The 44,975-nt window shown below is 61.9% G+C and carries 39 protein-coding genes and 1 tRNA gene (1 of these 40 cut by a window edge); 11 read left to right on the top strand and 29 right to left on the bottom strand.

Going from position 1 to position 44,975, the window contains the following annotated elements; translation table 11 throughout:
- Positions 1 to 64: 64 nt before the first annotated feature.
- From tuf (LCF59_RS03800) to rpsL, 4 genes are all read right to left on the bottom strand, one after another.
- Positions 65 to 1,240: an elongation factor Tu gene (tuf, locus tag LCF59_RS03800; protein ID WP_292285705.1), complete on the bottom strand. Its 1,176-nt coding sequence runs from the start codon at positions 1,238 to 1,240 to the stop codon at positions 65 to 67.
- A 91-nt stretch (positions 1,241 to 1,331) separates the two neighbouring features.
- On the bottom strand, positions 1,332 to 3,449 hold the full coding sequence (gene fusA / locus LCF59_RS03795; RefSeq protein ID WP_292285733.1) for an elongation factor G: 2,118 nt from the start codon (positions 3,447 to 3,449) through the stop codon (positions 1,332 to 1,334).
- Between the two features lie 15 nt (positions 3,450 to 3,464).
- The gene (gene rpsG / locus LCF59_RS03790; protein ID WP_292285731.1) at positions 3,465 to 3,935 is read right to left on the bottom strand and encodes a 30S ribosomal protein S7; all 471 of its coding nucleotides are present in this window, start codon (positions 3,933 to 3,935) and stop codon (positions 3,465 to 3,467) included.
- A gap of 12 nt (positions 3,936 to 3,947) precedes the next feature.
- Entirely contained in the window at positions 3,948 to 4,319 is a 372-nt protein-coding gene (rpsL, locus tag LCF59_RS03785; RefSeq protein WP_150446916.1) for a 30S ribosomal protein S12, read from the bottom strand.
- A gap of 370 nt (positions 4,320 to 4,689) precedes the next feature.
- On the opposite strand from rpsL, the gene LCF59_RS03780 reads away from it, so the two are divergent.
- Positions 4,690 to 5,529, top strand: coding sequence for a putative rhamnosyl transferase (locus LCF59_RS03780; RefSeq protein WP_292285729.1), 840 nt, complete (start codon positions 4,690 to 4,692; stop codon positions 5,527 to 5,529).
- Here the strand turns inward: LCF59_RS03780 and LCF59_RS03775 are convergent.
- The 10 genes from LCF59_RS03775 to secE form a co-directional block, all read right to left on the bottom strand.
- On the bottom strand, positions 5,462 to 6,367 hold the full coding sequence (locus tag LCF59_RS03775; protein ID WP_292285728.1) for a DMT family transporter: 906 nt from the start codon (positions 6,365 to 6,367) through the stop codon (positions 5,462 to 5,464). The two genes, LCF59_RS03780 and LCF59_RS03775, sit on opposite strands and share 68 nt — an antisense overlap.
- Positions 6,368 to 6,502: 135 nt before the next feature.
- Entirely contained in the window at positions 6,503 to 7,711 is a 1,209-nt protein-coding gene (locus LCF59_RS03770; protein WP_292285726.1) for a PQQ-dependent sugar dehydrogenase, read from the bottom strand.
- A gap of 214 nt (positions 7,712 to 7,925) precedes the next feature.
- Positions 7,926 to 12,179: a DNA-directed RNA polymerase subunit beta' gene (rpoC, locus tag LCF59_RS03765; RefSeq protein ID WP_292285724.1), complete on the bottom strand. Its 4,254-nt coding sequence runs from the start codon at positions 12,177 to 12,179 to the stop codon at positions 7,926 to 7,928.
- A 97-nt stretch (positions 12,180 to 12,276) separates the two neighbouring features.
- Entirely contained in the window at positions 12,277 to 16,416 is a 4,140-nt protein-coding gene (gene rpoB, locus LCF59_RS03760) for a DNA-directed RNA polymerase subunit beta (RefSeq protein ID WP_292285723.1), read from the bottom strand.
- 246 nt (positions 16,417 to 16,662) lie between these two features.
- Positions 16,663 to 17,043, bottom strand: coding sequence for a 50S ribosomal protein L7/L12 (gene rplL, locus LCF59_RS03755; protein ID WP_292285721.1), 381 nt, complete (start codon positions 17,041 to 17,043; stop codon positions 16,663 to 16,665).
- A 69-nt stretch (positions 17,044 to 17,112) separates the two neighbouring features.
- Positions 17,113 to 17,625 carry a 50S ribosomal protein L10 gene (gene rplJ, locus LCF59_RS03750; RefSeq protein WP_292285719.1) on the bottom strand — a complete coding sequence of 171 codons (513 nt, stop codon included), beginning with the start codon at positions 17,623 to 17,625 and terminating at the stop codon, positions 17,113 to 17,115.
- A gap of 576 nt (positions 17,626 to 18,201) precedes the next feature.
- The gene (rplA, locus tag LCF59_RS03745; RefSeq protein WP_292285718.1) at positions 18,202 to 18,900 is read right to left on the bottom strand and encodes a 50S ribosomal protein L1; all 699 of its coding nucleotides are present in this window, start codon (positions 18,898 to 18,900) and stop codon (positions 18,202 to 18,204) included.
- A 1-nt stretch (position 18,901) separates the two neighbouring features.
- The gene (gene rplK, locus LCF59_RS03740; protein ID WP_292285716.1) at positions 18,902 to 19,351 is read right to left on the bottom strand and encodes a 50S ribosomal protein L11; all 450 of its coding nucleotides are present in this window, start codon (positions 19,349 to 19,351) and stop codon (positions 18,902 to 18,904) included.
- 190 nt (positions 19,352 to 19,541) lie between these two features.
- The gene (gene nusG / locus LCF59_RS03735) at positions 19,542 to 20,075 is read right to left on the bottom strand and encodes a transcription termination/antitermination protein NusG (protein ID WP_292285714.1); all 534 of its coding nucleotides are present in this window, start codon (positions 20,073 to 20,075) and stop codon (positions 19,542 to 19,544) included.
- 178 nt (positions 20,076 to 20,253) lie between these two features.
- Complete coding sequence (gene secE, locus LCF59_RS03730; protein WP_292285712.1) at positions 20,254 to 20,451, bottom strand: preprotein translocase subunit SecE; 198 nt, start codon at positions 20,449 to 20,451, stop codon at positions 20,254 to 20,256.
- 299 nt (positions 20,452 to 20,750) lie between these two features.
- Between secE and LCF59_RS03725 the strand changes: the two genes are divergently transcribed.
- Positions 20,751 to 21,338, top strand: coding sequence for a hypothetical protein (locus LCF59_RS03725; protein ID WP_292285711.1), 588 nt, complete (start codon positions 20,751 to 20,753; stop codon positions 21,336 to 21,338).
- Positions 21,339 to 21,458: 120 nt separating this feature from the next.
- Here the strand turns inward: LCF59_RS03725 and LCF59_RS03720 are convergent.
- Positions 21,459 to 21,534, bottom strand: a tRNA-Trp gene (locus LCF59_RS03720).
- 346 nt (positions 21,535 to 21,880) lie between these two features.
- Between LCF59_RS03720 and LCF59_RS03715 the strand changes: the two genes are divergently transcribed.
- Positions 21,881 to 22,102 (top strand): DUF1127 domain-containing protein, encoded by a 222-nt coding sequence (locus tag LCF59_RS03715; protein WP_292285709.1) that lies wholly within the window; start codon positions 21,881 to 21,883, stop codon positions 22,100 to 22,102.
- A gap of 1,036 nt (positions 22,103 to 23,138) precedes the next feature.
- Positions 23,139 to 23,345 carry a hypothetical protein gene (locus tag LCF59_RS03710; protein ID WP_292285707.1) on the top strand — a complete coding sequence of 69 codons (207 nt, stop codon included), beginning with the start codon at positions 23,139 to 23,141 and terminating at the stop codon, positions 23,343 to 23,345.
- Positions 23,346 to 23,665: 320 nt separating this feature from the next.
- Here LCF59_RS03710 and tuf (LCF59_RS03705) read toward each other — a convergent pair whose 3' ends face one another.
- The 7 genes from tuf (LCF59_RS03705) to LCF59_RS03675 form a co-directional block, all read right to left on the bottom strand.
- Positions 23,666 to 24,841: an elongation factor Tu gene (tuf, locus tag LCF59_RS03705; RefSeq protein ID WP_292285705.1), complete on the bottom strand. Its 1,176-nt coding sequence runs from the start codon at positions 24,839 to 24,841 to the stop codon at positions 23,666 to 23,668.
- Positions 24,842 to 24,967: 126 nt separating this feature from the next.
- Positions 24,968 to 25,651, bottom strand: a complete 684-nt coding sequence (locus tag LCF59_RS03700; protein WP_292285704.1) for a hypothetical protein — start codon at positions 25,649 to 25,651, stop codon at positions 24,968 to 24,970.
- Positions 25,652 to 25,740: 89 nt separating this feature from the next.
- Positions 25,741 to 26,943 carry an FAD-binding oxidoreductase gene (locus tag LCF59_RS03695; RefSeq protein ID WP_292285702.1) on the bottom strand — a complete coding sequence of 401 codons (1,203 nt, stop codon included), beginning with the start codon at positions 26,941 to 26,943 and terminating at the stop codon, positions 25,741 to 25,743.
- A gap of 3 nt (positions 26,944 to 26,946) precedes the next feature.
- Positions 26,947 to 27,810 carry a D-amino-acid transaminase gene (locus LCF59_RS03690; RefSeq protein ID WP_292285700.1) on the bottom strand — a complete coding sequence of 288 codons (864 nt, stop codon included), beginning with the start codon at positions 27,808 to 27,810 and terminating at the stop codon, positions 26,947 to 26,949.
- 11 nt (positions 27,811 to 27,821) lie between these two features.
- The gene (dgcA, locus tag LCF59_RS03685; RefSeq protein ID WP_292285698.1) at positions 27,822 to 28,784 is read right to left on the bottom strand and encodes an N-acetyl-D-Glu racemase DgcA; all 963 of its coding nucleotides are present in this window, start codon (positions 28,782 to 28,784) and stop codon (positions 27,822 to 27,824) included.
- Positions 28,785 to 28,858: 74 nt separating this feature from the next.
- Positions 28,859 to 29,860 (bottom strand): N-acetyltransferase DgcN, encoded by a 1,002-nt coding sequence (gene dgcN / locus LCF59_RS03680; protein ID WP_292285696.1) that lies wholly within the window; start codon positions 29,858 to 29,860, stop codon positions 28,859 to 28,861.
- On the bottom strand, positions 29,857 to 30,090 hold the full coding sequence (locus tag LCF59_RS03675; RefSeq protein WP_292285694.1) for a hypothetical protein: 234 nt from the start codon (positions 30,088 to 30,090) through the stop codon (positions 29,857 to 29,859). Before LCF59_RS03675 ends, dgcN begins: the two co-directional genes overlap by 4 nt.
- Before the next feature lie 28 nt (positions 30,091 to 30,118).
- On the opposite strand from LCF59_RS03675, the gene LCF59_RS03670 reads away from it, so the two are divergent.
- Complete coding sequence (locus LCF59_RS03670) at positions 30,119 to 31,078, top strand: L-malyl-CoA/beta-methylmalyl-CoA lyase (RefSeq protein ID WP_292285692.1); 960 nt, start codon at positions 30,119 to 30,121, stop codon at positions 31,076 to 31,078.
- A 325-nt stretch (positions 31,079 to 31,403) separates the two neighbouring features.
- Here the strand turns inward: LCF59_RS03670 and LCF59_RS03665 are convergent, their stop codons facing one another.
- Entirely contained in the window at positions 31,404 to 31,853 is a 450-nt protein-coding gene (locus LCF59_RS03665; protein ID WP_292285690.1) for a hypothetical protein, read from the bottom strand.
- Positions 31,854 to 32,126: 273 nt separating this feature from the next.
- Positions 32,127 to 32,642, bottom strand: coding sequence for a lytic transglycosylase domain-containing protein (locus LCF59_RS03660; RefSeq protein ID WP_292285688.1), 516 nt, complete (start codon positions 32,640 to 32,642; stop codon positions 32,127 to 32,129).
- Between the two features lie 387 nt (positions 32,643 to 33,029).
- Here LCF59_RS03660 and LCF59_RS03655 point away from each other — a divergent pair, with 387 nt between their 5' ends.
- From LCF59_RS03655 to LCF59_RS03645, 3 genes are all read left to right on the top strand, one after another.
- Positions 33,030 to 33,461 (top strand): DUF1489 domain-containing protein, encoded by a 432-nt coding sequence (locus LCF59_RS03655; protein ID WP_292285686.1) that lies wholly within the window; start codon positions 33,030 to 33,032, stop codon positions 33,459 to 33,461.
- Between the two features lie 76 nt (positions 33,462 to 33,537).
- Positions 33,538 to 34,404 carry a glutathione-dependent disulfide-bond oxidoreductase gene (gene yghU, locus LCF59_RS03650; protein WP_292285684.1) on the top strand — a complete coding sequence of 289 codons (867 nt, stop codon included), beginning with the start codon at positions 33,538 to 33,540 and terminating at the stop codon, positions 34,402 to 34,404.
- A gap of 235 nt (positions 34,405 to 34,639) precedes the next feature.
- Entirely contained in the window at positions 34,640 to 35,803 is a 1,164-nt protein-coding gene (locus LCF59_RS03645; protein WP_292285682.1) for an AarF/ABC1/UbiB kinase family protein, read from the top strand.
- 54 nt (positions 35,804 to 35,857) lie between these two features.
- Here the strand turns inward: LCF59_RS03645 and hisG are convergent, their stop codons facing one another.
- From hisG to hisS, 3 genes are read right to left on the bottom strand one after another with little or no spacing between them, the layout of a single operon-like run.
- Complete coding sequence (gene hisG, locus LCF59_RS03640) at positions 35,858 to 36,550, bottom strand: ATP phosphoribosyltransferase (RefSeq protein WP_292285680.1); 693 nt, start codon at positions 36,548 to 36,550, stop codon at positions 35,858 to 35,860.
- Complete coding sequence (locus tag LCF59_RS03635) at positions 36,547 to 37,644, bottom strand: ATP phosphoribosyltransferase regulatory subunit (protein ID WP_292285679.1); 1,098 nt, start codon at positions 37,642 to 37,644, stop codon at positions 36,547 to 36,549. The genes hisG and LCF59_RS03635 overlap by 4 nt, the downstream gene beginning before the upstream one ends.
- The gene (gene hisS, locus LCF59_RS03630; RefSeq protein ID WP_292285677.1) at positions 37,644 to 39,149 is read right to left on the bottom strand and encodes a histidine--tRNA ligase; all 1,506 of its coding nucleotides are present in this window, start codon (positions 39,147 to 39,149) and stop codon (positions 37,644 to 37,646) included. Before hisS ends, LCF59_RS03635 begins: the two co-directional genes overlap by 1 nt.
- Positions 39,150 to 39,372: 223 nt before the next feature.
- On the opposite strand from hisS, the gene LCF59_RS03625 reads away from it, so the two are divergent.
- A complete protein-coding gene (locus LCF59_RS03625) occupies positions 39,373 to 39,573 on the top strand; it encodes a SlyX family protein (protein WP_292285675.1) in 201 nt (66 codons plus the stop codon).
- Between the two features lie 34 nt (positions 39,574 to 39,607).
- Here the strand turns inward: LCF59_RS03625 and LCF59_RS03620 are convergent, their stop codons facing one another.
- Positions 39,608 to 40,525, bottom strand: a complete 918-nt coding sequence (locus LCF59_RS03620; protein ID WP_292285673.1) for a hypothetical protein — start codon at positions 40,523 to 40,525, stop codon at positions 39,608 to 39,610.
- Positions 40,526 to 40,587: 62 nt separating this feature from the next.
- The gene (dnaE, locus tag LCF59_RS03615; protein WP_292285671.1) at positions 40,588 to 44,130 is read right to left on the bottom strand and encodes a DNA polymerase III subunit alpha; all 3,543 of its coding nucleotides are present in this window, start codon (positions 44,128 to 44,130) and stop codon (positions 40,588 to 40,590) included.
- Positions 44,131 to 44,236: 106 nt separating this feature from the next.
- On the opposite strand from dnaE, the gene LCF59_RS03610 reads away from it, so the two are divergent.
- Positions 44,237 to 44,419: a hypothetical protein gene (locus tag LCF59_RS03610; RefSeq protein WP_292285669.1), complete on the top strand. Its 183-nt coding sequence runs from the start codon at positions 44,237 to 44,239 to the stop codon at positions 44,417 to 44,419.
- Between the two features lie 259 nt (positions 44,420 to 44,678).
- Positions 44,679 to 44,975 carry the 5' end (the start) of a xanthine dehydrogenase small subunit gene (locus LCF59_RS03605; RefSeq protein WP_292285668.1) on the top strand. It continues 1,050 nt past the right edge of the window, so only the first 297 of its 1,347 coding nucleotides appear in the window; its start codon is at positions 44,679 to 44,681; its stop codon lies beyond the right edge, outside the window.

Genomic DNA, 44,975 nt, shown 5'->3' with positions numbered 1-44,975 from the left:
TCACCGGACCCTGGCGGTCCGTTTGGAATTGCGGGTCCCGGCGCCGGGCCGGGACCGGATGCGTTTACGCGGTGATCTTGGAGACCACGCCCGACCCGACGGTGCGGCCGCCTTCACGGATCGCGAAGCGCAGGCCTTCTTCCATCGCGATCGGCGCGATCAGCTCGACGTCGAACTTCAGGTTGTCACCCGGCATCACCATCTCGGTGCCCTCGGGCAGCGTCACGGTGCCGGTCACATCCGTCGTCCGGAAGTAGAACTGCGGGCGGTAATTCGCAAAGAACGGCGTGTGGCGGCCGCCCTCTTCCTTGTTCAGGATGTAGACCTCGGCCTCGAACTTGGTGTGCGGGTTCACAGACTTCGGCTTGCACAGAACCTGGCCACGCGCCACCCCGTCACGGTCGATGCCGCGCAGAAGGACGCCCACGTTGTCGCCCGCCTCGCCGCGATCCAGCAGCTTGCGGAACATTTCCACACCCGTGCAGGTCGTCTTCTTGGTGTCGGTGATGCCGACGATCTCGATATCGTCGCCCACGTTGATCACACCGCGCTCGACACGACCGGTCACAACCGTGCCACGCCCCGAGATCGAGAACACGTCCTCGATCGGCATCAGGAACGGCTGGTCGATCGCGCGCGCCGGCTGCGGGATGTACTCATCGACAGCCGCCATCAGCTCGCGGATCTTCTCTTCGCCGATCTCCGGGTCACGGCCTTCCATCGCGGCAAGCGCAGAGCCTGCGATCACCGGAATGTCGTCGCCCGGAAAATCATAGGCGGACAGAAGCTCGCGCACTTCCATCTCCACCAGCTCGAGCAGTTCCTCGTCATCCACCTGGTCCACCTTGTTCAGGAACACGACCATGGCGGGAATACCCACCTGGCGGCCCAGAAGAATGTGCTCGCGCGTCTGCGGCATCGGGCCGTCGGCCGCGTTCACCACGAGAATCGCGCCGTCCATCTGGGCGGCACCGGTGATCATGTTCTTCACGTAGTCGGCGTGGCCCGGGCAATCGACGTGCGCGTAGTGACGGTTCTCGGTCTCGTATTCCACATGCGCCGTCGAGATGGTGATCCCGCGCGCCTTCTCTTCGGGCGCACCGTCGATCTGGTCGTAAGCCTGGAAGTTGCCGAAATACTTCGTGATCGCCGCCGTCAGCGTCGTCTTGCCATGGTCAACGTGACCAATCGTGCCGATGTTGCAATGCGGCTTGCCGCGCTCAAACTTTTCCTTTGCCATTGCAAAGCTCCTTTTCTTTTTCTCACGGTGCGTGCCTTGGCACACACCCTACAGTGGTTGGTAGGGTGCGTGGTTTCCCACGCACCGCGGTTTATGCGTATTTCGACTGGATCTCGTCAGAGATGTTCTGCGGGACCGGATCGTAATGCGAGAACTGCATCGTGAACTGCGCACGGCCCGAAGACATCGACCGCAGCGTGTTGATGTAGCCGAACATATTGGCCAGCGGCACGTTCGCGGCAATCGCCACCGCGTTGCCGCGGGGTTCCTGGCCGGACACCTGACCCCGACGCGAGGTCAGGTCGCCGATGATGCTGCCGGTATATTCTTCCGGCGTGACCACTTCGACCTTCATCATCGGTTCCAGAAGCTTCGCCCCTGCCTTGCGAAGACCTTCGCGCATGCCCATCCGGGATGCGATTTCGAAGGCCAGCACGCTGGAGTCCACGTCGTGGAACTTGCCGTCGACCAGGGCCACCTTGAAATCGATCACCGGGAAGCCGGCCAGCGGGCCGGAATCCATCACCGATTTGATGCCTTTTTCGACGCCCGGGATGTATTCCTTCGGAACCGTCCCACCGACGATGCGGCTTTCGAAGGAATAGCCTTCGCCCGGTTCGGTCGGCGAAATGATGAGCTTCACTTCGGCGAACTGGCCTGAGCCACCCGACTGTTTCTTGTGGGTGTAGGTATGTTCGATTTCATGGCCGATGGTCTCGCGGTAGGCCACCTGCGGCGCACCGATGTTCGCCTCAACCTTGAATTCCCGCTTCAGGCGATCAATCAGGATGTCGAGGTGCAATTCGCCCATGCCCTTCATGATCGTCTGACCGGATTCCAGATCGGTTTCCACACGGAAGGACGGGTCTTCTGCCGCTAGACGCGCGAGGCCCTGGGACATCTTCTCCTGGTCGCCCTTGGTCTTCGGCTCGACAGCAATCTCGATCACCGGATCGGGGAAGGTCATCGTTTCGAGGACAACCGGCGCCTTTGGATCACAGATCGTGTCGCCGGTGGTGGTGTCCTTGAGGCTTGCCAAGGCGATGATGTCGCCGGCGAAAGCCTCGTCGATCTCGGTCCGGTCGTTGGAATGCATCATCATCATGCGGCCGACACGCTCTTTCTTGCCCTTCGTGGCATTGAGCATCGTGTCACCCTTGCGCAGCACGCCAGAGTAGATACGCGTGAAGGTCAGGGAGCCGACGAACGGGTCGTTCATGATCTTGAACGCCAGGCCCGAGAACGGCATATCGTCATCCGCGCGGCGCGGGATGTTGCGAGTTTCCGTTTCGTCATCCGGTGCGAAGCCCATGTAATCGACCACGTCCATCGGGCTGGGCAGGTAATCGATCACGGCATTGAGCAGCGGCTGCACGCCCTTGTTCTTGAACGCGGAACCGCCCAGAACCGGAACGAAAGACAGCGACAGCGTGCCCTTGCGCAGCAGTTTGCGCAGGGTCGGAACGTCGGGCTCTTCGCCTTCGAGATAGGCTTCCATCGCGTCGTCGTCTTGTTCGACGGCGTTCTCGATCATCTTGCCGCGCCACTCGTTGGCCATGTCCTTGAGGCTGTCGCGCACGGGCGCCTTGATCCAGGACGCGCCCAGATCCTCACCCTGCCAGAGCCACTCTTCCATGGTCACGAGGTCAATGAGACCCTCAAGCTCGGATTCCGCACCGATCGGGATACCGACGGGAACGGCGATCGCACCAGTGCGATCCTCGATCATTTCGACGCAGTTGAAGAAATCGGCACCGATCTTGTCCATCTTGTTGACAAACACGATGCGCGGAACCTTGTACCGGTCGGCCTGGCGCCAGACCGTTTCGGTCTGCGGCTCGACACCGGCATTCGCATCCAGAACCGCAACGGCCCCGTCGAGAACCGCAAGTGAACGCTCGACTTCGATGGTGAAGTCAACGTGTCCCGGCGTGTCGATGATGTTCATGCGGTGCTTGGGAGAGTCGGGCTCGACACCGTTTTCCGTGCGCTCCCAGAACGTGGTTGTCGCCGCGGAGGTGATCGTGATGCCACGCTCCTGCTCCTGCTCCATCCAGTCCATGGTCGCGGCGCCGTCATGCACCTCGCCGAGGTTGTGCGACTTGCCGGTATAGAACAGGATGCGCTCGGAACAGGTGGTCTTGCCTGCATCGATATGCGCCATGATCCCGAAATTCCGGTATCGCTCGAGAGGATAATCGCGTGCCATTTCTATTGGCTCCTATTACCAGCGGTAGTGGCTGAACGCTTTGTTCGCGTCGGCCATCTTGTGCGTGTCTTCGCGCTTCTTCACAGCGGAGCCGCGTGAATTCACAGCATCCAGAAGCTCAGCGGCAAGACGTTCTTCCATCGTGTTCTCGTTGCGCGCGCGGCTCGCATTGATGAGCCAGCGCAGCGCCAGCGCCTCGCGGCGCTCGGGGCGCACTTCGACGGGCACCTGATAGGTTGCACCGCCAACCCGGCGCGAGCGAACCTCGACCGATGGCTTGATGTTGTCCAACGCCTCGTGGAAAATCTCCACTGGCGCGCGCTTCACCTTGCCTTCGACACGGTCGAGTGCGTTGTAGACGATACCTTCCGCGACCGACTTCTTACCATCGATCATCAGGTTGTTCATGAACTTGGACAGGACCCGGTCGCCATACTTGGCGTCGGGCAGGATTTCACGTTTTTCTGCGGCGTGACGACGAGACATCTGTAATTCCTCTTACTTCGGACGCTTCGCGCCATATTTAGAGCGGCGCTGTTTCCGATCCTTGACGCCCTGGGTATCCAGAACACCGCGCAGGATGTGATAGCGCACACCGGGAAGGTCTTTCACACGGCCACCGCGGATCAGGACAACCGAGTGTTCCTGAAGGTTGTGGCTTTCACCGGGGATGTAGCTGATCACTTCATACCCGTTGGTCAGGCGCACCTTGGCCACTTTCCGCATCGCCGAGTTCGGCTTCTTCGGTGTCGTGGTATAAACACGAGTGCACACACCGCGCTTCTGAGGGTTTCCCTCAAGGTGCATGGACTTGTTCGTGCGGCGTTTCGGCTGCCGCGGCTTGCGGATCAGCTGTTGAATCGTTGGCATTCCGGTTCTTTCCCCGTGTAGCTCACATATGTGGTGCACGAGGCCGTCCCCGTGCGGGTTTCTCATTCGCGTACCGCGCGTCCGCGACACAGTTCACAATCACGCCGCTCCTGTCGGGACGACGCAAAAGACCGCATCCGCTCCCCTTTCGGAAGCGATGCGGTGGATTTCCAGAGGATCGGGGCATGCGCCCGGATCTTGACCGCTCCAGTCCTGTAAATCGACAAACAGGTCGGAACCCTGCCGAATTAGGCGCGCGTATATGGGGAGTCGGGTAGGTTGTCAACAGCGCCCCGACGCTTGTGTGACGGGCAGCACCGTTGCACACTCCATATACCGCAAAGCCGTGGGACAGACAGGTGCAATCGTTATGCAGACCATTCTTTTTTGCCGTTTCTCCTATCCGGCCGAGGGCGGATTCCAGGTCGTTCACGAGAGCATCGAGGCACGTCGCGCCTATCTTTATGCGTCCGAAAGGATGGAGCGCCGGCTGGCGCTTTTCGAACACCTGTGCCTGCCCGGGCTGATGGCGCAGACCGATCCCGATTTCGATTTCGTGGTGCTGGTCGGGACCTGCCTGCCGGAAGATTATTTCAAGCGGTTGCAAAGACTGCTTCGGCCAGTGCCGCAGGCCCGGATCATCGCACGCGACCCCGGCCCGCATCGGCAGGTCTGCCAATCTGTACTGAACGCGGCGCGACGGCATATCAACCAGCCCTGTCTTCAAGTACGTCACGATGATGACGACGCCTTGGCGGTGGATTTCGTCGCACGGCTGCGCAAGGCCGCCGCAGACTGCGCACCGCTGGTTCTGGGCAGCAAGCTTGTCGGCTTTGACTGGAACCGCGGCTATACGGTCTGCGCCTCCGACGTGAACCCTTTCGAGATTGTCGAAACCGTAACACCCTATATCGGTGTCGCACAGGCGGTGGCCGTTCAGGGCGGCGTGCGGCAAAGCCAGATGAATTTCGCCCACAGCCGGATCAACCGCTTCATGCCGACGGTCACCTTCACCGACGCGCCGATGTTCATACGCGCGCATCACGCCCATAATGATTCCCGCCAAAAGCCGAATGTCGCGCGCCCTGATTTTCACGCGCCGACGCTGGACGAAACCGAAACGCTCAGCCGCCGCTTTGCGCTTACGGCTGACGCGGTAGAATTGGCCGTCTCGCGCGACGCTTCAGTCGCGCCTCGCGCAACAGGCTGAATACGCCGGTCGCGACGATGATGCCCGCGCCGATCAGGGTCAGCGGTTCCGGCCATTCGCCAAACACCACCACCCCGAGGATCAGCGCCCAGACCAGCCCTGTATAGCGGAACGGGGCGACGAAGCTGACCTCGCCCACCCGCATCACCATGACGCTGAACAGATAGGCCCCGATGACAAAGACAGTCGCCAACATCACCAGCCCCGTCAAATGCGGCGTCAACGGCACCCATTCCTGGCTGAACGACCAGCCGACGGCAAAAAGAGTGACAATCACCGAGGAAATGAAGGTGACTGTCAGCGACGGGGCCTGCACCGAAATGCGCCGCGTGAACATGTCCCGCGCCGTCACTGCCAGCACCGCCAAAAGCGCGTAGACTGACGCGCCGGTGAACCCGTCCGTGCCCGGCCGCACGATCAGCAACATGCCGCAGAACCCGATCGCGATCGCCGTCCATCGCCGCCATCCCACCGCCTCGCGGAAAATGATCGCCCCGGCCAGCGTCACAGTCAGCGGCAGCATCTGCAAAAGCGCCGTAACATTGGCGAGCGGCATCTGCAAAAGCGCCGAAAGGAAAAAGAAAGCCGCCACGGCATCGCCCAGACCGCGCATGACGATCAACCCCCAGTCCCGCATTGGCAGGCGCAGACGCAACGCGTTGAAAGACCACGCCATGAGCACGAGCGCGGCAGAGGCAAGCACCCCGCGGATCACCATGAGCTGCGACAATGGCAACGCACCACCCGTTGCCTTGATCGCGGAATCGCCAAAGGTGAACAGCGCCATGGACACGCACATGAACAGTGCGCCCCGCATGTTGTCGGAAAGCTGGATCATACCAATGCAATAGCATCCCGCCCGGGCGACAGCCACGCCTAAAGCGACCCGTCACACGGCTTTGGATATCGGCTCAAGCCCTGTATCGCGGGCGGGCAGCGAAACCAGCCCGCCGGACCCCGCCGCCGCGTCCGATCACTCCGAGGTCACATGGACCAATTTTCCATCAGCGTAATCGGTGGCCAGGATCAGGCTGCCATCGGCCAATTCCTCGATATCGCGCACACGCCCATAATCGGTGAAAAGCCGCTCTTCCGCCTGCACGCGATTTCCGTCCCACTCCAGCCGCGCGACGCCCGGCGCCACCAATCCGGCAATCAGGCTGTCACCCTGCCAGTCAGGGAACATCTCACCTTGGTAAAAGATCATGTCACCCGGCGCGATGACGGGGTCCCAGTAATAGACCGGTTCGATCATGCCCTCGGCCTGGGCCCGCCCGGTTCCGATGGCGCGCCCATCATAGCGCACGCCATAAGACACGACGGGCCAGCCATAGTTCAACCCGGCTTCGGGAATATTGATCTCATCGCCACCGGCGGGGCCGTGGCCAACCACGTATAACGTGTCGCCGCGCATCGCCGCCCCTTGGATATTTCGATGGCCATAGGACCAGATGCTGTCAATCGCACCGTCCTGACCAACGAACGGGTTGTCCTCGGGGATCGAGCCATCGAGGTTCACCCGCACGACCTTGCCATAGGTCGTGTCCAGCGCCTGGGCTTTCTGGCGTTCCGTGTCGGTAAAATGCTCACCGGTGGTGATGAACGCGTGGCCGTCACCGTCAAACACGATCCGGCTCCCATAATGCATCGCAGCAGGAGACGGCGGCGTCTGTTCGAAAATCTCTTCGATCCGTGTCAGCTCTCTCATGTCCTCCGACAGCTTGCCGCGCGCGGCGGCCGTCACGGACATGCCATCGCCTTTGCCCTTGGAATAGGTGAAATAGACCCAGCGATCCTCGTCGAAATTCGGCCCGATCTTCACGTCAAGCAGACCAGCTTGGGTGCCGCCCCCGGCCGATTGATTGAAAATCTCCGGCAGGCCCTTGATCGGCGCGGAGACCGTGCCCTCCAGCGTGACATGCACAAGCCAACCGGGCCGCTCTGTTACCAAAAGCCCGGTGTCACCCGGAAGCTGCTCAATCGCCCAAGGGTGCTCCAACCCCGTGACGATTTCGGCGAAGGCGACATCGACCCCGGTATCGACCAGCTCGGCGCGGGTCTGGTTTTCGAAGGCGGGGTCGAAGTCGGCTTCCTTGTCGCCCCAGGTGTGGGTGTCTTGCGCGGCCAGCGGCGCGGATAGCCCCGCCACAAGGGCGGTTGTCGTGGTCATCAAGCGAAACATGGATCTCTCCTCCTGCGCTGTTGTCAGACCAACGCCCCATTCGAGGGGATGTTCCTTGCGGGCGGGCCCGGTTGACCAACCCGCGCCGCGCAACTCCGCGCGCCCAAGCCACCGCGCAACCGGACAAGCCCCAGCTCTGGGCGAGGCTCGCCGCAAAACAAAAACCCCCGCGACAGGCGCGGGGGTTTTTATCATTCGCGTTGGAACGCTCCGCTTATTCGCGGCTTTCCGGCATGTCGGCGATAACGGTGTCGAATTCGTCACCACCGACCACGTCATCGGTCTCCGACGCATCCGGCGCAGCCAGGGCGGCCGCCGCTTCGGCCTCTTCGCGGCGCGCGTCGATCACGATATTGTCGCGGTCCTGCGCCACGCGGCGCACCTTCTGGGTCGCCCCACCGGTGCCCGCGGGGATCAGACGGCCCACGATGACGTTTTCCTTCAGACCAACAAGCTTGTCTTTCTTGCCCTGAACCGATGCCTCGGTCAGAACCCGCGTGGTTTCCTGGAACGACGCCGCCGAGATGAACGACCGTGTTTGCAAGGACGCCTTGGTGATCCCCAGAAGGATCGGTTCGCCCTGGGCTTCACGGCCCCCCTTGCTGACGGACTTTTCGTTCGCCGCATCGAATTCGGCCTTGTCGACATGCTCTCCCTTGAGCAGCGTGGTGTCCCCGGAGTCGAGGATTTCCCACTTCTGCAGCATCTGGCGCACGATCACTTCGACATGCTTGTCGTTGATCTTCACACCCTGCAGGCGATACACATCCTGAACCTCGTCGATCATGTAGTTCGCCAACGCCTCGACACCCAGGATCGACAGGATGTCATGCGGCGCCGGGTTGCCATCCATGATGTATTCACCCTTCTGGATGAAATCGCCTTCGGCCACAGGAATGTGCTTGCCCTTGGGCACCATGTATTCAACCGGATCGGCGCCCTCTTCTGCCGGGTTGATCGAGATACGACGCTTGTTCTTGTAGTCCTTGCCGAAGTGAACATGCCCGTCGATTTCCGCGATGATGGCGTGGTCCTTGGGGCGACGTGCCTCAAAGAGTTCGGCCACACGCGGCAGACCACCGGTGATGTCCTTCGTCTTGGCGCCTTCCCGCGGAATACGCGCCACGACGTCACCGGCCTTGACCTCTTGCCCGTCCTCGGCCGAAAGGATCGCGTCCACCGACATCGGATAGGTGATCGGGTTGCCCGCGTCGTTGCGCAGCGGCTCGCCGTCCTCGCCCATCAGGATGATTTCGGGCTTGAGTTCGTTGCCCTTGGGCGCGGCCCGCCAATCGACCACGATCTTCTGGGTCATGCCGGTGGCATCGTCGGTCTCGTCCCGCACGGCAACCCCGTTGACGAGATCCACATGCTTGGCAATACCGTCTTTCTCGGCAATGATCGGAAGCGTGTAGGGGTCCCACTCAAAGAGCTTGTCGCCACGTTCGACGGTCTGGCCCTCTGTCACATAGAGCTTCGTACCATAGCCGAGCTTGTGGCTCGCGCGTTCGGTGCCGTGCTCGTCCACGATCCGCAGCTTCATGTTTCGGCCCATGACAAGCGTTTCATCCGACGAGTTCTCGAGCGTCGACGTGTTGTCAAAGGTGACAATGCCGCCCTGGCTCGCTTCCTGGAAGGATTGCTGACCACCTTGGGCAACACCGCCGATGTGGAACGTCCGCATCGTCAGCTGCGTGCCCGGCTCACCGATCGACTGCGCCGCGATGATCCCCACGGCCTCGCCGGTGTTGACCATCGTGCCGCGCGCCAGGTCACGCCCGTAACACATGGCGCAGACACCTTCTTCCGCCTCGCAGGTCAAGGGCGACCGGATCCGCATGGACGCGATGCCGATTTCCTCGATCAGATCGGCCATACGCTCGTCGATCAACTGGCCGGCCCGCAGGACAACCTCGTCGGTGCCCGGCTTCACGAGATCATCGGCCGTCACGCGGCCCAGGATCCGTTCGGCCAGCGACGCCACGACTTCACCGTCATTGACCGCCGCTTCCGCGGTGATCGCACGGTCGGTGCCGCAATCGTGCAGACGCACGATGCAGTCCTGCGCCACGTCCACCAGACGCCGGGTGAGATAGCCCGAGTTGGCCGTCTTCAGAGCGGTGTCCGACAGACCCTTCCGGGCGCCGTGGGTCGAGTTGAAGTATTCAAGAACGGTCAGGCCTTCCTTGAAGTTCGAGATGATCGGCGTTTCGATGATGTCGCCATTCGGCTTGGCCATCAGGCCGCGCATGCCGCCCAGCTGTTTCATCTGCGTGACCGAGCCACGCGCACCGGAGTGCGCCATCATGTAGACCGAGTTCGGCTCCATCGTGGTGCCGTGCTCGTCCACCTGGTCGGCGGAGATGGTCGACATCATGGCCTCGGTGACCTTGTCGTTACACTTCGACCAGGCATCGACAACCTTGTTGTACTTCTCGCCCTGGGTGATCAGGCCGTCCATGTATTGCTGTTCGAAATCCTTGACCTGCTCGCGGGTAGTCTCCACGATCGGCCATTTGGACTCGGGGATCACCATGTCATCCTTGCCAAAGGAGATGCCCGCCTTGAAGGCTTCCTTGAAGCCCATGGTCATGATCTGATCACAGAAAATGACGGACTCTTTCTGACCGCAATACCGATACACCGTGTCGATCACCCGCTGCACGTCCTTTTTGCGCAGAAGCGTGTTCACAAGCTCGAACGGGGCCTTCGCGTTGAGCGGCAACAACGCCCCCAACCGCACGCGGCCCGGGGTGGTTTCGTACCGCTTGACGATCTCGTTGCCTTCATTGTCGATCTGCTTGACGCGGCATTCGATCTTGGTGTGCAGATGCACCTCGCCGGCGTTCAGCGCATGTTCGACCTCTTCGATCGAGGCGAAGATCATGCCCTCCCCCTTCATGCCATCGCGCGCGATGGACACGTAGTACAGGCCCAGGATCATGTCCTGCGACGGCACGATGATCGGTGCGCCGTTGGCAGGCGACAGAACGTTGTTCGTCGACATCATCAGAACGCGCGCTTCAAGCTGCGCCTCAAGGCTCAGCGGCACGTGAACCGCCATCTGGTCACCGTCGAAGTCGGCGTTGAAGGCCGAACAGACCAGCGGGTGAAGCTGAATCGCCTTGCCCTCGATCAGCGTGGGTTCGAACGCCTGGATGCCCAGGCGGTGCAGCGTCGGCGCACGGTTCAGCAACACGGGATGTTCGCGGATCACCTCGTCGAGGATGTCCCAAACTTCGGGGCGTTCCTTCTCGACGAGTTTCTTGGCCTGCTTGACGGTGCTGGACAGGCCCTTGGCCTCAAGCCGCGAATAGATGAACGGCTTGAACAGTTCGAGCGCCATCTTTTTCGGCAAACCGCACTGGTGCAACTTCAGCTCCGGCCCGGTCACGATGACAGACCGGCCCGAGAAGTCGACGCGCTTGCCCAGAAGGTTCTGGCGGAAGCGGCCCTGCTTGCCCTTGAGCATGTCCGACAGCGACTTCAGCGGACGCTTGTTGGCACCGGTGATGACACGGCCACGACGGCCATTGTCGAACAGCGCGTCGACGGATTCCTGCAACATCCGCTTCTCGTTGCGCACGATGATATCCGGCGCGCGCAGTTCGATCAGACGCTTCAGGCGGTTGTTCCGGTTGATCACACGACGATAAAGATCGTTGAGGTCGGAGGTTGCGAAACGGCCCCCGTCCAGCGGCACCAGCGGGCGCAGTTCCGGCGGGATCACCGGGATCACGGTCATGATCATCCATTCCGGGCGGTTCCCGGATTCAAGGAAGGATTCAACCACCTTGAGGCGCTTGATGATCTTCTTCGGCTTCAATTCGCCGGTGGCTTCCTTGAGATCCGCCCGCAGCTGGTCTGCCTCGGCTTCAAGATCGATATTGGCCAGCATCTCGCGGATCGCTTCGGCACCGATATTGGCGGTGAACGCGTCCATGCCATACGCATCCTGCGCATCCATGAACTCTTCTTCGGTCATCAACTGGCCGTATGTCAGGTCCGTCAGACCCGGCTCGATCACCACGTAATTTTCAAAGTAGAGAACCCGTTCCAGATCGCGCAGCGTCATGTCCAGCATCAGGCCGATGCGGCTGGGCAACGACTTGAGGAACCAGATGTGGGCGCAGGGCGCCGCCAGCTCGATATGGCCCATCCGCTCGCGGCGGACCTTTTGCAGCGTGACTTCCACACCGCATTTCTCGCAGACAACGCCGCGATACTTCATACGCTTGTATTTGCCGCACAGGCATTCGTAATCCTTGATCGGGCCAAAGATACGCGCACAGAACAGGCCGTCACGTTCCGGCTTGAACGTGCGGTAGTTGATGGTTTCGGGCTTCTTGATCTCGCCGAAGGACCACGACAGGATCCGCTCTGGCGATGCAAGCGAGACCTTGATCTCGTCAAACACCTTTTGCGGCGCGACGGGGTTGAACGGGTTGTTCGTCAGTTCCTGGTTCATTTTCAAATCCTTGAAAGGGGAGCGGGAAAAAAGGGGAGCGATGCATGGCACACACGCATCCTACGCCGATGGGCAGGATGCGTGATGTCGCGCATCGTTACTCGTCCTCCTCCGCATCCAGGAGTTCCATATTCAGGCCGAGGCCGCGGACTTCCTTCACGAGAACGTTGAAGCTCTCGGGAACACCCGCTTCGAAATTATCCTCGCCCTTGACGATGCTTTCATAGACCTTGGTCCGGCCCGCGACGTCGTCCGACTTGACAGTCAGCATCTCCTGCAGGGTGTAGGCGGCCCCATAGGCTTCCAGGGCCCAGACCTCCATTTCCCCGAAGCGCTGACCACCGAATTGCGCCTTGCCGCCCAGCGGCTGCTGGGTCACGAGGCTGTACGGACCTGTCGAGCGTGCGTGGATCTTGTCGTCGACAAGGTGGTGCAGCTTGAGCAGATATTTCACACCCACGGTCACGGGACGCGAGAACTGCTCGCCCGTGCGGCCGTCGAACAGGATCGACTGGCCGGACGTATCGAACCCGGCCCGCACCAGCGAGTCGTTGACATCCGCTTCCTTGGCACCGTCGAAAACCGGTGTCGCGATCGGCACACCCTGCGTCACATTCGACGCGGCGGTGAGCAGTTGAGCCTCGTCCATGCCGGCGATGCCTTCTTCGTAGACATCCTCACCATAGGCGATCCGCAACGCCTCGCGAACCGGGGTCAGGTCGCCGGACCGGCGATAGTCCTGCAACGCCTCGTCGATCTTGATCCCAAGGCCGCGTGCGGCCCAGCCCATGTGGGTTTCCAGGATCTGACCGACATTCATGCGCGACGGCACGCCCAGCGGGTTGAGGCAGAAATCCACCGGCGTCCCATCCGAGAGGAACGGCATGTCCTCCGTCGGAACCACCTTGGAAATCACGCCCTTGTTGCCGTGACGTCCGGCCATCTTGTCGCCCGGCTGCAACTTGCGCTTCACCGCGACAAAGACCTTGACCATCTTCATCACGCCGGGGGGCAGATCGTCGCCGCGACGGACCTTCTCGACCTTGTCTTCGAACCGCGCATCGAGCGCGCGTTTCTGCGCCTCGTATTGCTCGTTCAGGGCCTCGACGATCTTCGCATCATCCTCATCCTCAAGGGCAAGCTGCCACCACTGACCGCGGGTCAGTTGATCATCAAGCAACTCCTCGGTGATCTGGCTGTTCGCCTTGACACCCTTGGGGCCTTTGACGGCCGTCTTGCCAAGGATCATCTCGCGCAGGCGGGCGTAGATGTTGCGATCGAGAATGGCGAGCTCGTCGTCTCGGTCACGGGCCAGACGTTCGACCTCTTCGCGCTCGATCTGCAATGCGCGTTCGTCTTTTTCGACACCATGACGGTTGAAGACGCGAACCTCCACAACCGTGCCGAAATCACCCGGCTTCACCCGCAGTGACGTATCGCGCACATCCGAGGCCTTTTCACCAAAAATGGCGCGGAGGAGTTTCTCCTCCGGCGTCATCGGGCTTTCGCCCTTCGGCGTGATCTTGCCAACCAGGATATCGCCCGGCTCCACATCGGCGCCGATATAGACAACGCCCGCCTCGTCGAGATTGCGAAGGGCTTCCTCGCCGACATTGGGGATGTCGCGCGTGATCTCTTCCGGCCCGAGCTTGGTGTCACGGGCGGCGACTTCGAATTCCTCGATATGGATCGAGGTGAACACGTCATCGCGCGCGATCCGCTCGGAGATCAGGATCGAGTCTTCGTAGTTGTAGCCGTTCCACGGCATGAACGCGACGACCACGTTCTTGCCCAGGGCCAATTCGCCCAGGTCGGTCGAGGGACCATCGGCGATGACTTCGCCCTTGCCCACCGTGTCGCCCACGTTCACCAGCGGACGCTGGTTGATGCAGGTGTTCTGGTTCGACCGCTGGAACTTGCGCAGACGGTAAATGTCCACGCCCGCATCCCCGAGCTCAAGGTCTTCGGTGGCCCGCACGACGATACGCGTCGCATCGACCTGGTCGATGACACCGGCCCGCCGCGCCATGATCGACGCACCCGAATCCCGTGCCACGACACCCTCGATCCCCGTGCCGACCAGCGGCGCTTCGGAGCGCAGCGTCGGCACTGCCTGGCGCTGCATGTTCGAGCCCATCAGGGCGCGGTTCGCGTCGTCGTTTTCCAGGAACGGAATAAGCGAGGCGGCAACAGACACCAGCTGCTTGGGAGAAACGTCAATCAGATCGACGGTTTCGTTCGGCGCCAGCGTGTATTCACCCGACTGCCGGGTGTTCACGAACTCGTTCACGAACTGGCCGTTTTCGTCGAGAGTCGCATTGGCCTGCGCCACGGTATGGCGCTGTTCCTCGGTTGCGGACATGTATTGCACATCGTCCGACACCCGGCCATTTTCAACCCGGCGATACGGCGTTTCGATAAAACCGTACTTGTTGACGCGGGCGAAGGTGGCCAAGGAGTTGATCAGACCGATGTTCGGGCCTTCCGGCGTTTCGATCGGGCACATGCGACCGTAGTGGGTCGCGTGCACGTCGCGCACCTCGAAGCCAGCCCGCTCGCGGGTCAGACCGCCCGGTCCAAGCGCCGACAGACGCCGCTTGTGCGTCACTTCCGACAGCGGGTTCGTCTGGTCCATGAACTGCGACAACTGCGAGGAGCCGAAGAATTCGCGCACCGCGGCGGCAGCAGGTTTCGCGTTGATCAGGTCCTGCGGCATCACCGTGTCGATCTCGACCGACGACATGCGCTCCTTGATCGCCCGCTCCATCCGGAGCAGACCGACGCGGTACTGGTTTTCCATCAACTCGCCGACAGACCGCACGCGGCGGTTGCCGAGGTGGTCGATGTCGTCGATATCGCCACGCCCGTCGCGCAGCTCGACCAGGGCCTTGACACAGGCCACGATGTCCTCGCGGTCCAGCGTGCGCTGGGTGTCCGGCTTGTCGAGGGCAAGGCGCATGTTCATCTTGACCCGGCCCACGGCGGAGAGGTCATAGCGTTCGCTGTCAAAGAACAGCGTGTCGAACAGGGCAGACGCCGCTTCCACGGTGGGCGGCTCGCCCGGGCGCATGACGCGGTAGATGTCCATGAGCGCGGTTTCGCGGTTCATGTTCTTGTCGTTCGCCATGGTGTTGCGCATGTACGGGCCGACAGTGATGTTGTCGATGTCGAGCACCGGGATCTCGGTCACACCGGCATCGATCAGCTCTTTCAGGCTGCCACCGGTCACGGCGCCATCCTTGTCGACAGTCCATGTCAGCTCGTCCCCGGCTTCGACATAGATCGCGCCGGTTTCCTCGTTGATGATGTCCTTGGCGACGAACTTGCCGACAATCTGCTCGAACGGGAGCAACAGGTCGGTGATCTTGCCTTCATCGATGATCTTCTTGACCGCGCGCGGCGTGATCTTCTTGCCCGCCTCGGCAAACACCTCGCCCGTGGCGGCATCGACCAGGTCATAGGTCGGCCGCGTGCCGCGGACCCGCTCCGGGAAGAAATTGGTTTCCCAGCCCTCGCCCTTGCGCAACGTGTAGGTCACAGTGTCGTAATACGCGTTCATGATGTCTTCCTGGTCAAGACCCAGGGAGTACAGAAGCGTCGTCACCGGCAGCTTGCGGCGGCGGTCGATGCGCGCGAACACGAGATCCTTGGCGTCGAACTCAAAGTCCAGCCACGACCCGCGATAGGGAATGATCCGGCAGGCAAACAGCAACTTGCCCGAGCTGTGCGTCTTGCCCTTGTCGTGATCGAAAAAGACGCCGGGACTGCGGTGCATCTGCGACACGATCACCCGCTCGGTGCCATTCACCACGAATGTGCCGTTCGGTGTCATCAGGGGCATGTCGCCCATGAACACATCCTGTTCCTTGATGTCCTTGACCGATTTCGCCCCGGTATCCTCGTCGGCATCGAACACGATCAGACGCAGCTTCACCTTCAGCGGCGCGCTGTAGGTCATATCCCGCTGCTGACATTCATCGACGTCGTATTTCGGCTTTTCCAGCTCGTAGCCGACAAACTCCAGCACGCTGGTTTCGTTGAAATCCTTGATCGGAAAGACCGATTGAAACACACCCTTGATGCCTTCGCCGTCAAGCGGCTCGGGCTGGTCGCCGGATTTCAGGAAGAGGTCGTAAGAGGACTTCTGAACCTCTATGAGGTTCGGCATCTCCAGAACCTCACGAATTTTACCGTAGTATTTCCGAAGACGTTTCTGGCCAAGATAGCTTTGCGCCATGGTCGATATCACCTTTTCATTCTCAGCTGCGCGTTCCGCCGTCGGGCCTCGGCGGTCTGCCCAATAGAGACGGCTGAACCCGATCAATTCCCGGCCCGCATACCCACTGCGAGCCTCCCGATCCTTTGGTCCTGCCTAAGAAAAGCCCTTGTCGAAAAGAGCCTTTCTAAGACGGGATAGGCTGGGACCGGTTTTCACCGCTCCCAGCCAGCTTTTCACCGATGCGCATAAACACGCACCCGTCGATTACTTGAGCTCGATCTCTGCGCCAGCTGCTTCCAGCTTGGTCTTGATCTCTTCGGCTTCGTCCTTGGAAACCTGCTCTTTGACAGCCTTGCCACCTGCTTCGACCAGTTCCTTGGCTTCCTTGAGGCCAAGACCGGTGATGCCGCGGACTTCCTTGATCACGTTGATCTTGGACGCGCCGGCTGCCTTCAGGATGACGTCGAATTCGGTCTGCTCTTCTTCAGCGTCGCCACCGCCACCATCAGCGGGGCCGGCCATCATCACGGCGCCACCGGCTGCCGGCTCGATGCCGTACTCGTCTTTCAGGATGGTTTTCAGTTCTTGTGCTTCGAGAAGCGTCAGACCAACGATCTCTTCTGCCAGTTTTTTCAGATCAGCCATTGTGACTTTCCTATCTAAATGTGTTCCAACGTCAGGGCTTTCAACCCCACGAGGGTGCTACCAGGTGCCTTAGGCGGCCTTCTCTTCGATGGTCGAAAGGATGGACGCGATATTCGATGCAGGTGCGCCAACCGCTCCGGCGATATTCGAGGCCGGTGCGCCCAGCATGCCGGCGATCGTCGCGATAAGCTCATCGCGCGACGGCATTTTGGACACGGCTTCAACGCCAGCCCGGTCAAGTGCGCTCTCACCCATTGCGCCACCAAGGATCTCGAACTTCTTGTTCTCCTTGGCAAAGCCCTCGGCCACCTTGGCGGCAGCCACGGGGTCTTCGGAATAGGTGAGAACCGTCATGCCTGTCAGGTAACCCGCAATGCTTTCGCAGGGCTTCCCATCGAGGGCAATCTTGGCCAGACGGTTTTTGGCGACACGTACGGAACTCTCGGCGGCGCGTGCGCGCCCCCGCAGGTCCTGCATCTCGGCAACTGTGAGACCTTCGTAGTGGGCAACCACAACGACGCCAGAGCTTTCGAAGATCTGGCCGAGTTCATCGACCACTTTCTCTTTTTGGGCTCTATCCACAGGTTTACTCCAGTTTGGGGGGCGGACCCCCCGGCTCTTTAAAACCGGATCGCTCCGGCGGTTTTGGTCCGCTTGGCGTGCGGTCCCAAACCCGCCCAGCGCTCAACGGATGAGCCTTGGCATGTCGGTCTGTTCCCGCCTCGGGCAGGAATTATTGCGACATATGCCACAACCCGCCGTCTCGGACGTAATGCAAAAAACCGCGAGACGAATCGCGCAGCGGTTTGCAATGGTCGGGGTAATACGAGTGGACATGTTTGCCAAGCCCTCCGGCCTGCAAATCCGCGCAATTCCGCTCAAACACTGATATCAGTTATAACACGGGTCGGCTTCAAGGCAAAATCCTTCTTTCCCGGCCGGACGGCACCCGTTGCCCTGACGCATCTACGCCATCGCCGGGCCCTGTGCCGTCGGATGCAAAATATGCCGCCGATATCAGAAAGCGTCACCGCGATGATCGGTGCCCCGCACATCACGCGCGGCTTGGCAAAAATAGGATCGGTCGCGGCAAGAGCCAACAACGAAAAACGGCGCCCCTCGGGACGCCGCAATTCAAATCGTATGTCTCGGGGTGCCTCAGTGGCCGGCGGCATCATCCACCGACACGGTCACACCCGGACCCATGGTCGAAGACAGCGCGATCTTCTTCATATAGGTGCCTTTTGCGCCAGACGGCTTGGCCTTGGCCACGGCATCGACAAATGCCTTGATGTTCTCGACCAGTTTGTCCTGGTCGAAGGACGCCTTGCCAATACCGGCGTGCACAACGCCGCCTTTTTCCGCCTTGAACTGAACCTGTCCGCCCTTGGCCGCTTCGACGGCTTCCTTGACGTCCATTGTCACCGTGCCGACCTTCGGGTTCGGCATCAGGTTGCGCGGGCCAAGAACCTTGCCGAGACGCCCCACGATCGGCATCATGTCCGGTGTGGCGATGCAGCGATCAAACTCGATGGTCCCGCCCTGAACGGTTTCCATCAGGTCTTCCGCGCCGACAATGTCGGCACCCGCCGCTTGCGCTTCCTCGGCTTTCGGCCCACGTGCGAAGACCGCAACGCGCACCGTCTTGCCGGTGCCGTTCGGCAGGCCGACCACACCGCGCACCATCTGGTCCGCGTGCCGTGTGTCCACACCAAGGTTCATCGCGATCTCGAGCGTTTCGTCGAATTTCGCGTTCGCGTTTGCCTTGATCAGCGCGACGGCCTGTTCAACTGTCACGTCTTCCACGCCAGCAACGGCTTCGCGTACGGCGCGGGTGCGTTTTCCAAGCTTTGCCATCTTACTTCACCTCGATGCCCATGGACTTTGCAGAGCCCACGATGATTTTCATTGCGTCTTCAACGGTATTCGCATTGAGGTCCTGCATCTTCGCTTCGGCGATTTCGCGCACCTGCTTTGCCGAGACGGTGGCGATGGTCTCGCGGCCCGGCGCTTCGGCGCCGCGCGGACGGTTCCGCTTGCCGACCGGTTTCATGCCGGCGGCTTTCTTCAGGTAATACGAGGCCGGCGGCGTCTTGATGTTCATGGTGAAGGATTTGTCTTGGTAATAGACAATCTCGGTCGGGCACGGCGCGCCCTGCTCCATCTCCTGCGTCTTGGCATTGAACGCCTTGCAGAATTCCATGATGTTGATACCGCGCTGGCCCAGCGCAGGGCCCACGGGCGGGCTCGGGTTGGCTTGACCTGCAGGGATCTGCAGCTTCATCTTGCCAGCAAGTTTCTTGGCCATCTGGCCTCTCCTTTTCCAACGGCCGCACCACGCGTGTCACGGCCAACTCTGTTGTGTGGTCTGGGTCGCGACACGCGTGCCGCTTGCCTCCCACATGAAACGCCGCGCATTCGGCAGCGTGCAGCGCTTAAATCCGGCGATCGGATTTGGCAAGCGCCACGAGGTGCGTGACATCACGCACCGACACCGGTCACGATTGCTTCGTGACCTGCGTGTATTCCAGTTCGACCGGGGTTTCCCGGCCAAAGATCACCACCGACACCTTGAGGCGCTGGTTGTCGTCGTCGACCTCTTCGATCATGCCATCGAAATCCTCGAACGGACCCTCGTTGACCTTGACCTTCTCGCCGACCTCGAAATGAATGAGCGTGCGCGGGGATTCCTCGCCCTCGGCGACACGACCCAGGATCGCCTGCACCTCGGCATCGCGCATCGGCATCGGGCGGCCCTGCGGCCCCAAGAAGCCGGTCACGCGGTTGATCGAGTTGATCAGGTGATACCCCTGGTCCGACATTTCCATCCGGACGAGAACGTAACCGGGCATGAAGCGCCGCTCCGCCGTGACCTTCTTGCCGCGCCGGATTTCGATCACTTCCTCGGTCGGAACCATCACTTCCTCGATCTGGTCTTGTAGGCCCTGCTCTTCCACAGCCTGAAGGATCTGCTCCGCGATCTTCTTTTCGAAATTCGAAAGAACGCTGACCGAGTACCACCGCTTCGCCATCTGGTCACAAACCTCTTTGTTCGCGCGGCTTGGGATGCCGTCTGATTTCTGTCGCAAGCCCTGAAAACCGCCCGCGCGGAATAAAAAAGCGGCGTGCAACTCGAATCGATGCACGCCTCATTCCGATCTTACCGCTCACGTACCGCCTTGCCCCGCCCTTTTCAAGAGCAGACGGACCCTAGCCGAAAATGGCCAGCAGCCCTTGCAGACCGCTGCGGATCAGAAGATCGACCAGGGCAAAGAACACCGCCGTGAGCGCCGCCATGATGAACACCATCACGGTGGTCAACAGCACCTCGCGCCGCGTCGGCCAGACAATCTTTGAGATCTCGGCCCGGGTTTGCTGGATGAATTGAAGTGGATTGGTCGTTGCCATGCGCATACCCTTTGCCCGCGTGTTGCCCGGCACATAACGAGGAACGCGGCGAAGATCAAGCTGGAGACGGCGTTTGCACGACCCCGGCCTGTCCGGGCAGGCGCTACTTAAAGGGGCGCGGGCCAACACGCCTCGCCCCGAAAAGTTCCAAAGACGCGCTCACAATCATGTGTCTGATGTCCGGTGTTTTTTCCGGGAACGCTCTGCGGCCGCAGCCCGTTGTCCACCCAGAACCGGCGGCGCAACACGTCATCGGGACTGGACGACGGAAAAACATATCCGACCGAAAGGAGATCACAATGAAACGCATGATGATTGCAACCGCACTCGCCACCACTCTGGCCACGGCCGGCCTTGCCGCGACCGAGCAGCAGAAAGAACAGGTGATGAGCTTCAGCAGCGGGATCGACACATCGAATTACACCGAACGCGATTTCAACATCGCCTATGGCATCGTCACCTCTGGCATGTCGAACAGTGAAAAGATGGGGAAACTGCGGTCCCTGGCACTCGATGACAACGGGGCAAACGGGTCGGTCACGATCAGTGAAACCGTGATGCTCCGGCTTGAAGACTACGCGCCCGATGCGGATTACACCGATATCACGCAAGCCCAAGCCGAAGCGGCTCTCGCGGTGACCTATTCCGGCGACAGCCGTTCCGTCATCACGGATCGCGTCGCACAAATCCTGGACGGCTCGGAAATGGATGCCGACATGATGGCAATGGTCACCGAAGGTCAGATGAACCTCATTCGCAGCTATGCGCCGCAGGCGGACCTGTCCAACCTGACCGAGGACGAAGTGAATCTCGCGCTGAGCTATGCCTATAGCGGGATGTCGAACGGCGAGAAGACCCAGCAGATTCAACAACTGGTCAGCGGGTAAACGCAGCCGAAACCGGCAGTCGTTATATCTGGGAACGGGCCGCTTTCGAGCGGCCCTTTTTCGTCTGCGCACAGCCCGGATCGCAGGCCCCTTGCGGACAGCGAATTGCGCATGCGGTCATGGCAGGGGCACCAGGGCTCGAACCCGGGACCTACGGTTTTGGAGACCGTCGCTCTACCAACTGAGCTATACCCCTACGACCGAGGAGACGCGTATTCCAAGCCTTCGGTGAAATCAAGGGCCAGATCGCGCCTCGGCCCGACAAATTTGCCCGTGAAAAATCTGCCCGTAATAAACTTGCCCGAGAAGAACCTGCCTGTCCGGGCCAGCCCCGCCTGGCACCGGGCCTAGGGATCGCGCGCAGGACCCTCGGGCGATCCTTGCGCCCCATGCTGCCACGCCGATGCCAATCGCCCGGTATCTCAGCCTTGCTCATGCTGCAGGGCGGCATTGCAGGTTTGTCCATTGTGCAGGTGCAGCATCCGACTATTTTTTACGGTGTTAGCGCAATCACGTGCTGACCCGAACACAGGAGGCTTCACATGGCCTACGCAAATAACAGCCCGACCCGGTTCGATGGACTCGGCCTCAAGGCACGATACCATCGCATTCTGGAAACACTTGTCGAACGCAGTCAAAAGCGCAAGATGTACCGCCAGACGGTCAACGAACTTCAAGCCCTCAGCGACCGCGACCTCGCCGATTTCGGCTTCCACCGCAGCGAGATTCCGCGCATTGCGAAGAAATCTGCCGGGTTGGCGTGAACGCGCCACCTCGACCCCGTCGTCCACCCCTCGTGACGGCGTCCCGGACGCCCGGTCGGGACACGATCGGTCCAGACCTCCCCTTGACCCGACAAGACCACCGGCCGTGCAAAAGGCCGTGACAGCGGACCGGCCCGCGTGGTCGCGCCGGCCCGTCTGATGCGAAACAGGGGCACGCGATCCCTTTTTGCCATTTTGTCCACACTGCGAGCAAAACACCCCTTTGCAAACTTGATGCCGAAACTGCACCGAAGTCCCAGCCCCGCCCCATCGGCGCGACTGGCGCCGGCCTCACCAGTCCTGATTGATCGACATCTACGCCTGCACGCGGATTTCCGCGACGTGGGCGCCAGCAGCCCGGCCACGGCCAGAGGCTCTTTGCCGCAATGGCTTGCGACGGGCCATGCCCGGATGCGGGCCAATGTCCGACCCGAACCGTCAAACCCGCCTGCCGTCAGACAGGCCGGTTTCGCGTCTCGCGGCACCTGCGTCATCTTTCCCCGCATATACGCACCAACGGGTTGATCGCCGGCTCCGCAGCGCCGACTCCGGGGCGCATACGCCCCTGCCCCGCCGCTGATATCCTCCACGCGGCCCGCCCTGCGGCTCCGGGCAGCACCGACTCATCCGCCCCGCGTCGCGGACCGGGAAAAGACAGATCACACAGCGCCTCGCATCCCGTCGCGCATCCGTGTTCTCGTTGAAATAATTGTTCTTTTCCGGACAGTCACATCTTGTTGATACATCGCGCAAAGCCTCTGACGGCCTGATGTCTGTCACGCCATGGTGTCATCTCGTGGCGATTGTCCCTGCCGCAAACCCCTTTGAAATAGGGGCTGAACCAAATCTGTGCACTTATGCACATACACCGGACAAGCGGTCGATCCGTCAAGGCCAACTTTGCGAGAGACCCTGTGCAAAAAGCGTGAATTCACTCCGGCCGTTTCAGACCCCAGATAGGTTGGTGTCGGACACACAGACCGGCACACAGACCAAAACGCGCCGCAGTCAAAGGCGCAAACAAAGGACGAAACCAATGAAAACTCTTATCGCAGCAACCGCACTGAGCCTCTCCGCAATCTCTGCATCCGCGATGGTCAACACCTCGGAAATCAACAAGTATGCACCGAACGTCGACATCTCGACCCTGAGCCAGGCCGAGTTGAACACCATCGTTTCGCTGCTGCATTCGGCTGACAGTGCGAGCGAAAAGCGCGCGGTCATCTACTCGCTGGCCCAGTGAGCCAGCTGCCCGGTCACGCCGGGTCAACCACTCCCAACCGCGACGGTGGTCCCTCGGGGCCCCGTCGCGGGCCATGATCCGGCCGCCCCACACCGGGCGGCCGTTCCGTCTTGCGCGGCGCGGTCCGAGATCGGGACCCAGATGTTAACAAATCCTGAATTCGCCCCGCTAACCCATTGAAATCTCGCATTGCACCGCCCGTCCCACGCGTGGGACAGCCGCGTCATGCAAAAAGGGCGCCCGACATGGCGCCCCTTCACCGGACCCTGGCGGTCCGTTTGGAATTGCGGGTCCCGGCGCCGGGCCGGGACCGGATGCGTTTACGCGGTGATCTTGGAGACCACGCCCGACCCGACGGTGCGGCCGCCTTCACGGATCGCGAAGCGCAGGCCTTCTTCCATCGCGATCGGCGCGATCAGCTCGACGTCGAACTTCAGGTTGTCACCCGGCATCACCATCTCGGTGCCCTCGGGCAGCGTCACGGTGCCGGTCACATCCGTCGTCCGGAAGTAGAACTGCGGGCGGTAATTCGCAAAGAACGGCGTGTGGCGGCCGCCCTCTTCCTTGTTCAGGATGTAGACCTCGGCCTCGAACTTGGTGTGCGGGTTCACAGACTTCGGCTTGCACAGAACCTGGCCACGCGCCACCCCGTCACGGTCGATGCCGCGCAGAAGGACGCCCACGTTGTCGCCCGCCTCGCCGCGATCCAGCAGCTTGCGGAACATTTCCACACCCGTGCAGGTCGTCTTCTTGGTGTCGGTGATGCCGACGATCTCGATATCGTCGCCCACGTTGATCACACCGCGCTCGACACGACCGGTCACAACCGTGCCACGCCCCGAGATCGAGAACACGTCCTCGATCGGCATCAGGAACGGCTGGTCGATCGCGCGCGCCGGCTGCGGGATGTACTCATCGACAGCCGCCATCAGCTCGCGGATCTTCTCTTCGCCGATCTCCGGGTCACGGCCTTCCATCGCGGCAAGCGCAGAGCCTGCGATCACCGGAATGTCGTCGCCCGGAAAATCATAGGCGGACAGAAGCTCGCGCACTTCCATCTCCACCAGCTCGAGCAGTTCCTCGTCATCCACCTGGTCCACCTTGTTCAGGAACACGACCATGGCGGGAATACCCACCTGGCGGCCCAGAAGAATGTGCTCGCGCGTCTGCGGCATCGGGCCGTCGGCCGCGTTCACCACGAGAATCGCGCCGTCCATCTGGGCGGCACCGGTGATCATGTTCTTCACGTAGTCGGCGTGGCCCGGGCAATCGACGTGCGCGTAGTGACGGTTCTCGGTCTCGTATTCCACATGCGCCGTCGAGATGGTGATCCCGCGCGCCTTCTCTTCGGGCGCACCGTCGATCTGGTCGTAAGCCTGGAAGTTGCCGAAATACTTCGTGATCGCCGCCGTCAGCGTCGTCTTGCCATGGTCAACGTGACCAATCGTGCCGATGTTGCAATGCGGCTTGCCGCGCTCAAACTTTTCCTTTGCCATCTCTTCAGGCGCCTCGTGGTTTGGGGGTCCACCCGACCCGGTTTTCATCGCGCGCCGTCTATGCCCAGAATCCGGGAAAATCAAGCCCAAAGCGGCCCGGCGACAGCGCCGGGGCGCCCGCCGTGCTTATTCGGAACGACCAGGGCCTTGCGCGGTGTTCCCGAGCGCCGCGGCCCGGGTCACCTCCAGCAGCTCTGGGGGCACAACCACGGCTTGCGATTGCGGTGCCATCACAGTTTCGGGGTCGGCGCTCGCCGCGTCCTCGGCAACAGCGTCAGTCCCGGCCTGCTCCTGATCGGGCCCGGTGAACCAGCCCTCGGTCTGCTGCATGTCGCGAAGCCAGTTTTCGACCTCGCGCGCGGCTTCCTGGGCAAGACCGGCCAACTGCTCGTCCCGGTTCTTGGAAATGCGCGATTCAAACACCTTGATGACCTGGATCACCTTCGGCTCGGGGTTGAGCTTGGCTTGTGCCGCGTCGTCCCAGACCGTCACATTCATCGCCACGGCGGATTTGCCCGGGATGATGGGGGGCGGCAGGGAATAGGCCTCGACGCTCACACCCAGGTGGTAATATCTGCCCCCGTCAAACCGGCTGAAGCGTTCGCCCAGCGCCTGTTCCATTTCGGCGATCCATTCGTCTTGGGTCACATCGCGCGAGGCCAGGAGTTTCTCCAGGTTGGGCGCCACAACACCAACATGGCCAAGACTGAAATCGCCCATCGGATCGATCGGGTCGTCAAGGTCGCGGGTCGGATCGGCACAGGCGGCCAAGGCCAACAGGACTGGCACGGCAAAAAGAAAGTGGCGCATCGGGTCCCCCGCAACGACTGGTGTTACAAGTCTATCGCGGGCGCCGGAAGGGTGCAACGCGCCGCGTGGCGAGGCCAGCCGGTCCTGTGTCAGATCACGGCCTTTTCAACCTGCGCCGCGCCATGCAGCAGGCGCGCGTAATGAAACTCCGAAAGGTCGAGCGCCCGGTAATCCCCAAAGCACAACAGTTCGGCAAGGCCGCGTCCCATCGCGGGGGCCTGTTGCAGCCCATGCCCCGAGAACCCGTTGATGAAATGAAAATTTTCCACCTCCGGATGCGGCCCCAACACCGCGTTGTGGTCGAAGGTGTTCATTTCGTAATGCCCGACCCAGTCATGCGTCAGACGGATCGACTCGAATTGCGGGATGCGCGCAGCCAGAAGCGGCCAGACCCGGTCTTCCCACAGGCTATGGTCCATCTCGAAATCATCGAAACCAACCGCCGGGTCGTCATCGAAATGTCCCCCCGCCTGGTAGGTGCCGCCGCCGTTTTCGCGCACATGCAGACCCGAGGGATCAATCGTCAACGGCAGGTCGCGGTCGAACGGCTGAGCCGCCTTGAAGATCCACGAATAGCGCTTGCGCGGCTCGACAGGCAGGGCCAGCCCGGCCATCGCTGCGGTGGGTGCCGCGCGCGGGCCAGAGGCATTGACGACCTGTCCACAGGCCACACGGTCACCGCTGGCCAGCGTCACCGACCGGACGCGCCCACCCGATACCTGCATTCCAACGACTTCGGACTCGATGAATTCGCCCCCCCGTTCGCGCGCCTGCCGCCGCAGCCATTCAAAAACCGCCATGCTGTCGAAATAGCCTTCGTTGCGGGTGTTGATCGACCCCGACACGATGTCGTGCAGCGCATAGAACGGATAGGCTTGGGCGATCTGGGCCGGCGTCAGCAGGCGTGTCTCCGCACCCGCCTCCACTTGTACCGCGGCCCGCGCGCGCAGATCCGCCGCGAAGGCGTCGTTATCGGCAAGGTAGAGGTAGCCGAAACTGCGGATGCCCAGATGCGGCACACGCGTGTCGCCTCCCATGAAGCCGCGCAGATTGGTGATGAAGTCAGCCCCGAATTGACTGATCCGGACGTTCAATTCGGTCGAGAACTGCTGCCTTATGCAGGATGTCGATGTCGCCGTAGCCGTCCGCTCGAAACTCAGGTCCCGGTCCACGACCAGAATGCGCCCGTCGAACCCCAGATCGGTCAGGAACCACGCCACCGCAGAGCCCATGATCGCGCCGCCGACGATCACGACGTCATAGCTGTCCCGCTGCGGCGTGGCGCTGGCCATCGCTCAGATCGCGGCTTTCAGGCTTTCGTCGATATAGATTTCGCGCAGGCGCAACGACCGGTCGCCCGGTGTGCCCGGTCCCAGCGCGACCCCGTCGATTTCGACCACCGGCATGACGAAGGCCGAGGCCGACGTGATAAACGCCTCATCCGCGTCCTTCGCCTCGTCGATGGTGAAATCGCGCTCCTCCACCTGCATCTGCGCCTCAAGTGCAAAGCGCAGCACGGCGGCACGGGTGATGCCGTGCAGGATGTCGTTCGACAGCGCGCGCGTGACGATCGTGTTGCCCTTGATGATATAGGCGTTGTTGCTGGTGCCCTCGGTCACCGCGCCATCCTGCACCATCCAGGCGTCATCCGCGCCCGCCTTCCTGGCCATCATCTTGCCCATCGACGGGTAAAGAAGCTGAACCGTCTTGATATCGCGACGCCCCCAGCGCTGATCCTCGATCGAGATGACCTTGATGCCCGTTTTCGCCGCCGGATTTTCGGCCAGGCCGGGCTTGGACTGGGTGAAAAGAACAACCGTCGGCTCCGTCGTTTCCGGGTCGGGAAAGACGAAATCGCGATCCCCGTCAGAGCCGCGCGTGATCTGAAGATAGACCAGCCCATCGTCGATGCCATTCACCTTGACCAGCTCGCGGTGGATGTCCAGCAGATCGTCGAACGCGGCCGGTTTCTTCATGTCCAGTTCGTGCAGGGACCGCTCAAGCCGCCGTGCATGCCCGTCAAAATCGATCAGCTTGCCGCCCAGGACGCTTGTCACCTCGTAGACCCCATCGGCCATGAGGAACGCCCGGTCGAAGATCGACACCGTCGCCTCGTCTTCGGGCAGGTAGTCTCCGTTCACATAGACGGTGCGGGTCATGGGTGGTCTCCTTATCCCCAAAGACCGGGCGCAGAGGGGTGCACGCCGGCCTCATCAAACAGCAATGGTTCCTCCCGGTCTTCGGCCAGAAGCAGCGGCCCGTCAAGATCCGTGACCGCCGCACCCTGCGCGACCAGCACCGCCGGGGCCATCGCCAGGGACGAACCGACCATGCAGCCGACCATCACGGCGTAGCCTTCGGCCCGCGCCGCGTCGCGCAGGGCCAGCGCCTCGGTCAGGCCGCCCGTCTTGTCCAGCTTGATGTTCACGATGTCATACTTGCCTTTCAGCGCCGGCAATGACGCACGGTCATGACAGCTTTCGTCGGCACAAAGCGGGATCGGCCGCTCCATCCCCGAAAGCGCATCATCTTCTCCCGCAGGCAAGGGCTGCTCGACCAGGGACACACCCAGCCGCTGCAAATGCGGCGCGAGTTTCGCATAGACCTCGGCGCTCCAGCCTTCGTTGGCGTCGACGATGATGCGCGCGGCGGGCGCCCCTTGCCGCACCGCTTCCAGGCGGGGCATGTCGTCGGGGGTGCCCAACTTGATCTTCAAGACCGGACGATGCGCATTCTTGGCCGCCTGCGCCTGCATCGCCTCTGGTGTATCGAGCGACAGGGTATAGGCCGTGATCTCCGGCCCCGGCTGCGCCAGCCCGGCCAGCTCCCAGACACGGCATCCCGCCTGCTTTGCCTCGAGATCCCACAGCGCGCAATCCACTGCGTTCCGCGCCGCCCCGGCCGGCAAGGCCTCCTGCAATGCAGCCCGGTCGATCCCGTCAGGCAAGGACCGGATCTGCGCCTCCACACTGTCCAGCGTTTCGCCGTAGCGCGCATAAGGCACGCATTCGCCCCGGCCCGTCATCCCGTCGCGGGTGATCGCGACCGTCATCACCTGCGCCTCGGTCCGGCTGCCGCGCGAGATCGTAAAGACCTGCGCCAACCGGAACACATCCCGCGTCACCTCGATCATCGGCACGTCCCCCTGCTTCTTCTCTTTCCAAATATGCAGACACGACCTCCGCAAAGGCGCGCCGTTCAAGACCCTCAGAGCGTCGCCAGCGCTGCGGCCAACCGATCCGCGCCATGCCGGAAGGGATCGACGGCAGGCAAGCCCATGCGCGCCTCGACCTCTGCCAGATATGAGTCCGCCTCCGCCGCGCTCATGTGCTGGGTGTTGATCGAAATGCCCGCCACCACGCAATCCGGGTTGGCCACGCGCGCCAGCGGCAGCGCGATGTCGCGCAGCGCTTCAAGCGACGGCAGGTCGTATCCCGGCAAACCCCGCATGTGGCTGCGCGTCGGTTCGTGGCACAGGATCAGCGCATCGGGCTGGCCGCCATGGATCAACGCCAGCGTCACACCCGAGAACGAGACGTGGAACAGGCTGCCCTGCCCCTCGATCACGTCCCAATGATCGGCGTCATTGTCCGGCGTCAGCCATTCGATGGACCCGGCCATGAAATCCGCCACCACCGCATCAAGCGGCACACCATCCCCGGTGATGAGAATGCCGGTCTGCCCGGTGGCGCGAAAGGTGCTCTTCATGCCTTGGTCGCGCATGGATTTGTCCAGTGCCAGCCCGGTATACATCTTGCCCACCGAACAATCGGTGCCGACCCCCAGGACCCGCTTGCCGGCACGCTTCACGCCTTCGGCAATCGGGTAGTCGACCTCCGGCACACGCACATCATGCAGCGTCTGCCCGGTGGCCTCTGCCACGGCAACAAGGTCGGGCTCGTCGCGCAGGAGGTTGTGCAGCCCCGAGGCAAGGTCGAACCCCTCCTCCAGTGCTGCGACCAGTTCCTTTTTCCAGGCCTGGCTGATCTTGCCACCCCGGTTGGCCACGCCGACAACCAGCGTCTTGGCGCCCGCGGCCTTGGCCTCTGCCAGCGTCATGTCGGTCAGGCCAAGATCGGCGTTGCAGCCCGGCATTCGGAATTGCCCGACACAGTTTTCGGGACGCCAATCCTTGATGCCCTGCGCCACTTTCGCGGCAAGCCCATCCGGCGCATCGCCGAGGAACAAAAGATATGGTGTCTCGATCATGACGGCCCCTTTCGCGCTTTGCTATCAAACGGCAGGATGACAGCGTAGATCGACAATTGCATTGCCGGGATCTGTCGAATTCCCGTGAATTGCACAAAATTCCTGCGCATCACTGGCACATCTTCGAAGATTCTTGCGCCAAGGCACGCGCTGCACAGCAGCGGGGATTCTGCGCCTGCAAAATGCGCTTGCAGAAAGATGCGCAATTTCATACCCAATTCAAGACGCAAAGCGAAATATCCTTACCAAGAGGCCCCTATGTCCTTCCGAATTCAGCCTGCTGCGCCCGCCCGTCCGAACCGGTGCCAATTGTTCGGCCCCGGGTCCCGGCCGGCGATCTTTGACAAGATGGCCAAGTCGGACGCGGATGTCATCAATCTCGATCTGGAAGACAGCGTCGCGCCCTCCGACAAGACCAGCGCGCGCGCGAACATCATTGAGGCGATCGGCGATGTGGATTGGGGCAACAAGACGCTCAGCGTGCGGATCAACGGTCTGGACACGCCCTACTGGCACCGCGACGTGGTGGACCTGCTGGAACGGGCGTCCGACCGGCTCGATCAGATCATGATCCCCAAGGTGGGCTGCGCCGCGGACCTCTATGCCGTGGATGCGCTCGTGACCGCCGTCGAAGCCGCCAAGGGCCGGTCACGCCGCATCGCCTTCGAAGTGATCATCGAATCCGCCGCCGGCCTTGCCCATGTCGAAGACATCGCTGCCGCCTCCCCGCGGCTCGAAGCCATGAGCCTTGGCGCTGCCGATTTCGCCGCCTCGATGGGCATGCAGACAACCGGCATCGGCGGCACGCAGGAAAACTACTACATGATTCATGACGGCCAGAAACATTGGTCGGATCCGTGGCACTGGGCGCAGGCCGCCATCGTCGCCGCCTGCCGCACCCACGGCGTTCTGCCGGTGGACGGCCCCTTCGGCGATTTCTCCGACGATGAGGGCTACCGCGCGCAGGCCTTGCGCTCGGCCACGCTGGGCATGGTCGGCAAATGGGCGATCCACCCCAAACAGGTTGCCCTGGCCAACGAGGTCTTCACCCCCACCGAGACCGCCGTGGCCGAAGCCCGCGAAATCCTTGCCGCGATGGAAGAGGCCAAGGCCAAGGGCGAAGGCGCCACCGTCTACAAGGGCCGCCTTGTCGATATCGCGTCGATCAAACAGGCCGAAGTGATCGTGCGGCAATCCGAAATGATCGCGGGGCGCTAGGGCCCCGACCCCCGACATTGACCCGAATCCTGATCCAGACCCTGACCGAGACTCCGCCCCCGGCAAATTTGCGCATCAGGGTCTGGTGTTCAACACCCGACACAGGAGTCCCCTTGGGGGGCAAGCTTGCGCTCAGCAGGTAAGTCTCCCGAGCGAAAATCCCAGATGACGGCTGTCAGGCCCGGAGCGGTCGTGGCGGGAAACTGTCGGGCAGTTTAAAGTAGACTGCTACGCTAAGTCGGTTGAGGGGCGCCAGTGCGGATGGAGCGGTCGCTCGCCTCATCTGTAGCAATGGCCGCTGAGCAGACCGGCAAATTCAAAACGATCAGTCATTTCTGACAGGTAGGCGAGGAAGCTCAGAAAGTTTGACTGCTAGATATCGAGACACGCGCTCCGCCGTAGAAAACGGTAGACTGTCACCGTTCTCATATAGATATCTGCTCTTCTGGAACACGCCCCTAAGATTTTCTAAATCGCGGGGTAGCGTAGTCATATCCGATAGGAGTTCATCGTGGTGCTTCTGTAAAGCCTTCTCAAAAGAATCACACAAATCATGGTGAACGCCACGTCCAGATCCCGGTTGGAGCAGAAACACTCCGTCGCCAATGTCCGTAGCTGAATCCATTAGATGGAGCGACTTCAGAAAAAGCTCGATCGCATGGCAACGCAAATTAATAATTGGAATTGCATTGGCGTTAGCGTCGGCCAACACTTCGGCCGCCTCATGGTAGCTACGTGCAAGATCAAGAACCTGCATATTGGGAAGTGCAGTCATTCTCACAAGTATCTCTCCTATGATAAACTTGCTGCCTGCAAGACGTCGGTGCGATGCGTAGCGTTCAGCAAGGCGGGCTTCAACCGCGGATCGCTTCAGTCGGGGTGAAGGTCCGCTGTCGAGAAACAGGGCTGACTTTGCAAAGCCCCCTCCGTGCGCAAAGCCGATTCTCGCGCCTTTGCCGACCGGCGGACTGGCTCTCAGGGTCGATCCGGGCAATTCATGTCAGGCGCAGAACACTAGGCAGTCGGGGTTTTCGGGCGAAAAACCCGGTCAGCCCGCCGCGGACCAGTCCTTGCGTCCATCTACGCCGGTCTCGTCCAGCAAGCCAAGGCGCTTGGCTTCGTAGTAATACCCCCGCGCGTACCATTGCACGGCCTTGGCTTCGTCCCCACCAGAGACAAGCCACGCCCCGCGCAGGTAGCGCACGGCGTATGTCAGGTTGGTTTCCGCATCCAGCAGGTCTGCCGGAGCCCCTCTGAACCCCATCGACCGGGCCGTTTGCGGCAGGATCTGCATCAGGCCGTAATACGGCCCGTTCCGCGCCTCTGGCCGATGCGTGCTTTCGCGCAGGATAACGCGCTGCACCAGGGACACCGGAACATCGTTGCGCGTCGCCGCCGCGACGATCTGGCGGCGCAAGGCCGGGGTTTCGTTGGGATACAGGGCCTGCGCCTGCTCGGGTGCCGGCCCCGGTCCGGCCAGGGGGCCGCACGCCACGGGCAAAAGCCCGAGGGACAAACAGACCAAGAGGGATCGCGCGATGTGCATTACTCCGATCTGCGCCAAGTCGCGCGCCGTGGCAATTGTCCATTTCCTTGATCAGCGGCCCTCCGCCCAAGGCAGCGGGCAGCGGCAGCCATGTCTGCGGCGATCAGCCGGCCCGCGCATTTGGGCGAACGGACCCGCATGGGGCCGCCAGGACCGGGTCAGCCCCCTGACAGGGTCCGGGGCGCGCGACCACAGCCAAGCCCGCTGCGCCGCGTGGTCCGGGCGATCCGGTTCGGTCTCCGCTCTGCCCGCTGGACGGCGTGCAAGATGGAATGCATGGGGGTGGAAAAAGAATTAAGAAATTATGAATCGGTCTCTGTAAGTCATTGATTTTATTTGTGCGCACCCCCGTCCCACGGATGGGACACCCATTGACCTTCCCTCTCCCTCGGCTATCCTCAAAGCATGGCAAACATGATCCATCTCATCAAACTCTCGGTCGGGTCCGACAGCGTCGAACAGATCGCCGATTGGCAGCAAAACCGCGCCAGGCAGCGCGTCGGCGGGCATTATTTCCACCTCACCCGGATGTGGCCCAAACGCGAAAAAGAGCTGCTGAACGGCGGTTCGATCTACTGGGTCGTCAAGGGGATGCTTCAGGCCCGGCAACGAATCATCGGGCTGGAAGAGATCATCGGCTCGGACGGAATCCGCCGCTGCGGGATCGTTCTGGACGACGATTTGATCCGCACCGCCACGGCCCCGAAACGCCCGTTCCAGGGGTGGCGCTACCTCAAGCCCGAAGACGCGCCGCCCGACCTCGGGCAGGCGCGCGCCGATGACGATGCCCTGCCCCCCGAGCTTGCGGGCGCGCTGGCGGAAATCGGCGTCCTCTGACCCGCCGCCGCGCGCTGGCCTGTCTCTGGCCAAACGTCCAACCCTTCCTTCCGATCCCCCATTCAGGACAGCAATCATGACCGACAGCTACACGCCCGCCGACGTCTGGACATGGGACAGCGACAACGGTGGCAAGTTCGCCAGCACCAATCGCCCCGTGGCAGGCGCAACCCACGACGCGGACCTGCCGGTGGGCAAGCATCCCTACCAGCTCTACAGCCTCGCCACCCCGAACGGACAGAAGGTCACGATCCTGTTCGAAGAATTGCTGGCGGCCGGCCACACCACGGCCGAATACGACGCATGGCTGATCAATATCGGGGAGGGCGACCAATTCGGATCGGGCTTTGTCGACATCAACCCGAACTCCAAGATCCCGGCGCTTGTCGACCAAAGCGGCGACACGCCGATCCGGGTCTTTGAATCCGGCGCGATCCTCATGCACCTCGCCGAGACATTCGATGCCTTCCTGGGCCCGCGGGAGCGCCGCGCCGAGATGCTCAGCTGGCTGTTCTGGCAGATGGGCAGCGCGCCCTATCTCGGCGGCGGCTTCGGCCATTTCTATGCCTACGCGCCCGAGCCGATGGAATATCCGATCAACCGGTTCACGATGGAAACCAAGCGCCAGCTTGACGTGCTGGACCGGCAACTGGCCGAGTCCCGGTTCGTCAGCGGCCCCGATTACACGATCGCCGACATGGCGATATGGCCCTGGTACGGCGGCCTGGTTCTCGGACGGCTCTATGATGCGGCCAAGTTCCTGGACGTGAGCAGCTACACCAATGTCGTCCGCTGGGCCGAGGCCATCGACGCGCGCGACGCGGTGAAACGCGGGCGCATGGTCAATCGGTCATCCGGCGACCCGGCCGGGCAGCTGCGCGAACGGCATGATGCGTCGGATTTCGAGCTGCGCACGCAAGACAAGATTGACGCCGCGACCTGAGCAGCGATTTTCCGGCCTTCGGCAAAGCCTCGCGGGGGACGGATATTGCCGCGGCCGGTTGGCGATTTATCTCAGCGACATGGATGAAACACCCGATCCCCGAAGTCGCGCCGTACCAACCGGCAGAGTCGCTCGCGCCGCCCGAATGGGAGGTCTGGCGAGTGGCCTGATCGGGTCGGCCGCCGCAACCGGGGCACGGCATCTCCTGCAGGGGCGCAGACCGTCACCCGGCGACATGTTCCTCACCCCGTCGAACGCGCAGCGTCTGACGCGGGAATTGTCCCAGATGCGCGGGGCGGCCATGAAGATGGGACAGCTCCTGTCGCTCGAAGCCGGGGACATCCTGTCGCCAGAGCTTGCCGCCCTCCTGCAACCGCTGCAATCGCAGGCGCATTTCATGCCGCCTGCTCAGCTCAAGAAAGTGCTGGAGGCCGCCTGGGGGGCGGATTTCACCAAACACTTCAAGCGATTTGACGTCCGCCCGATCGCAGCGGCGTCCATCGGACAGGTGCATCGCGCCCAAACCCGCGATGGGCGCGATCTGGCGATCAAGATACAATACCCGGGGATCCGCGACAGCATCGATAGCGACCTGCGGAACCTGTCCAGCCTGATGCGTGTCTCGGGCCTGGTGCCCAAGGGGTTGGACCTAAAACCGCTCTTGGAAGATGCCGGACGGCAATTGCACGAGGAAGCGGATTACCTGCAGGAAGCCGGGAACCTCGAACGCTTTGGAGATCTTCTCGACACCGATCAGCATTTCGTAGTGCCCTCCGTCCACATGGATTTGTCGACCCCCGACATCCTCGCCATGGATTTCATCCCGTCACAATCTCTCGACACGCTGGACACCGCCGATCAGGCAACACGCGATCACGTGGCATATCAGTTGATCGCGCTGATGATGCGTGAGGTTTTCGAGTTTGGCCGCATCCAGTCAGACCCGAATTTCGCAAATTTCAGATGGCAGCCCGACGCCGAAAAGATCGTTCTGCTGGATTTTGGCGCGACGCATGTGATCGACACGGATTTGTCCGCCCGATCCCGGGCGATCCTGCAACCCGCGCTCGACGACGATCATGCCGGGATTGAACGGGCCCTCACGGACCTGGGGCTTCTGTCCGCCACAATTCCTGAAAAAACCCGCGTGGAAATCCTTGATATGGTTGCAACGGCGAATGGCCCGATGCTCGAAGCCGCCGGGTTCGATTTCGGCGATACCTCCCTGGTAGCCGATCTGCGCGATCGGGGTATGGCGCTTGGCCGCGACAGGTCGATCCAACATATCCCGCCGACAGATGTGCTCTACCTTCAGCGCAAGGCGGCGGGGCTGTTCCTGCTGGCAACCCGGCTTCGCGCCAAGGTCAATCTACGCGAATTGTTCCTGCGCCACGCATGACGCGCCAAACCGCGACAACGCATTTTGCCAAATCCGTTCAGGAATTTGGCCCCGCTAAACACCAAGCCGGTCGATCAGGGCCCGCAGAACATCGCGCTCGGTATCGGACTTCTGGGCAACGCGGCTTCGGAAAAGGGTCGCCTGGCTTTCCAGGATTGGCGGAGCTTGCAAAATTTTCAGATGATTCGCGCGCAGGGTTTCGCCGCTTGAGGTGATGTCGGCAATCGCTTCTGCGGTGAGGTTCTTGACGGTGCCTTCGGTCGCACCCTGGCTGTCGACCAGTTGGTAATCGGCAACGCCACCGCGCCGCAGGTAATCGCGGACAAGGCGATGATATTTCGTCGCGATCCGCATGCGAAACCCGTGCCGCGCGCGAAAGGCAGCGGCGGCACCGTCCAGATCGTCCAATGTGTCCACATCGACCCAACAGGAGGGCACGGCCACGATCAGGTTGGCATGACCAAACCCGAGAGGCTCCAGGGGCTCCACTTTCTGATCCCATTGCACGAGCTTTTCCTGGATCAGATCCGTGCCCGTGACACCAAGGTGAATGCGACCTGCCGCAAGTTCGCGCGGGATTTCGCCAGCCGACAGCAATACGAGATCGACGCCCTCGATCCCCTCGACAGCGCCCGCGTATTCCCGGTCCGACCCGGTACGCGACAGGGTCACGCCGCGTGCGCTGAACCAGTCAAAGGTCTTCTCCATCAGCCGTCCCTTGGACGGCACACCGAGCTTGATCGTCATGCCAGCCCCCCGAGATCGGACAGAAGGTCAGGCCGGATCACACCGCCCACGGCCGGGATCCCGCGACCCTGCCCCAACCGTTCGGTGAGCGCATCGTAGCGCCCCCCGGTCGCGACCGGCGGCAAATCGGGGCGCGCCTCGGCGTAGAAACCAAACACGAAGCCATCATAATATTCCATCGAAGTGCGGCCATAGGATGCCTCGAAGGGCAAGCTCTCGACATCGACACCGCGCCGCGTCATCGCTTCGCAGCGTGCCTCGAAGCGGTCCAGTGCCGGCAGGATGCCGGGCAGGTCCACCGCGATATCGCGCAACTGTTCCAACGCGTTCGGGCAGGTTTCAGAGACTGCCAAGACGGCAGAAATCAACTCGACCACCTCGCCCGACACCGGCGCGCAGGCCGCGTCCGCACGCAGCGCGTCAATGCGGCTTGCGATTTCGCCTTTGCTGCGCAGGCCGATCGTGGTCCCGGCTGCCTGCAACGGGTTATCCGCCGCAAGCAGTGCCGCACGCGCGGGCGGGACCGGGGTCAGGCCGGCAAAACGCTTGACCAGGGCGGTAAACCTCGCAGGACGCCAGATGTGGCGCATGAGTGCGGCGCGGCGGTCCTCCGTGGTGTCCAAGCCTGTCACCATGGCGATGAGGATTCCAATGTCACCGGTCGCCGGGCGCAGACCGAGCGGCGCCAGAATATCGGAAAAGCGGCCGAACACATCGGCATCGACCTGTGCCGGATCGCTGCCGCCAAAGTCTTCGTAACCAACCTGCATGTATTCGCTGCGGCGGTCGGGATGATCTTCCTGTTTGCGGAACACCTCGCCGCAATATGTATAGCTGGCGGGCGCACCCGCGCCTCTCATATGGTATTGCACAAGCGGCACCGTGAAGTCCGGGCGCAGCATCATCTCGCCACGATCAGGGTCGGATGTGACATAGGTTCGTGCGCGCACATCCTCGCCGTAAAGGTCCAGCAGGACTTCGGCCGGCAGAAGGATATTCGTCTCAAACCGCGCCGCCCCGTCGGAGGCAAAGCGATTGCAGAGGCGCTGGGCGAGACCGCGTGCGGGTGGGGTGTCAGGCATGGTCTGGGACATCAGGCATAGCCTTCAAGGATCTCGCGTACTTTGGCCACAAGCTGATCGCGCGGCACCTCGAACTGGTTGGGCCGATCCTGCCATTCTTCGAGGCTGGCGCCCTCAGCGATCTTTGCGCCCAGGACCAGGTCCTTGATCTGCACCATGCCGCTGGCCTTTTCATCCGCGCCTTCGATCACCGCCACCGGCGACTGGCGCTTGTCTGCGTATTTCAACTGGTTGCCGAAATTCTTCGGGTTGCCCAGATACACCTCGGCGCGGATTTTGCCTTTGGATGGATCACTGGGATCAATATACGCGTTGCGCAGCTCGGCCACCATCGCCTGGTAGTCACCCATGCGGTCGCGATCCATGACGGTCACCACCACGGGGCCAACGTTCGCCAGGCCTGTCCGGCCTTTCTCGCGCAGGGCGGCAAGAAGCCGATCCACACCGATGCTGACCCCCGTGGCCGGGACCGGCTGACCGGTGAAGCGCTTTACCAGATCGTCGTAGCGCCCGCCGCCCGCGACCGATCCGAACTGCCGTTTGCGGCCCTTTTCGTCAACGATGTCAAAGGTCAGTTCCGCCTCGAACACGGGGCCGGTGTAATAGCCCAGACCGCGCACCACCGAGGGATCGATGACGATCCGGTCGGGACCGTAGCCGCCAGCAGCCAGCAGATCAGCGATCTGCTCAAGCTCTGCCACACCGTCCGCACCAATCTTGCTGTCACCGACCGCCGCCTTCAGATTCCCGATCGTCTGCGCGGCAGTTTCGCCCTTGGAGGTCAAGAACGCGATAACGGGTTCGGCCTGCGCATCACTCAGGCCCACACCGTCGATATAGGCGCCCGAGGCATCAAGCCGCCCCTTGCCAAGCAATTCGCGCACGCCCGCCTCGCCGACCTTATCAAACTTGTCGATGGTGCGCAGGACGGCGTCGCGCTGGCTGTCGTCATTCAGCCCCATCGACTCCAGCACGCCGTTCAGAACCTTCCGATTGTTCACCCGAACGATATAATCCCCGCGCGGGATGCCGACGACTTCGAGCGTGTCTGCAAGCATCGCGCAGATTTCGGCATCCGCCGCGACCGATGCCGCGCCCACCGTATCCGCATCGCATTGATAGAACTGCCGAAACCGCCCCGGCCCCGGCTTTTCGTTGCGCCAGACCGGACCCATCGCGTAGCGCCGGTACGGCAGCGGCAGATCGTTGCGGTGCTGCGCATAGACGCGGGCCAGAGGCGCCGTCAGGTCATAGCGCAGGGCAAGCCAGTCACCGTCGTCTTCTTCCTGCCATGCAAAAACGCCGTCATTCGGGCGATCCACATCAGGCAGGAACTTGCCCAGCGCCTCCACGGTCTCGACACCCGAACTTTCCAGAGCGTCAAAGCCGTAGCGATGGTAGACCTCGGCAATCTTCGCCAACATCTCGGACCGTTCGGTCACGTCCGCGCCGAAATAGTCACGGAAGCCCTTGGGCGTCTGCGCCTTGGGACGCGGGGTTTTCTTTGACTTGGCCATTGTCACGTTCCATCTGGATCGGCGTTGCGCGTCCTCTAACGGCTTGCGCCGGAGGGGGCAAGAACGTGCCGGTCAAATCAGATCAGCAGCACGGGCTTACGACGCTTGGAAAACCCCGTGACATGGCCGACGCGCCTCGCGTTGGTTCACGCCCGAAACAGTTGATGGTGTTTGCGTCTGGTCTTCCCTTGCCTTTGCCGCCTGTCATGGGCATCTGTGCGGTATGGATACCAGAGCCCTTGAAGAACGCATCGCCGACCTGCTGCGTGTCACTGACGATCTGTCGGACACGGTCATGGCCCAGCGCAAGGAGATCGACCGGCTGACAGCGCGAGTCGATAGATTGATGCGCCGTGAGGCCGAACGCGAGGCAGAGGGGACCGGCGGCGTTTTCCTGGGCGATGAACGGCCCCCGCATTACTGAACGATGCCCGCGTCCTTGCAGACGGCCCGCCGGGTCAGTTGCCTCGGATATCCGTCTCGATCACTGCGCCGTCGTGCAGCAGGAGCGTTTTCCAGACCGGGTTTGATCCGAAACGTTCATAGACGCTGACGAACACGGTATCGCGCGCAAGCCGGTTCATCCCGGACCCGCAAGGCTTGCCCTGCCCGACACGGCACACCTTTGACTTCAGCTTTTCATACGCGGCATCGGTCGCGGAATAAGGTTGCACCTGCGACGGCAGACCGTAGCGCAGTTGCTCATGGGTTTGCGGGCTGCCGAACATGGCAAGGGCTGCCGTGAACTGACGCGCACAGCCGTCTTCAAAGCCGGTCACATAAAAGCTGTGTAATCCCGTGTTCCCCGGCTGGGAGTCGTAAATCATGTAGCTGGAGCGACGTTCGGGATAGCGGGCGATGCGCGTGCCAAGCTGGCGCTTCGACACATCGCAGACGCGGGCAATCGTGCCAAAGGGCAATTCGGTGCCCGGCGGCACGATCCGGTAATCGGGCGTACCGGGGGCCGGGCCACGCGAGGCAGACTTGTCACCGGATTGCCCCGGCGATCGCGGTGCGTCTTGCTCGGTGTCTCGATCGGGTACCGCATCGGCGGCGCGGCTGAAAAGGCCCAGCAGCCCGCGCCGCGGTGGTTCCGCGGCATTGGCGCCCGGCTCCTGCGATGCGGTCTCTGGCTCCGTCGCCTGCGTCGTGCCCGTGTCGGGCTCGGGTGCGTTTGCGCCGCCGCGGCCAAAGAGACCGCCCAGAAAGCCGGGGGACGGATCGGCGGGCTCTGCTTGGGGGTCGGCGCGGATCGCGGCCTGATTATCGGATTCGGTCAGATCCGCGTCCGACAGACGCGGCACACCACCCAGGGGATCACGGGCGCATCCGCCCACCATGCTGATCACGCACAGGATCGTGGCGAAACGGTTCATTGCATTTCTCTCATCACGCGGACTGTTCTAGAGACAGGGCCGCGTGCCGTCCACCGGCCAGGCTAGAGCTCTTCAACATCGAGCACGCCGCCAAGAGACTTGATCGCACCCTTGATCTCGGGCGTTACGGGGAATTCCTTTGCAAGGGCCACGTCGACTTCGCCCGGCAATCCCGGCGCTCCCATACAGCAGATCCGGATCGGTCCCTTGCCCGCCCGCGGCAACTGGTCTATCGCGCGGCTGAGAACGGAGGCCACCTGCGGGACCACCTCCGGTTCATCCACGAAGATCCGCAAGCCCATGCTGACCGTGTCCGCGACCGCGATATCCGCAGGCGCAACCGAGCGGCCCAACAGCTTGAGCTGATCGGATTCCAGCGTCGCCTCCACGGTGATCAACACCTTGGAACCGGTTTCCAGATGATCGCGCGCCGTCTCCAGCGTGTCAGAGAAGAGCGTAACCTCGTATGCCCCGGTCGGATCGCTGAGCTGCGCAAAGGCAAACCGGTTTCCCCGCGCGGATTTCCGTTCCTGCCGCCCGGCAACAACTCCGGCCAGCTTGGCAACGCATGGGCCGGACTGCACCTTCTCCAGCACATCATCAAGCGTGATCGCGCCCTTGCGTTTCAGCGCAGTCATGTAGTCGTCCAGCGGATGGCCGGAAAGATAGAATCCGACCGCCTTGAATTCCTCCGAAAGGCGCTCGGCCGGGAGCCAGTCGCTCACCGGCGACAACCTCGGTTCCGGCAGGTCGTCGCCCGCCTCGCCGAACAGCGACACCTGGGCCGATGCCCGCTGATCGTGGATCGCCGCGGAATAGGCGACCAGCGCATCAATGCTTTCGAATACGCGGCGCCGGTTGCCATCGAGCTGGTCGAAAGCGCCGGCGCGCGCCAGCATTTCAAGCGGCCGCTTGCCGACGCGTTTCAGATCGACCCGCCGGGCAAAATCATACACGGTCACGAAGGGTCGCTCCTCGTTTGGCCCGGATGCGCTGGCCACCGAAGGCGACTGGCTGTGCCGACCCTGGACAACCAGCTTCATCGCCTCAACGCCCACATTCTTGAGCGCACCGAGCGCGTAGACCAACGCGCCATCCCGCACGTCGAACATCGCCTGCGACCGGTTCACACAGGGCGGCACCCAGGGCAGGGCCAGACCTTTCTTAACTTCCTCGAAATAGACTGCGAGCTTGTCGGTCAGATGAATGTCGCAGTTCATCACCCCGGCCATGAATTCAACCGGGTGGTTCGCCTTGAGCCAGGCCGTCTGGTAACTGACCACGGCATAGGCGGCAGCGTGCGATTTGTTGAAGCCGTAATTGGCAAACTTGTCGAGCAGGTTCCAGACCTCGACCGCCTTTGCCTCGTCCACACCGTTTTCGGCAGCCCCCTTGAGGAACTTGGGCCGCTCGGCATCCATCGCCTCCTGGATCTTCTTGCCCATCGCACGCCGGAGCAGGTCGGCGCCGCCAAGCGAATAGCCCGCCATCTCCTGCGCGATCTGCATCACCTGTTCCTGGTACACGATGATGCCCTGCGTCTCGTCGAGGATGTGGTCGATCGATGGGTGCAACAGGTCGCGCTTGCTCAGCCCGTTCTTGACCTCGCAGAACTTCGGGATGTTTTCCATCGGACCGGGCCGGTAGAGCGCGACAAGGGCGATGATGTCCTCGATGCAGTCTGGCTTCATCCGCTTGAGCGCATCCATCATGCCCGAGCTTTCCACCTGGAACACGGCAACGGTCTTGGCTTTCGAATAAAGCCGATAGGTCGCCTCGTCATCCAGCGGAATCTGTCCGATGTCGTTTTCCGCCCCGTCAAACGGCGCGTAAATCTCGGTCCCGTCTGCGGCGACATGCAGCGGGCGCCCCGTCTTGAAAATCATGTCGAGCGCGTACTGGATCACGGTCAGTGTCTTGAGACCCAGAAAGTCGAACTTAACAAGACCCGCCTGTTCGACCCATTTCATGTTGAACTGCGTTGCGGGCATGTCCGAGCGCGGGTCCTGGTAGAGTGGCACCAATTCGTCCAGCGGCCGGTCACCGATCACGACGCCGGCGGCATGGGTGGAGGCATTGCGCAGCAGTCCCTCGACCTGTTGACCATAGGTCAACAAACGCTCCACCACCTCTTCCTCGCGCGCCAATTCGCGCAGGCGCGGCTCATCGTGGAGCGCCTTTTCAATGCTGACGGGTTTGACTCCTTCCACGGGGATCATCTTGGACAGGCGGTCAACCTGGCCGTAGGGCATCTGCAACACACGCCCGACATCGCGCACCGCCGCCTTTGACAAGAGCGCGCCGAAGGTGATGATCTGGCCCACCTTGTCCTGGCCATACCTGTCCTGAACGTAGCGGATCACTTCCTCGCGGCGGTCCATGCAGAAATCGATGTCGAAGTCCGGCATCGACACGCGCTCGGGATTCAGGAACCGTTCGAACAGAAGCTGGTAGCGCAGCGGATCAAGGTCGGTGATGGTCAGCGCATAGGCCACAAGTGAGCCCGCACCAGACCCCCGCCCCGGCCCCACCGGGATGTCCTGGTCCTTGGCCCATTTGATGAAATCGGCAACGATCAGGAAATAGCCGGGAAAGCCCATGCCTTCGATGATGCCCAGCTCGAATTCGAGCCGTTTCTCGTAGTCCTCGACCGGGGCGGCGTGCGGGATCACCGCGAGCCGGTCCTTCAACCCCTTGCGCGACTGGCGGGCCAGTTCCTCAACCTCGTCATCGGCAAAGCGCGGCAGGATCGGATCACGCCGATAGGCCATGAAGGCGCAGCGCCTGGCAATTTCAACCGTGTTCTCGATCGCTTCGGGCAGATCGGCAAACAGCGTCACCATCTCTTGCGGCGACTTGAAATAATGCTGCGGCGTCAGGCGGCGACGCGGCTCCTGCTGGTCGACATAAGCCCCGTCAGCGATGCAGATCAGCGCGTCATGCGCCTCGTACATTTCGGATTTGGGGAAGTAGACATCGTTGGTCGCCACCAGCGGCAGGCCCATCGCGTAAGCCATCTCGACAAAGGGGCGCTCGGTCAGGCGCTCGATCTCGGGCGATCCGCTGTCGCCGGGATGGCGCTGCAACTCGACATAAAGCCGGTCGCCGAATACACCGGCAAGGCGCTGCATCACCGCCTCCGCGGCCCCGCGATTGCCCTGTTGCAGCATCCGGCCAATTGCGCCGTCCGGCCCGCCGGTGAGGCAGATCACGCCGTCGCTGTACTGTTCCAACTCGTCCAGAGTGACATGCGGCAATTCCCCGTCGGGGCGCAGATAGAGACAGGAGTTCAGCTTCATCAGGTGCTCATAGCCGGTTTCGGTCTGTGCCAGCAGCACCACCGGTGCGGGCGGCCTGGCACGCTCACCCGGCGCAGGATCGGCCACCCGCAGATCGACTTGGCATCCGATGATCGGCTGCACGCCCGCGCCCGCCGTCGAAACGGAAAACTCCAGCGCCGCAAAGAGGTTATTGGTGTCGGTCAACGCGACAGCCGGCATGTCGCGGTCCTTGCACAAATCCGGCAGTTTTTTCAGCCGGACCGCCCCTTCGAGCAGCGAGTATTCGGAATGGACGCGAAGGTGAATGAATCGGGGATCTGCCATCCCGTTACGATATCGACGAGTTCGAACAAGCGAAAGCCGCCATGACCCAGTTCCGGCATAATTATGGTGTACCCATCCGTGCCCGACACAACGCAAGGTATCGCGCATGTCCGATTCGATCGTATACGCGACGATTGGCCTGGCGGCACTTTTCATGCTGGGCCGCCCCGCGATCATGGTGTTCTTCCCCGGCAGTGATGTCGCCTGCTGGCTGGAAAAGACCTTTCCCGAACATTTCGACAGCAACGATGACGGTGGAGACGGCGGTGGAGACGGCGGTGGAGATTGATTGATCACGTCAAGCCGGCCCGATCACAAGGGCCGACGGCCCAGCCCGGACGGGCAAATCGACACCCAGACCCTGCCCGCGAAACGCGCACAGGACAACGTGCCAGGCAGATAACAGACAGATCACGGGCAGATTCGACTTGCCAAACCCCGACTCGCCCGCCTAGCGTTCCTGCAACATAAGAAACCCGCGCGTGTTCTACGCCGCATCGAAGGCGCGCATCCCTGGGGTGTTTGGTAAGGCGGCAGGATCTTTATCCATGGATATCACCTTTCTTCTCAACGGAGAGAGCGTGGACTTGCACAATGTGTCGCCCACGGTGACGCTGCTGGACTGGTTGCGCGAAGACCGCGGGCTGACCGGGACCAAGGAAGGCTGTAACGAAGGCGATTGCGGCGCCTGCACGGTGATGGTCACCGATGCTTCTGGCGTGCGTGCGCTGAACGCCTGCATCCTTTTTCTCCCGCAGCTGGACGGCTGCGCAGTGCGCACCGTCGAGGGAATCAGCGGACCGGACGGCACGCTGCATCCCGTGCAAGACGCGATGATCGACAAC

Origin of the sequence: Marivita sp. (genome assembly GCF_020055675.1) — a bacterium.
Taxonomy (GTDB): domain Bacteria; phylum Pseudomonadota; class Alphaproteobacteria; order Rhodobacterales; family Rhodobacteraceae; genus Marivita.
This window is presented reverse-complemented; position numbering and strand designations above follow the sequence as displayed.

Excerpts from the sequence above, each read along its gene's own strand:
- tuf (WP_292285705.1), bottom strand. The coding sequence starts at position 1,240 with ATGGCAAAGGAAAAGTTTGAGCGCGGCAAGCCGCATTGCAACATCGGC.
- fusA (WP_292285733.1), bottom strand. The coding sequence starts at position 3,449 with ATGGCACGCGATTATCCTCTCGAGCGATACCGGAATTTCGGGATCATG.
- rpsG (WP_292285731.1), bottom strand. The coding sequence starts at position 3,935 with ATGTCTCGTCGTCACGCCGCAGAAAAACGTGAAATCCTGCCCGACGCC.
- rpsL (WP_150446916.1), bottom strand. The coding sequence starts at position 4,319 with ATGCCAACGATTCAACAGCTGATCCGCAAGCCGCGGCAGCCGAAACGC.
- LCF59_RS03780 (WP_292285729.1), top strand. The coding sequence starts at position 4,690 with ATGCAGACCATTCTTTTTTGCCGTTTCTCCTATCCGGCCGAGGGCGGA.
- LCF59_RS03775 (WP_292285728.1), bottom strand. The coding sequence starts at position 6,367 with ATGATCCAGCTTTCCGACAACATGCGGGGCGCACTGTTCATGTGCGTG.
- LCF59_RS03770 (WP_292285726.1), bottom strand. The coding sequence starts at position 7,711 with ATGTTTCGCTTGATGACCACGACAACCGCCCTTGTGGCGGGGCTATCC.
- rpoC (WP_292285724.1), bottom strand. The coding sequence starts at position 12,179 with ATGAACCAGGAACTGACGAACAACCCGTTCAACCCCGTCGCGCCGCAA.
- rpoB (WP_292285723.1), bottom strand. The coding sequence starts at position 16,416 with ATGGCGCAAAGCTATCTTGGCCAGAAACGTCTTCGGAAATACTACGGT.
- rplL (WP_292285721.1), bottom strand. The coding sequence starts at position 17,043 with ATGGCTGATCTGAAAAAACTGGCAGAAGAGATCGTTGGTCTGACGCTT.
- rplA (WP_292285718.1), bottom strand. The coding sequence starts at position 18,900 with ATGGCAAAGCTTGGAAAACGCACCCGCGCCGTACGCGAAGCCGTTGCT.
- rplK (WP_292285716.1), bottom strand. The coding sequence starts at position 19,351 with ATGGCCAAGAAACTTGCTGGCAAGATGAAGCTGCAGATCCCTGCAGGT.
- nusG (WP_292285714.1), bottom strand. The coding sequence starts at position 20,075 with ATGGCGAAGCGGTGGTACTCGGTCAGCGTTCTTTCGAATTTCGAAAAG.
- secE (WP_292285712.1), bottom strand. The coding sequence starts at position 20,451 with ATGGCAACGACCAATCCACTTCAATTCATCCAGCAAACCCGGGCCGAG.
- LCF59_RS03725 (WP_292285711.1), top strand. The coding sequence starts at position 20,751 with ATGAAACGCATGATGATTGCAACCGCACTCGCCACCACTCTGGCCACG.
- LCF59_RS03715 (WP_292285709.1), top strand. The coding sequence starts at position 21,881 with ATGGCCTACGCAAATAACAGCCCGACCCGGTTCGATGGACTCGGCCTC.
- LCF59_RS03710 (WP_292285707.1), top strand. The coding sequence starts at position 23,139 with ATGAAAACTCTTATCGCAGCAACCGCACTGAGCCTCTCCGCAATCTCT.
- tuf (WP_292285705.1), bottom strand. The coding sequence starts at position 24,841 with ATGGCAAAGGAAAAGTTTGAGCGCGGCAAGCCGCATTGCAACATCGGC.
- LCF59_RS03700 (WP_292285704.1), bottom strand. The coding sequence starts at position 25,651 with ATGCGCCACTTTCTTTTTGCCGTGCCAGTCCTGTTGGCCTTGGCCGCC.
- LCF59_RS03695 (WP_292285702.1), bottom strand. The coding sequence starts at position 26,943 with ATGGCCAGCGCCACGCCGCAGCGGGACAGCTATGACGTCGTGATCGTC.
- LCF59_RS03690 (WP_292285700.1), bottom strand. The coding sequence starts at position 27,810 with ATGACCCGCACCGTCTATGTGAACGGAGACTACCTGCCCGAAGACGAG.
- dgcA (WP_292285698.1), bottom strand. The coding sequence starts at position 28,784 with ATGATCGAGGTGACGCGGGATGTGTTCCGGTTGGCGCAGGTCTTTACG.
- dgcN (WP_292285696.1), bottom strand. The coding sequence starts at position 29,860 with ATGATCGAGACACCATATCTTTTGTTCCTCGGCGATGCGCCGGATGGG.
- LCF59_RS03670 (WP_292285692.1), top strand. The coding sequence starts at position 30,119 with ATGTCCTTCCGAATTCAGCCTGCTGCGCCCGCCCGTCCGAACCGGTGC.
- LCF59_RS03665 (WP_292285690.1), bottom strand. The coding sequence starts at position 31,853 with ATGACTGCACTTCCCAATATGCAGGTTCTTGATCTTGCACGTAGCTAC.
- LCF59_RS03655 (WP_292285686.1), top strand. The coding sequence starts at position 33,030 with ATGGCAAACATGATCCATCTCATCAAACTCTCGGTCGGGTCCGACAGC.
- yghU (WP_292285684.1), top strand. The coding sequence starts at position 33,538 with ATGACCGACAGCTACACGCCCGCCGACGTCTGGACATGGGACAGCGAC.
- LCF59_RS03645 (WP_292285682.1), top strand. The coding sequence starts at position 34,640 with ATGTTCCTCACCCCGTCGAACGCGCAGCGTCTGACGCGGGAATTGTCC.
- hisG (WP_292285680.1), bottom strand. The coding sequence starts at position 36,550 with ATGACGATCAAGCTCGGTGTGCCGTCCAAGGGACGGCTGATGGAGAAG.
- LCF59_RS03635 (WP_292285679.1), bottom strand. The coding sequence starts at position 37,644 with ATGTCCCAGACCATGCCTGACACCCCACCCGCACGCGGTCTCGCCCAG.
- hisS (WP_292285677.1), bottom strand. The coding sequence starts at position 39,149 with ATGGCCAAGTCAAAGAAAACCCCGCGTCCCAAGGCGCAGACGCCCAAG.
- LCF59_RS03625 (WP_292285675.1), top strand. The coding sequence starts at position 39,373 with ATGGATACCAGAGCCCTTGAAGAACGCATCGCCGACCTGCTGCGTGTC.
- LCF59_RS03620 (WP_292285673.1), bottom strand. The coding sequence starts at position 40,525 with ATGAACCGTTTCGCCACGATCCTGTGCGTGATCAGCATGGTGGGCGGA.
- dnaE (WP_292285671.1), bottom strand. The coding sequence starts at position 44,130 with ATGGCAGATCCCCGATTCATTCACCTTCGCGTCCATTCCGAATACTCG.
- LCF59_RS03610 (WP_292285669.1), top strand. The coding sequence starts at position 44,237 with ATGTCCGATTCGATCGTATACGCGACGATTGGCCTGGCGGCACTTTTC.